This is a genomic window from Paracoccus sp. NSM (assembly GCF_052379855.1).
In the GTDB taxonomy this organism is placed as follows: Bacteria; Pseudomonadota; Alphaproteobacteria; order Rhodobacterales; family Rhodobacteraceae; genus Paracoccus.
In genome coordinates this window covers 503,456-557,509 of sequence record NZ_JBQTCG010000001.1, presented here as the reverse complement: position 1 = coordinate 557,509, position 54,054 = coordinate 503,456, and the positions used below count along the sequence as shown (strand labels likewise).

Sequence of the window (54,054 nt, the reverse complement as noted above, 5' to 3'; positions counted from 1 at the left end):
GCGATCCGCCGCCCTCGGGTCAAGCCGCCCGAGGGGCGGTCAGGTGATGCTTTCCAGCCGTTCCTTGGACAGACCGGCCGGCACGACGGTGATCGGACAGGGCAAGGAAGCCGGGTCGCGCATCAGCCGGTTCAGGACCGGGTTCTGCGCGCTGCTTTCGGTGCTGAGGCCCAGCACGACGATGCCGATCTCGCCATCCTCGTCGATCAGCGACAGAAGCTGTTCGGCCACGTCGCCCTCGCGGATGACCAGCTGCGGCTCGACCTTGGGGCGCGAGCGCATCCATTTGGCAAAGACCTCGAAATGCGCCTCGATCCGCTCGCGGGCCTCGGCGCGCATGACCTCGGCAACACCGAAGCCGTGCTGGATCTCTTCGGGGGGGATGACCGACAGGATGACGACCCCGCCGCCGCTATTGGCCGCGCGCATCGCCGCAAAGCGCATCGCGTTCAGGCATTCACGGCTGTCGTCCAGCAGCACCAGAAATTTCCGCATGGCGACTTGGGTCCCGTCTTTTGTGATGCTCGCTTGCCCGCAAGAGTGGCGGATGTGCCATGCACGCGCAAGTGTTTGCGCATCCGGGCTTGCGGCGGTTTTCATTCCCCCCCGGATATGCTAGCGCCGACAAGAGCATGGCAGAATGCGGGCGGTTTCGTGACGATCCACCATGACTGGGACAAGACCGACTCCGCCGAGCTCGCGGCCCTGACCGCGCCCCGCATGGCGTGGTTCATGGGCGAGGCGACGGCGCCCGGCGTCGATCCCATGCCGCGGTCCAAACGCGTCTTCGACATCGTCTTTGCGCTGATCCTGCTGGTTCCGCTGTCCATCGTGATGATGGTTGTGGCGCTTCTGCTGCTGGTCGCGCAGGGCCGCCCGATCCTTTACTCCGCGCACCGGATGCGGGGGCCGAACCAGCCCTTCACCCAGCTGAAGTTCCGCACGATGATTGCCTCGGACGAGGATGGCGGCGCCACCGGCGCGCACAAGCACTGGCGCATCACCCGGATCGGGCGCGTCCTGCGCCGGTCGAGGATCGACGAATTGCCGCAGCTTTTCAACATCCTGCGCGGCGACATGAGCTTTGTCGGACCCCGCCCCCCCTTGCGCGAATATGTCGAGCGTTTTCCCGCCGTCTATGGTCAGGTGCTGCATTCGCGGCCCGGCGTCACCGGGCTGGCCACGCTGATCTATCACCGCCACGAGGACCGCATCCTTGCCGGCTGCAAATCCGCCGAGGCGACCGAGGCCGCCTATTACCGCCGCTGCCTGCCCGCCAAGCTGAAGATCGACCTGATCTATCAGCGCCATCGCAGCATGGGGCTGGATCTGTGGATCCTGTGGACCACGCTGAAGATCGTCATCTCGCGCCGCGACGAACGCCCGCGCCGTCGCGGCCGCCGCTAGGCGTCTTCCCCGAACGGATCCATTGGATAGGCCACGCCGGTCAGGTACAGCCCTTGCGGCGGGCAGACCGGCCCGCAGGCCGCACGGTCGCGCGCCGCCAGCGCATCGGCCACGCGTTCGGGCGGCCATGACCCCGCCCCCACCCGTTCCAGCGTCCCGACGATGGATCGCACCTGATTGTGCAGGAAGGACCGGGCGCGCAGCGAAAAGCGGTATTCGCGCCCCTGCGGCACGGCGATCTCGTCGATCGTGATCTCGTCCAGCGTCTTCAGCGGGCTTTTCGCCTGACAGATCGAGGACCGGAACGTCGTGAAATCATGCGCGCCCACCAGATGCGCCGCGCCCTGCCGCATCGCCTCCAGGTTCAGCGGGTTCTGCACCTGCCAGACCAGCCCCCGGTCATGGGTCGCGGGCGCCCGACGCGCCAGCAGGCGGAACAGATAGCGCCGCTCGGTCGCGGAAAAGCGGGCGTGGAAATCGTCATCCACGCGCGCCGCCGTCAGGATCGCGACGGGCTGGGGCTTGAGGTGCCAGTTCAGCGCCTCGGCCAGACGAAAGGGGTCCCAGTCGCGGGCCAGATCGGCATGGGCGACCTGCCCCGTCGCATGGACACCCGCATCGGTGCGCCCGGCGGCGGCGATCCGGGCACCTGCCGCGAAACCGGAGTCCAGCCGCGCCAAGGCAGCTTCGATGGCGCCCTGAACAGAAGCGCGGTCGGCCTGCGCCTGCCATCCGGCAAAGGGCGCGCCGTCATATTCGACCTTGAACGCGAAGCGGGGCATCAGGCGCGCGGCGTCCTTTCGCGGCGCGACAAAAGCTGGTCCAGCGTCTGCGCCTCGTGGCTTTGCAGGGCGGGGCGATCCTCGGGGGCCAAGGCGGTTGCGGCGCCGGTCAGCCCCTCGCGGGCCAGGCGTTCGCGCAGGACCGACATCTCGATGTCCAGCGCCTCGCGGTCGCCATCCATCAGCTTGTCCGCACGGGCCAGAAAGTCGCGCTGCAATTCGTCAAGAAACGCCTCGTAACTGGCGCGGACGGCGGGGTCCTGCCGCACCGACTGAAGATCGGCGAAGCGGACCGAAGCATCGCGCGCACCCATCAGATAGACGCCCAGATAGCGCCGGGCCGAGGACAGCCCGCCCGGATTTTCCCGCAGGCGGTCAAAGAGGTGATGCACCGCGGCCTCGAACATGCCGACGCGGGCGGTCAGGCGGCGGTCGCCCAGACGCTCGATCGCGGCGCGCATCTCGGAGAGGTGGCCCTCGGCCTCGGCGATCATGCGGGCGGCGCGGTCCTGCTGGAAGCTGTCCACGCCCTCGGCCCGCTTGTCGCGCATCGGGTCCGCACCGAAGGCCAGCAGATGCACGGCCACGCCCGCGACGCCCACCAGCGCGGCATCCGCCGTCAGGCCGGGCGCCAGAACCGCAAGGCCAAGGCCCGACCCGGCCATCAGCCCGCCGATCATCTTGCGCGGCAAGGCGGGGGCGCGGGCGACGCGGCGGGCCTCGAAAGCCGCTTGGGCGACCAGCCCTTCGCGGGTCATCCACATGCCGGTGGCGACCAGACCAAAGGCCGCAAGGTCGGTGACCATGCCGGTGGCGTTCTGAAAGAAGGCGCCCAGCACCATCGGAAAGGCCGCGATCGTCACCCATTTCGGGCGCCCCTCATGCGGGTGGCGCGGCGTGGGCGGCAGCGCGCCGGGCGGCGTGGAGGCAGGCGAGAAGCGGCCAGAGAATCGTTGCGTCATGATCCGCCCTCAGCCCGCGAAACCGGCGTAAAGCGTCAGCAGCACCAGAAGGTAGAAACTGAGCCTCTGGCGGGCGGTGCGGGACATGGGTTGCTCCTTGCTGGGCCGTTCGGCGCCTGACCTATATCGGGCATCCCGGCGCGGATTTCAAACGCCGCCCGGTCCGGCGGGCGGAAAGAGCTGCGCCAGCGCCTGATCCAGCGGCGCCGCGTCGTGCAGATGCAGCCGCACCGGCAGCGCCATGACCTTGGGGCGAAAGGCGCGCGGCAGGCGGGCGGCGTCCTTTTCGGTGGTGACAAGCTGGGCGCGGGTCAGCCGGGCCTCGGTCTCCAGCCGGGTCAAGAGGGCCGGGGTAAAGGGCTGGTGATCCTCCAGCGCCTCGGACCGGACCAGATCGGCGCCAAGCGCGCGCAGGGTGGCGAAGAACTTTTCGGGGTGGCCGATTCCGGCAAAAGCCAGAACCCGGTGGCCGCGCCAGTCGAACCCCATCTGAAGCGGGCGCAGCTCGGCCCGGATATGGGGGGGCGCGGCGGGCGGCGTGGCAAAGCCCGCCTGCGCGGCATCCGGCCCGATCGAGACCAGCAGATCGGCGCGCGCCAGCCCCGTGGCCACGGGTTCGCGCAGGGGGCCTGCGGGCAGGCAGAGGCCGTTGCCGAAGCCCTTGGCCGCATCGACGACGACCAGCGACAGGTCATGCGCCAGCGCCGGGTCCTGAAAGCCGTCATCCAGCAGGATCGCCTGCGCCCCGGCCTGAACCGCCGCCCGCGCCCCCGCCAGCCGGTCGCGCGAGACCCAGACGGGGCCGAAGGCGGCCATCAGCAGCGGCTCGTCCCCGGTCACGGCGGCGTCGTGGCGGCGTTCATCGACCTGCATCGGCCCGGTCGCCGTGCCGCCATACCCGCGCGAGACGACATGCGCCGCCACCCCGCGTGCGGCCAGCGCCATTTGCAGATGGATCACGGTCGGCGTCTTGCCGGTGCCGCCCGCATTCAGGTTGCCCACGCAGATCACCGGCACCCCGACCCGCGCCCTTGCGCCCCCGGCCAGCCGCCGGGCGGTGGCGCGGGCATAAAGCGCGCCAAGCGGCGCCAGCAGGCGCGCGCGCAGGACGGGCGGGCGGATGAACCAGAAGGCGGGGGCGCGTCTCATGCGGATCGTGTCATGGCGTGGGGCTTTCCTGCGACAGGGCCTCGAACAGGCGGTCGGCGATGCGGATGGCGACATCGGCGCCGCCGGTGCTGACCGACCAGGCGTTATGCGCCAGCGTCGCGGCCAGTTCCGCCGAGGTCAGATCGACCATGGCCTGCGCCAGTCCTTCGGCACCCGAGACGGCGCGGGCGGCCCCGGCGCGGTCAAGCTGCTGCCATTCGGTCGGGTGCTGGTCGATGCGCGGCCCATGGACCACGGCCGAGCCAAGAGCCGCGGCCTCGAACGGGTGGCGGGTGGCGGCCAGATCGCCCGACAGGGTGCCGCCCATATAGCTGACCGGCGCCAGACGATACCAAAGGCCCATCTCGGTCATGCCCTCGGTCAGCAGGACCTGGATCTCGGGTTCGGGTTCCTCGTCCAGCGCGCGTTGGGCGACGACCATGCCCATCGCCTCGGCCCGTTCGGCCAGGGCGGGGGCGCGGCCCGGATCGCCGGGCGCGAGGATCAGCAGCGCGCGGTGGGAATGGTGCAGAACGGCCTCGTGCGCGGCCAGCACGGCCTGTTCTTCGGAAGGGGGCAGGCCCGCGGCGAACCAGGCGTGGCGGCCATCCATCAGGTCGGCCAGGGCTTCGCGCTCGGCCTCGCTGCAATGCAGGGGTTCGCGGATGTCGGTGACGGGGCCGGTCATGTCCAGCCGCTCACGCGCGACACCGATCCTGAGGGCGGCGGCTTCGCTGGCGGGGTCGGTGACAAGGACATGCGCCATGCCGCGCAACATCTGGCGGCGCAGCGCCTGCCGCAGGTTCCACCCCGAGGCGCTGCGCTGCGGGTCCAGCCGGGCCTCGGCCAGGATCACGGGAATCTGGCGTTCGGCGGCGGCGGCGATCAGGGCGACGGGCAGGCCCGCGCCCAGCAGCAGCAACGCCTGCGGGCGGGCCGTGTCCAGCAATTGCCGCATGAGGGCCGGGTCGTCGCCCGGATCGGCCAGTCCCGCCGCAGGCGCCGGCAGGCGGATGATCCTCAGATCGGGGCGCAGCGTCACCATGCGGCGCAGAACCTGCCGTTCGGCGTGATCCGCCTCGGGGGCGACATGGACGACGATGGCGGGGCCCGCGCCCGGAGGGACCGGAGGCAGCCCGGACCCGCCCGCCCCCCGGCCGCGCAGATGCAGCCAGAGGCCAAGCTGTCCGAGGCCGCTTTCCAGCCCCGAGGCGGACATCAGCCGCCCAGTTCCTCGGTCGGGCTGACCTCGCGTTCCTCGTCGCGCAGGCGGTGCAGATGCGCGATGAAATAGCGGGTATGGGCGCTGTCCACGGTGCGCTGCGCCTCGGCCTTCCAGGCGGCAAAGGCGGTTTCGTAATTGGGGAAGATGCCGACCATGTGGATCTTGTCGGTATCGCGGAACTGGGTGCTTTGCGGGTCGGTCAATTCCCCGCCGAAGACTAGGTGCAGACGCTGGCTCATGGGACCTCATTGGGTTGGCGCGAACGGGCGCAACCTAACGCGGCGGCGCAGCAAGATGAAGCGCTTTCCCGCCTGCCGACAAGCCTTGCCCGGCGCGGCCCAAGCGGCGAAAAGGGCCGCAGAACGGAGCCAATCATGCATATCGCCATCCTTCTGGCCAGTTATCAGGGCGGCGCCCATATCGGGCAGCAATTGCAGTCGATCGCGGCGCAGGGCTGGCGCGACTGGTCGCTGATCGTCTCGGATGACGGGTCGCGCGACGACACGCTGACCGTGGTGGCGGATTTCGCCGCCGGTCAGCCGCCGGGCCGGGTGCGCGTGATCGCGGGGCCGCAGCAGGGACCGACGGCGAATTTCCTGACCGCGCTGGCCCATGCGCCAGAGGGCACGGCCATCGCCTTTTGCGATCAGGACGATCTGTGGTTCCCCGACAAGCTGGCCCGCGCGGCCGAGGCGATGGCGGGCGATGCCGGCCCTGTCCATTACGCCGCGCGCACGATCATCGCGGACGCCGCCCTGCGGCCGATCTGCGGGTCGCGCCGGTTCCTGCGCCCGCTTGGCCTGCGCAATGCGGTGGTTCAGGCGGTGATGGCGGGCAATGCCTCGGTCTTCAGTGCTGATGCCGCGCGGCTTTTGCGCGAGGCGGCGCCCCATGCGCTGGCGGCGGGGGTCGTCTCGCATGATTGGTGGGCCTATCAGGTGATGGCGGCGCATGGCGCGCGGCTGATCCATGATCCGCGCCCGGCGCTGCTTTATCGCCAGCATCCGCGCAGCACGGTCGGGCGCAACGACACGCTGCCCGCCCTGCGCGACCGGCTGGCGCGGCTGATGCGCGGCGAATTCGGGCAGTGGATGGCGGCCAATCTGCGCGCGCTGGCCCCGCTGGAGCCCGACCTGCCACCAGAGGCGCGCGAGACGCTGGCCCGCTGCCGCAAGGTCCAGACCCTGCCCGGCCCGCGTGCGGCGCAGGCGCTGCTGGCGGCGGGACTTTACCGGCAGACACGGGCGGGGACGGCGGCTTTGGTGATGTCGGCGGCGGCGGGGCGGCTTAGAACCGGCGCTGAAGGCTGACGGCCAGACGCGACAACGTCAGCTCTCCTCCGATGCCGTCGCGGTCGATCTGCAACAGGCTGCCGTCGATCACGTCGGTGATCCGCGCATCGCCGCGCCGTTCGAAGAAACGCTGCCAGCCGGCCTCGACGGTCAGGGTCGTGTTCGGGGAAATCGTCCGCTTCGCGCCGAGGCCGAGGCCCAGATAGGGCTGCGCGTCGATGGAGTGATCAAAGCGCAGGTCGCGCAGCCAGTGGATATCGACCTCGCGCGGCTGAACGCTGACACCGGCTCGCAGAAGGCCCGTCATCTGCCAGCCGCCCAGGTCGCGGCGCGCCTCGATCCCGGCAAAGACCGCCTTGTGGCGTTGCAGATAATCGATGGCGCGCAGATCGTCGGGCAGGTCGAACTCGGCATCGCGGAAATCGTCGAAGGAATAGACGAAGGACCCGCCCCATGAGCGCCACGAGGCCTGACTGTATTTCAGCCCGCCATGCAGGCTGACCACCGCGCCCGCGACCTGTCCGACATCGCGGCCAAGGGTCAGGTCCAGATCGACATGGTTGCGAAGATCGGTCCGCGGATGCAGCGAGCGATGCGTCCAGTCGTCCAGCCCGCTGCCTCGGGCAAAGGGTTCAAGCCAGTCGTAATCGGCCATGAACCCGCCCCCGCCCATCGCGACAACCGCCTGAGCGCCAAGCCGCCAGCCCTGCGGCAGGTCATGCGTCACGCCCAGCTTCAGGACCGGCACGCGGCTGTCCCAGGTCAGCCGGCTGATCCGGTCGGGGCCGTCATAGACCAGTTCGTCGGCCAGAACGCGACTGTAGCCCAGCCCGAAATCCAGCGTCGTCGCCTGAGCGGCAGGCGCCGACAGGCCTAGCGACAGGGCAGCAAGAAGAATGAAACGCCGGATCATGGCCAACACCTTGGTAAACGCCCGTTCTGTCTAGCGCCGCTTGTGGCGCAGCGCCACACGCTTGCGCGCCCGGCGTGTCGCTGCGTTACACCTTGTCGCGCGGGGGCGCGGTTGGCATCGTCGCGCCAAAGCAAGGGAGGAACCAGATGCTGCCCGATATCCTGAAACGGCTTCGCATTCCCGTCGTGGCCTCGCCCATGTTCATCGTGTCGGGGCCGGAACTGGTCATCGCCCAGTGCAAGGCGGGCATCGTCGGCAGCTTTCCCGCCCTGAACGCCCGCGAAAAGGACGGCGAGCCGCCCCTGCTGGAGGCTTGGCTGACCCGCATCACCGAAGAACTGGACCGCCACAACCAGGCGAACCCCGACCGGCCTGCAGCGCCCTTTGCCGTGAATCAGATCGTCCACCGCAGCAATGCCCGGCTTGAGCGCGACATCGAGATCTGCCACCGCCACAAGGTGCCGATCTGGATCACGTCCCTCGGCGCGCGGGTCGAGGTGAACCAGGCCGCCCATGATTGCGGCGGCATCGCGCTGCATGACGTGATCAACAATGTCTTTGCGAAGAAGGCCATCGAAAAGGGCGCCGACGGGCTGATCGCGGTGGCGGCGGGCGCGGGGGGCCATGCCGGGCCGCAATCGCCCTTTGCCCTGATCCAGGAGATCCGCGAATGGTTCGACGGACCCCTGCTGCTGTCGGGGTCCATCGCAACCGGGCGCGCGGTGCTGGCGGCGCAGGTGATGGGGGCGGATCTGGCCTATATCGGCAGCCCGTTCATCGCCACGGCCGAGGCGAATGCCCAGCCCGAATACAAGCAGATGATCGTCGATTCGGGGGCGATGGACATTGTCACCTCGTCGCTGTTCACGGGGGTTTCGGGGAATTACCTCGCGCCCTCGATCCGCAATGCGGGGCTGGACCCCGACAATCTGGCCGCCGCCGATGCCAGCGCGATGAATTTCGGCGCAAGCGGCGGCAAGCCCAAGGCGTGGTCCACGATCTGGGGCGCGGGTCAGGGCATCGGCGCGGTCAAGGCGGTCGAGCCTGCGGCGGTGCTGGTGGACCGGCTGGCGGCGGAATACCGCGCCGCCCGCGACGGGGTTGCGGCGCTTTAGCGCCTTGCGGTTGATGAATGCGGCGTCATCCTTTTGCGGGCAGAGGGCGGCCCCCATATAGGGCAACGCAAGCCAGATCACCCGTGGAGGATCAGTTGAGCTATCGCAGAACGCAGGAGGCGATCGACCGGCTGACGCCGGAGCAGTATCGCGTCACTCAGGAAAACGGCACCGAACGCGCCTTTACCGGCGAATACGATCACCATTTCGAACCCGGCCTTTACGTGGACATCGTCTCGGGCGAGCCGCTATTCGTCAGCAGCGCGAAATACAATTCGGGCTGCGGCTGGCCGGCATTCACCAAGCCCGTCGCAGGCAATGTGACCGAGCATCGCGACACCAGCCATGGCATGGTGCGGATCGAGGTGCGGTCGAAACATGGCGACAGCCATCTGGGGCATGTGTTCCCCGACGGGCCGCGCGATCAGGGCGGGCTGCGCTATTGCATCAATTCGGCTTCGCTGCGTTTCGTGCCGAAGGACCGGATGGAGGCCGAGGGTTACGGCGACTACCTGTCGCAGGTCGAGGAGGCCCATCATGGCTGAGCGCGCGGTTCTGGCCGGGGGCTGCTTCTGGGGGATGCAGGATCTGATCCGGCGGCTGCCCGGCGTCATCTCGACCCGGGTAGGCTATACGGGGGGCGATGTCCCAAACGCGACCTATCGCAATCACGGCACCCATGCCGAGGGGATCGAGATCATCTTCGATCCCGACATGATCACCTATCGCCGGTTGCTGGAGTTCTTCTTTCAGATCCACGATCCGACGACTCCGAACCGGCAGGGCAACGATATCGGGCCGAGCTACCGTTCGGCGATCTATGTCGTGGACGAGGCGCAGCGCCAAGTGGCGGCGGATGTGATCGCGGATGTCGATGCGTCCGGCCTGTGGCCGGGCAAGGTGGTCACCGAGGTCGAGCCGGTGGGCGATTTCTGGGAGGCCGAGCCCGAGCATCAGGATTACCTTGAGCGGTTTCCCAACGGCTATACCTGCCATTTCCCGCGCCCCGATTGGGTTCTGCCCCGCCGCGAGGCTGCCGAATAGCGGTGACGCCCTTGCGTCCCGCGGCCGCCGGGGCTCTGCCCCGGACCCCGGGATATTTGGACCAAGGCAAAGACGGGAGACGCATGAGAGAGGCCGGGCTTTCGCCCGGCCTCTTGCATCAGCGGATTTCTGGGTCAGTCCTGACCGTCGGTATCCGCGATGCCTTCGGCTTCGGCCGCGTCCTCGCCGCCCGTCGCGCCGGGATCGCTGACATCGGTGCCGATGGTTGCTTCAGGCTCGCTGCCATCGGTTTCACCGGGAATACCCGGCTGCGTCGCGTCGGGGCCTGTCAGGGTTGCATCGTCGTCCGGCATGGTCGTGGGCTCACCGCCGTCGGTTTCGCCGGGCAGGCCGGGCTGGGTCGTGCCACCATTTCCGACTGTGTCGGCCGGCGGGGTCTGATCCGCGGGCGCCGTCGCAGGATCGTCGATCACGACGAAATCGGCCTCGTCCGGGCCGACCGGCACACCGTCAACCGTGATCAGGCGACCGGTCGCGGTGCTGTAGACCAGTTCGACCATTTCGCCCGCGCGGTCGGCGGTGACGGTCAGCGTGGTGCCGTCGCGGGTGATCAGGACATTGCCGAAGCCCTGCGATTCGAGCGCGTTGCGGATCGCCTCGTCATTGGCGGCCTGTGCCAGCGCCTCATGGCCGGTATCGGCCGTCGTGGCGGCCGAGGCCTGGCCTTCCAGCGCGGTTTCGGGCACGTCGACAGTGTTGCCGGCCGGTGTGTCCACGCTGACCTGCGCATAGGCGGCGCTGCCCAGCAGTGTGGCGACAAGGGCGGCCTTGCCAGCGATCATGGCGGATTTCATCTTGGCGTTCAGCATGGGATTTCTCCTGTTGCGTTGGCATTGGCCCCTACAACACACCCGGTCGCCCAGGGTTCATTCACGGTTGCCCGACAGGTGCCCGGGGCGGGGTAACGATCACCTGTTCTTGCGCGGATGTGAGGGCTTTGAGCCGGGTCGAGGCGGCTCTTGGTGGGAACCTGCCGATCTGGCGTGGCCGGTGGGCAGCGATCCGGCGGGGTTTCGCCGGTCCTGGCCGAATATGCGGCAGGGTCGGGTCATCGGCGATCACCGCGCTTAGGTTGCGGTCCCGGCGCCCTATTGGCGCCCTGGATGACGGAAAAGGAGAAATCGCATGATCCGCCATATCGCATTGGTTCTGGGTGTTAGCCTCACGGCGCCTGCCGCCATAGCGCAGACCGCCCCGGCCCCCGAGGGCGCGGCGGTCGATGCCGCCGCCACCTATGAAGCCGCGCGCAACCAGCTGGGCATCCTGAAATATTGCCAGGCACAGGGCTTTACCGGCGACGAGGCCGTGGCTGTGCAGGCGCGTCTGGTCGGCATGATCCCCGCTGGCGATGCTGCCGCCGGGGACAGCGCCGAAGCGCGTGGGACCGAGGGCGTCATCGCCATCGGCGATACGCAGATCACGCTGGCCGAGGCCGTGGCCGGTCAGGGCGGCACGGTCGAGGGCACCTGTCAGGAGATCGAGACCGCCGTGAACGAAGTCGGCGCCTCGCTGCCCGCGGGGTGATGCCGCAGGGATCGGGGGCGGGGCGGCTCGACGCCGGCCCGCCCCCTCAGCCTTTCGGGGTTTCGTGGATCAGGGGGGCGGTCGCGGCGCGCGCGGCCTGGTGATCCTCGGCCATGGCGCCGGCCTCGATCAGATCGCGTGCCTCTTCCTCGGTCTCTTCCTCCAGCGCGGGGGGGTCTTCTCCGGCGAGGAAATTGCCGAACTTCTCCCATCCGGGGACATGTTCGGCCAGAACGCGCATCACCACCAGGACCGGCACCGCGATCACCATGCCGATCACCGACCAGAGCCACGCCCAGAGCGCCACCGCCAGAAACACGACCACCGTGTTCATCTGCAACCTGCGCGAGACGAAATAGGGCGTGATGATCTGACCCTCCAGCGTGGTCAGGCCCAGATAGGTCAGCCCGACCATCAGGGGCCAGAAGAGGTCCGGCATCACGATCAGCGCGACCAGCGTCGAGATGATCACCCCCGCGATCGAGCCGAGATAGGGGATGAAGTTCAGCACGAAGGCGCCGATCCCGAACAGAAGCGGCGCGGGCATCCCCCAGGCCCACATCGCCAGACCCACGGCCAGACCCAGCCCCGCATTGATCAACGTGATCGCGCCCAGGTAGTTGCCAAGCGATCCCTCGATCTCGCGCAGGGCCAGATAGGCGGCGCGCTTGTCGCGCATCCGGTCGAAGCTCTGCACGATCTTCAGGTAGAGCAGGTCGCCCGAGGCCATCATGAAGAACAGCAGGATCAGCGTGAACATGATCTGGCCCAGAAGCAGCGGCGCGGATTTGGCGACCATGCCGATCGTCGTCTCGCCGCCCTGCTCGATGCGGATCGGGACGGGCAGTTCGGTTTCCGAACCGACATTCTCGATGCGTTGGGCGGCGTCTCGCAGGTCGCTGACGCTGTCGCGCAGGTTCTCGAATTTCTGTTCCAGCTGGGCGCTGATCAGCGGCATGTTGTTCATCGCGCGCGAGATCGGGCCGCTGGCCGCATAGGCGATGACGCTGACCACAAGCAGGATCGACAGCGTCACCCCGAGGGCCGTCACCCCGTCAGGGATGCTGCGTCTCTGCGCCAGTCGCCGCAGGGGCGTGAACACGAAGAACAGCAGCACTGCCATCGTGACGGGCATCAGGAATTCGCGCGCGGCAGCGACCGCCGCGAAGGCCAGCACCAGAAAAATGCCGATGATCGCCCAATTCGGCTGGCGCCTTGCACCAGGCGTCATGCGCGGAAAGTGATGTCGCCCCGGACCGGCCATGCTGTCCCCCAGACACGGGCGACTGGATTGCACCCGAGATACGCGCCCCGAACGCAACAGGCGGGCCGGTTGTTCCGGCCCGCCTGCGGATGCGGTGGTCAGGGTTTGGCCCGGATCAGATCGGGCGGTCGCCCTGGGCGTCGATCACGCGGGTCGGCAGGCCCATCTCGCCCAGAAGTTCCAGGAAGGGCCGCGCGGGCAGTTCCTCGACATTGGCCATCTTCTTCACGTCCCACGGCCCGCGCGCGATCAGGATGGCGGCGGCGACCGGCGGGACGCCCGCCGTATAGCTGATGCCCTGGCTGCCGACCTCGACGAAGGCCTCCTTGTGGTCGGCGACGTTGTAGATGAACACCTCGGCGGGCTGGCCGTCGCGGGTGCCTTTCACCAGATCGCCGATGCAGGTCTTGCCCTCGTAATCGGGGGCAAGGCTGGCGGGGTCGGGCAGCACGGCCTTGACGACCTTGAGCGGCACGACCTCCAGCCCCTCGGCGGTGGTGACGGGCTGCTCGGACAGAAGGCCGAGATTTTGCAGCACGGTGAAGACGTTGATGTAATGCTCGCCAAAGCCCATCCAGAAGCGGACATCCGCATCGGGATAGCGCGCGGCCAGGCTGTGAACCTCGTCATGGCCCGACAGATAGGCGGTGCGCTTGCCGACGACGGGCAGATCCCATTCGCGACCGACCTCGAACATCTTGTTGGTCTTCCACTCGCCGCCCTGCCAGGAATAGACGGTGCCGGTGAATTCGCGGAAGTTGATCTCGGGGTCGAAATTCGTGGCGAACCAGCGGCCATGGCTGCCCGCATTGATGTCCACGATGTCGATGCTGTCGATCTTGTCGAAATACTCGTCCTCGGCCAGACGGGCATAGGCGTTCACCACGCCCGGATCGAAGCCCGCGCCCAGAACGGCGGTGATGCCGGCCTTGGCCACATCCTCGCGGCGCTTCCATTCGTAATTGGCATACCAGGGCGGCGTCTCGCAGATCTTGGCCGGATCCTCGTGGATCGCGGTGTCGATATAGGCGGCGCCCGCGCGGATGCAGCCCTCAAGGACGGTCATGTTGATGAAGGCCGTCCCGACATTGATGACGATACCCGCATCAACCTGACGGATCAGCGCCTCGACCGCGCCCGCATCCATCGCGTCCAGCGCGTGGCTGGTAAAGGGCATCTGGTGGCCCTTGTCGCGCAGGCTGTCGATGATCGCATCGGCCTTGGCCTGCGTGCGGTTGGCGATATGCAGGTCGCCGAACTCGGCCGCCCATTGCGCGACCTTGTGGGCCGTGACCTGCGCCACGCCGCCCGCACCGATGATGAGCACGTTCTTCTTCGCCAATTCTGTCTCCTTCAGGTGGCAGAGGATGGGAGGCCGTCAGGAAAGGCTGGCCTTGTAATCGTCATAGTCAAAGCTGCGGACGGTGCGGATCGTTCCGTCCTCAAGCCGGTGGGCGATGGCGGGCATGGCCACGCCGTTGAACCAGTTCTTCTTGACCATCGTGTAGCCCGCCGCGTCGCGGATGCTGATGCGGTCCCCGATTTGCAGGGGCCGCGCCAGACGCGCGGTGCCGAAGATGTCGCCCGCAAGGCAGGTCTTGCCCGCGATCTGGTATTCGTGCGGCCCCTCGTCGGGCAGCTTGGCGTCCTGGCGATAGATCAGCAGGTCCAGCATATGCGCCTCGGTCGAACTGTCCACGATGGCGACCTGCTTGCCGTTGTCGATGATGTCCAGCACGCTGACCTCAAGCGTGGTCGTCTCGGTGATGCTGGCCTCGCCCGGTTCCAGATAGGCCTGCACGCCGAAGCGGTCCTGGAACGCCCGCAGCCGTGCGGCCAGACGGTCCAGCGGGTAGCCCTCGCCGGTGAAGTGGATGCCGCCGCCAAGCGAGACCCAGTCCAGCCGGTGCAGAAGGGCGCCGAACTCGTCCTCGATCCGGGTCAGTTGCCGGTCGAACAGGTCGAAATCCGCGTTCTCGCAATTGTAGTGGATCATCACGCCGCTGATGCGGTCCAGCGACTGTTCCAGCTGCGCCATGTCCCATTCCCCAAGGCGCGAGAAGGGTCGCGCCGGGTCCGCCAGATCGAAGCCCGAGGTGGAGAAACGCGGGTTCAGCCGCAGCCCGGCGGCGATCCCCGCCGCCTGCGCGCGGTCGGCATAGCGGTCCAGCTGGCCCAGGCTGTTGAAGATGATCTTGTCGGCATAGCCGATCGCCTCGTCGATCTCGTGATCGGCCCAGGCGACGGAATAGGCGTGGGTTTCCTTGCCGAAGGTCTCGCGCCCCAGCCGCAATTCGTAAAGCGAGGACGAGGTCGTGCCGTCCATGAAATCGCGCATGTGGTCAAAGACCGACCAGGTGGCGAAGCATTTCAGCGCCAGCAGCGCCTTGGCGCCCGAGGCCTCGCGCAGGTGGGCGATCTTGTCCATGTTCGCACGCAGCCGGGCAAGGTCGATCAGGTAATGGGGCGTCTGCGGCAGGGTCATGGGCGAACCTTCTTGTCAGGCGGGCATGGCGGGCGGGCATCACGAAGCGGCGGGAAACCGCGATATAAAGACCAGTCCCGCTTTTCGCAAGAAACCATGACAGGCCAGTGACCGCCGCGCAGTCCCGCCCACGCGTCGCAAAAGCGGCCCTCAGCCCTGCGGTTGCGCCACCTTGCGCAGCTCTCGCTTGACCAGTTCCAACTCGGCGCGCAGCGCGGCGATCTCGGCCAGCAGGTCGTCCTCCAGCGGGCGCCCGGCCAGCAGCGCCAGCCGCGCCAGCGTGGCGGGCGGCTGGTCGTCCGTCTCGGCCAGCAGGATCAGCGTCTGCACCCCGTCCGAGACGACCGCGCCGGGCAGATCAACCTCGACCCGCCAGCCATCGCCATCGGCGGTCAGCCGGGCCTCGGCGACGGTCTCGCCCTGATGGGACAGAACCACGCGGTCGGGCGCCGCGCCGCCCGACAGCCGCCCACGCCATGTTCCGCCCCTGACATTGTGGCTTTCGAATTGCAGCATCATGTCCCCCTCAGATCTGGGCGCGCGGATGGCGCGACAGAACGATGTCGCGCAGCGTGACGGCATTCATGCCAGGCGCCTCGAGGATCAGGTCGATCCAGGCCTTGTCCACCTTGCGGGCCGAAAGCTCGGCATAGCCAAGGTCGAATTCGATCACGCGCCTCGCTTCCTTGCCGTCGATATCGTCGCCCATCTTGCGCAGCATGGTCTCGGTGTTCGGCCCCTGCTGGATGTTCAGGCGGGCATAAAGCGTGATCGGGCGCTCGGCTTCCATCAGCGCCTCGAGGCGGATGATGTGATGCCCGGCCAGATCGCGCACCGCCTCGGGGGGCAGGCCGAGCGAATAGGACAGGTAGCTGCCGCGAAAGCCCAGCACCTCCAGCACCAGCGCGTAGTCGGTCAGGTCGGTCTGGCGGCGATTGCGGCGCTGGCGCAGGATCAGCGCGCGGTCGGGGCAGTCGTGATAGAGCGAGACTTCCGGCGACAGCCATGCCCCGCTTTGCGGCGCCACCAGCGAGCGCTGGCCGATCCGCGCCTGCAGGATCTGCGGCCGCCAGCGCCAGTCGGTTCCGGCGGGCAGCGCCATCCGCGCCAGCGATCCGCGCGCGGCGGTCAGGGCGGCCTCGGTCCGGTGCAGCAGCTGCCCGAGGATCGCATGCAGGCTCAGCGCCTCGTCGCGGGTGCTGGCCCGCAGCGGCCTTTCGTCAGCCTTGAGCGAGGACAGGATCGCGTCCCAATGCAGCGCGGCGCGCCGGCGGATGCGCCGTGACAGCCAGTTCTGTTCCAGACGTCTCATGAACCGAAAAACCCTCGAATCGCAGACAGGCACACGCCACGACCGGCAATGCGGGCCGATTCGTCCCGCCACTGGCCATGCCGCGTCGTCACCCCTTGGGGATAGTGCGCAGGACGCCCCTCGGCAAGGCCGCGTCAGGCGACCAGCGCGTTCAAGGCCGCAGCCGCGTCCAGATCCCTGTCGGTCAGACCACCGGCATCGTGGGTGGTGTAGGTCACCTCGCAATATCCCCAGCCAAAGGCGATGTCGGGGTGATGGTCGCGCCGGTTGCCCAGCCAGGCGGCCAGATTGGCCATCTCGACGGCCGCCGCAAAGCCCTTGAAGGCGAAGCGGCGGCTGATCCGCAGCCCGTCCGACGACCGGACCCAACCCTCAAGCGCGGCCAGCCTGTCGGCGATCTGATGATCCTCAAGCCGGTGGTTCTGTGCGTCGCTGCCCGACATCGCATCCTCCTGATTGCGGTTGCGCCCATCTGGCCCCGTCCCGCGCGCCGGGGCAAGCCCTGCGTGGCTCACAAAAGCGGCGAGGCGATGGCCAGCAGGTTGTTGCGCAGCCGCCGCGCCGCGCTCCAGCCGCGGACCTCGTCCAGGGTCAGCGCCCGCGCGCGGGCCGCATAGCTTGCCTGCCGCTGGTCCAGCGCGGCGATGAAGTCGGGGTCGAACACGCCCATGTTGACCTCGTAGTTCAGCTCGAAGCTGCGGCGGTCCAGATTGGCGCTGCCGATCATCGCCATGCGCCCGTCCACGGTCATGATCTTGGAATGCAGCAAGCCGCGATCAAACAGCATCAGCCGAACGCCCGCAGCCAGAAGCCCGTCGTAGAACCCCTGGCTGGTCGCGCCCACGATCAGGCTGTCATTGCGCGCGGGCAGGATCATCGTGACCTGCACGCCCCGCCGCGCGGCGGCCCGGATCGCGGCATCCAGCGCCGCGTCGGGGACGTAATAGGGCGTGGTGATGACCACCCGCTCGCGCGCCTGATGCAGCATCCCCGACAGGCAATCCGACACGCTGCCCGCGCGCAGGTCCGGCCCGGTCGCCACCACCTGCGCCAGCTTGCCCGGCGCGGCGACGGGTTCCACCGGTTGCAGCATGTGGCCCAGATCGCGGCCCGTATAGCTCATCCAGTCGCCCAGAAAGACGGCCTGCAACTGCCGCACGACCGGCCCCTCGACCGAGACGAGGATATCGACCCAAGGCGCGTGGCGCGGCTTGATCGCAAAGGCCATGTCGGCGCAATTGCGGCTGCCGGTAAAGGCCAGCCGGTTGTCGATCACCAGGATCTTGCGGTGATTGCGCAGATCCAGCCGCTGGAACAGCATGCTGACAAAGGGCAGCCCGATGGGAAAGGCCGTCACGCATTCCGCGCCAGCCTGGCTCATCCGCTCCCACAGGTCCGACCGCACCAGCGCGCGCGAGCCAAGCGCGTCCACGATCACGCGGCACTCGACGCCGCGCGCCTCGGCGCGGATGACGGCCTCGGCGATCTTGGTGCCGCTGGCATCGGGCAGCCAGATGTAGAACAGCACATGGACATGATCGCGCGCGGCGTCGATCGCCTCGACCAGCCGGTCGATGGCCGCGTCCGATTCCTCCAGCAGACGCAGCCGGTTGCCCGACAGGGCGGTCATCCCGCCCACGGCGGCATTGGCCGCCATCACCGGGCGCACGGCCTCGGGCGGCTCGACGGCGACCCAGGGGCTCTGGCCGCGCAGGCCGGTCAGGCGGTCACGGGCATCGGCCATGCGCTGCACATCGGCCTGCCGCATCCGGACCTCGCCGAACAGCAGATAGGCCACGATCCCGATCAGCGGCACGGCCTCGATCACCATGATCCAGGCCAGCCGGATCGACGGCTCGACCCTGGGGCGCAGCAGCACGCGGGCCACGATGACCAGCGACAGGGTGGTGTGCATCACGAAGAACAGGCTGGCCCACATGCGCGCATCATCCGCGCGGACCCCGGCAATTGCAATTCCCCGCCTTCCGGCCTATTTGAGGCGCTGAAACAGCCAAGGCCATTCGCGATGAACTGGATCACGAACTACGTCCGCCCGCGCATCAACTCGCTGTTCTCGCGGCGCGAAGTGCCCGAGAACCTGTGGACGAAATGCCCCGAATGCGGGACGATGCTGTTCCACCGCGAACTGAGCGACAACCTGAACGTCTGCACGAATTGCGACCACCACATGGCGATCACGCCGCGGGCGCGCTTTTCCGCGCTGTTCGACGGCGGTGCCTTCGTTGAGGTGAAGGTCCCCGAACCCATCGCCGACCCGCTGCATTTCCGCGACCAGAAGAAGTATCCCGACCGGATGAAGGCCGCGCAGAAATCCACCGGCGAGAAAGAGGCCATGCTGGTCGCCGAGGGCGAGATCGGCCGCACCCCCCTGATCGCCGTGGGCCAGGATTTCAGCTTCATGGGCGGCTCGATGGGCATGTATGTCGGCAACGCGATCATCGCGGCGGCCGAGCGCGCGGTCCAGACCGGCAAGCCGCTGGTCCTCTTCTCGGCCGCAGGCGGCGCCCGCATGCAGGAAGGCATCCTGTCGCTGATGCAGATGCCCCGCACCACCGTCGCGGTCGAGATGCTGAAAGAGGCCGGCATCCCCTATATCGTCGTCCTGACCCACCCGACCACGGGCGGCGTGACGGCCAGCTACGCCATGCTGGGCGACATCCAGATCGCGGAACCCAACGCGCTGATCTGCTTCGCCGGCCCGCGCGTGATCGAACAGACTATCCGTGAAAAACTGCCCGAGGGCTTCCAGCGCGCCGAATACCTGCTGGAACACGGCATGCTCGACCGCGTAACGCACCGCAAGGCGCTGCGCGACGAGCTGATCTCGATCCTGCGGATGCTCACCGGCCAGCCCGCGCCCACGCGCGCCGACCTGCCCGCCCCCGAACCGGCGACCGAAACAGCCCCCGAACCCGCGCAGGCCTGACGGTCCGATGCGACGGGGCGCCTCAGGACGGCGCCCGCCGTTTCTTCTTCACCCAAATATCCCGGGGGTCCGGGGGCTGGCCCCCGGCGCCCTCCCCCCAGAGGGCCGCGTGCCATGAGCCGATCCGACCAGATCCTGTCCCGCCTTATGGCGTTGCACCCCAAGATCATCGACCTGTCGCTGGACCGGATGCACCGCATCCTGGCCGCGCTTGGCAATCCCGAACGCAAGATCCCGCCGGTCATCCACATCGCGGGCACCAACGGCAAGGGCAGCACGCAGGCGATGATACGCGCGGGGCTCGAGGCCGGGGGCGCGCGCGTCCATGCTTATACCTCGCCGCATCTGGCCTTCTTCCACGAACGCATCCGTCTTGCGGGCGATCTGATCCCGGAGGATCTGCTGGCCGCCACGCTCGAGGAATGCGAGGCCGCCAATGACGGCCAGCCGATCACCTTCTTCGAGATCACGACCGCCGCCGCCTTCCTGGCCTTTTCGCGCGTCCCCGCCGATTACACCCTGCTCGAGGTCGGACTGGGCGGGCGCCTTGACGCGACGAATGTGATCACGGACCCGCGCCTGACCGTGATCACACCCGTCTCGCTGGATCATCAACAATATCTGGGCGAAACGGTCGCCCTGATCGCGGGCGAAAAGGCGGGCATTATCAAGCCCCGCGTGCCGGTCATCGTGGCCCCCCAATCCGAGGAAGGGCTGCGCGTGATCGAGGCCCGCGCCATGGGCCTGACCGCGCCGATCATTGCGCATGGCCAGCACTGGATGATCCAGCCCGACCGCGACGGGATGGTCTTTCAGGACGATCACGGGCTTTGGGATCTGCCGCTGCCGAACCTGATCGGGCCGCACCAGATCCAGAACGCAGGCACCGCTCTGGCCGCCCTGCGCGCGCTTGGCGCGACCGAGGCGCAGGCCCGCGCCGCCGTGACCCGCGCCGAATGGCCCGCCCGGATGCAACGCCTGACGCGCGGCCCTCTGGTCGATCTGGCGGGTCAGGCCGAATTGTGGCTGGATGGCGGCCATAACCCGGCGGGGGGCGAGGCGCTGGCAGCGACCCTGGCCGCCATGCCTGCGCGCCCGACGCATCTGGTCTGCGGGATGCTGAACACCAAGGATGTCTCGGGCTATCTGCGCCCCTTGGCCGCCCATGCCGCCAGCCTGACCGCCATCGACATTCCGGGCGAGCAGAACACCCTGCCCGCGACCGAGACCGCGCGCCATGCCGCCGAATGTGGCATCAGCGCCACGACCGCGCCCGACGCGGCCACCGCGATCCGCGCGCTGGCGGCGTCCGAGCCGCAGGCGCGCATCCTGATCTGCGGCTCGCTCTATCTGGCCGGGCGCGTCCTGCGCGAGAATGGCTGAACCCGCGCAACCCTTCGGCCTGCCGATGGTTGCGTCCCGAGGAGGTGTAAGATGACAGAAATCCGTGACAGCCGTCAGGCCGTGATGCGCGGCCTTGCCAATCGCTGCCCCAAATGCGGCGAAGGGCAATTGCTGCGCGGCTATCTGACGGTGAACGCCGAATGCCCGCATTGCCGCGCGCCGCTTGGCCGCTATCCGGCGGCGGACGGACCGGCCTTCTTTGCGATGACGGCGGCGCTTTTGCTGCTGATCCCGGTGATCGGCTTCACCTGGGCAATCTGGCGGCTGGACCCTGTGACGCTGCTGATCGTGGTCAGCGTCATCATGACTGTCGCCACGCTGGTCATGCTGCGCCTGATCAAGGGCGCTTTCATCGGCTATCTCTGGGCCAAGGACGAACAGGACCGCGGCGCCTGAACGGCAAAGGCCGGGCGATGCGCCCGGCCCCCTGTCACGGGATCACGCCCAATCCCAGGGCGTCGTGAACTGCCCCAGCCGCTTGCGGATCTCGGCCTCGTTCACGCCGCCTTCGCGGGCCAGATGGGCGACCAGACCGCGCTTCTTGTCCTCGCGCACAATCTCGACCCGCGCGCCGGTTCCGGCCAGCGCCTCGTCATAGACGCGGGTGATCGCCAGCTTGCGCAGATCGGGCTTGAAGATCTTGCCGACCGCGGTCTTGGGCAGTTCGGGCAGGATCTCGATATGTTTCGGGATCGCGGCGCGTTCGTGGATGTGCTCGCGGGCATGGGCGGCCAGGTCCTCGACCGTGACCGAGGCCCCGCCGATCAGTTCCACATAGGCGCAAGGCAATTCGCCCGCGAAGCTGTCCGGCTGGCCGATAGCGCCCACAAAGGCGACAGCGGGATGCGAGAGCAGCCCCTCCTCGATCTCGGCGGGGTCGATATTGTGGCCGCCGCGGATGATCAGGTCCTTCGCCCGGCCGGTGATCCACAGATAGCCGTCGGCGTCGATCCGCCCCAGATCGCCGGTCCGCAGATAGATGTCCTCGGCGAACAGCTTATGGTTCTTGTCGGCCTCGGTATAGGTCGAGCCGGGGAAGACGCCCGGATTGGCGATGCAGATCTCGCCAACCTCGTCGGTCGCGCATTCATGCACGCGCCCCGCATCGTCGTGGTTCAGGATGCGGACATGCGTATAGGGCAGCGGCACCCCGACCGAGCCGACCTTTTTCAGCCCGTCCACGGGGTTGCAGCTGACCAGACAGGTCGCCTCGGTCAGGCCGTAGCCTTCGGCGATCTCGACGCCGGTGGCGGCCTTGAAGCGGTTGTAAAGCTCGATCGGCAGCGGCGCCGAGCCTGAAATCGCCGTCTTCAGCGTGCTGACATCGGCATCGACCGGGCGCTGCATCAGCGCGGCAATGGCGGTCGGAACAGTGATCAGGAACGTGGCCTGCCAGCGCTCGATCAGCTTCCAGAAATTGTCGAACACCCCGTCGCCGCGATATCCGGCGGGCGTCGGCATGACCACATGCGCCCCGGACGCGATGCAGGACATCAGCACCGGATAGGCCGCGAAGACGTGGAACATCGGCAAGGGGCACATCAGCACGTCGGTTTCGTCGAACAGAAGCGTGCCGCCCAGCCAGCCGTTATAGATCATGCCGCTGTATTTGTGCTGCGCGACCTTGGGCGTCCCGGTCGTGCCGCCGGTGTGGAAATAGGCGGCGACGCGGTCCTGTTTCGGATCGTCGAATTCCAGCCGGTTGTGGTTGCGCGCGCTGACGGCGGCCTCGAAATCCAGGACCTTGGCCTTGTGCGTCACCCTCACCTTGGGCCGGATCAGCGGCACGATGAACCGCTTGAGGCCGCGCAGGTGGCGGTTCAGGTCGATCTCGACCACATGGGTGACGCCGGGGGCCTGCGCCACGGCCTCGGCGGCTTTCTGGGCCACGTCGGTCTTGGGAAAGGCCTTCAGCGTGACCAGCACCTTGGCGCGCGTCTCGCGCAGGATGCCCGCGATCTGGGTCGCATCCAGCAGCGGGTTGATCGGGTTCACGATCCCCGCCGTGGCGCCTGCCAGCAGGACCACGGGCGTCTCGATGCTGTTGGGCAGCAGATAGGCGACGGTATCGGTGGGGCCCACGCCCAGGCTGCGGAACAGGTTGGCGGTCTCGGTCACGCGGGCCAGCAGTTCGGACCAGGTCATGGTGGTGGCCGGATCGTTCGGCCCCGACAGAAGCTGGAACGAGATCGCAGGCCGGTCCGGGAACCGCGCCGCCGTCGCCGAGAGGAACTGATGGATCGTCACCGGCAGGTCGCGCGCCTCGTAGGCGCATTCCCGTTCGACCCGGTCGCGATCCGCGTAGGTGCTGAATTTTGCCATTCTATCCTCCCCTGGCCGCCCCCTCGCGGCGTAGCCTTGGCGTCTCGTGGCCCGACAATGCGCGCAAGCGGGAAAACGGGGCAACCCCTCGCGGCCCCCGATTGCGACGGAACGCCGCGTCAAACCGGGCGACGTGGCGGCGCGCGACTTGCAGCACGACACGGGAACAATCCGATAAACTGGCTGTTCATGACTCTCCCATAGGTTTAGTGACAGACGCAAGAGACGAGCTTTCCATGACGATCGACATCACAAAGGCCCCCCTGCTGCCCCTGCTCCTGCTGTTGGCTGCCTGCGGCGGTGGGCCTGCCAAGGGACCACAGGGGCACGATCCTTATGCGGTGCAGGTCGGCCAGCCCGGCCCGGCGGATTGCGTCGGCACCAGCACGATGCAGAACCAGCGCCTCGCGGCCAGCACGAACCAGGCGCGCCGGCAGGCAGGCCTGCCCCCGGTGCAATCGAACAGCCTTCTGGCCGAGGTCGCGGCGCGCCATGCCTGCGACATGGCCGAGCGGGGGCGGATGACGCATATCGGCAGCACCACGTCAGGGCCGGGCGACCGGCTGCGGGCACAGGGATACCGGCCCGCCATCTCGGCCGAGAACATCGCGGCAGGGCCCTTCTCGCTTGAGCGGGTGCTGAACGAATGGGCAACCTCGGCCGGGCATAGGGCCAACATGCTGCTGCCGCAGATCCGCGATGTGGGGATCGGGCAGGCCGTGGCGGCAGATGGCCGGACCCGCTACTGGACGGCGGTCTATTCCGCGCCCAGCCGCAACCAGCGCCGTCGGGATTGACCCGCGCAGCCCTGCGGTTAGCTTCGTCCTTGCCCACCATCAGACGGAAAGCGCCATGCCGGGAAGCCGTATCCTGCCTTTGATGATCGCCGCCGCCAGCCTGGCGCTGCCGCTCCTAGTGACCGTGCCACATGGCGCTTCGGCGGCGCAATGCACAGCCACTCCGCCAGAGCAGCTTTCGGCCGCGTTGGAGATAATCAACCGCAACCGCAGCGCACGGGGCGCAACACCTGTCACCCCGCACCCCGCGCTGATCGAGGCCGCGTCGCGGCAGGCTTGCCAGATGGCCCGGCAAGGTCGGCTGAGCCACGGCGCCCCGCCCGTCCAGCGCCTCAGGGCGGCGGGCTACCGCGCCAGCATCGCGGCCGAGAATATCGGCGCCGGCCCGGGGGAAGAGGGCGGAATGATCGCGACCTGGATGCAATCGTCTCCGCACCGCGCCAATCTGGTCAACCGCCGCCTGCGCGATGCAGGATTGGCGCGGGCGACGGATGCGAATGGTCAGGTCTATTGGGCGCTGATCCTCGCGGCGCCGCGCTAGGCCCGCGCAGGCTTCGCGGTCGGCCCGGCCTGCCGGGACGTCCGCCGCCGTGGCGCCGGCCTCGATGGCCGGCGACGCGGCGACCCGCTCAGGCGGCCTCACCCGTGCCGCGCGGCCCGTCGGTGAACTGCATCCGGGCCAGACGCGCATAAAGCCCGCCCTCGGCCACAAGCCCGTCATGCGTGCCCTCGGCGACGATACGTCCCTGATCCATCACGATGATCCGGTCGGCTTGCTTCACCGTCGCCAGGCGATGCGCGACAACCACCGTCGTGCGCCCCTCGGCCAGCCGCGCCACGGCGGCCTGCACCAGCGATTCGGATTCGGCGTCCAGCGCGCTGGTCGCCTCGTCCAGCAGCAGGATCGGCGCGTCGCGCAGGATCGCCCGCGCGATGGCGACGCGCTGGCGCTGCCCGCCCGACAGCATCACGCCCCGTTCGCCAAGCGCGGTGTCGTAGCCCTGCGGCAAGGCGGCGATGAAGTCATGGGCATGGGCCGCGCGCGCGGCGGCCTCGACCTCGGCATCGCTGGCCTCGGGGCGGCCCAGCCGGATGTTCTCGCGCGCGGTGGCGGCAAAGATCACGGGGTCCTGCGGGACCAGCGCGATCCGGCCCCGGAAATCGGCCCGCGCCATGTCGCGCAGGTCGATCCCGTCCAGCGTCACGCGCCCCTCCTGCGGGTCCCAGAAACGCTGGATCAGCTGGATCACGGTCGTCTTGCCCGCCCCTGACGGCCCGACCAGGGCCACTGTCTCGCCGGGCCTGATCCGCAGATCGACGCCGTCCAGCGCGGGCGCGTCCGGGCGCGAGGGGAAGCGGAAGCCCACCCCCTCCAGCGCGATCTCACCGCGCAGGGGGCGCGGCAGCGGCAGGGGCGCGACCGGATCGGCCAGCGTATCCTCGGCCGCCAGCAATTCCGACAGACGCTCGGTCGCACCGGCGGCGCGCTGCAATTCGCCCCAGACCTCGGACAGGGCGCCTGCCGCCCCGGCCACGAGAATGGCGTAGATCACGAACTGCACCAGCTCGCCCGCGCTCATCACGCCCTCGCGCACATCGCGCGCGCCGATCCAGAGAACGCCGATGATCCCCGCAAAGATCAGGAAGATCACGATCGCGGTCATCACCGCCCGCGTCCCCACCCGCTGCATCGCCGAGACGTAAGAGCTTTCGGTCACGCGGTCGAAGCCGTCGATGCTGCGCCGCTCATGGGTATAGGCCTGCACGGTCTGGGCGGACAAAAGCGCCTCGGACGCCGCGCCGGACGAGGCCGCGATCCAGTCCTGATTGGCGCGCGACAGCCGCCGCAGGCGGCGGCCCAGCACGATGATCGGGATCAGGATCGCCGGCACGATCAGTAGGACCAGCCCCATCAGCTTGGTCGAGGTCACGGCCAGCATCGCCAGCCCGCCCGTCAGCAGCAGCACGTTGCGCAGCGCGATGGACAGGCTTGAGCCCACGACCGACTGGATCAGCGTCGTGTCGGTGGTGATGCGCGACAGGATCTCGCCGGTCATCACGCGTTCGAAAAAGGCGGGCGACAGGGTGATGACGCGGGCAAAGACGGCCTTGCGGATATCGGCCACGACCCGTTCACCCAACCGCGTGACGAAGAAGTATCGCGCCGCCGTGCCAAGCGCGAGGCCGACCACGACCAGCAGCGCCGCCCCGAAATACTGGTCCAGCAGCCCCGCCCCATCGTCGAAATTATCCACCACCCGGCGCGCGGCCAAGGGCAGGATCAGGCTGATGAACGAGGTCAGGATCAGCGCGCCGACCGCCAGACCGACCTGCCCGCGATAGGGCCGCACAAAGGGCCACAAGGCGGCCAGCGCCCCCAGCTTGCGGCTGACCGGCCGATCCTCGAGGTTGCTTGTGCCGCGTGCCATGATCGTCTTCCTTGCTGCTGCCCCCGTTTAGGCCGCGCAAGTCCCGGAAACAAGCGCGGCGCCCTGCCGCGCTCAGGGCGCGATGGCGCCCGAGGCGATGCCCTCTGCCAGCGCATCGACGGCCTGGGCCAGCCTTTCGTCGATCACGTCCAGATATTGCGTCCAGTCCGCCAGTTCGCGCAATTCCTCGGCCCCGTCCGAGATGCCGCGCAGCCCGATCAGCGGCAGACCCGCCCAATCGGCCGCGCGCAGATGGGCGAAGGTCTCCATATCGACCATGTCCTGCGCGATGGCGTCATAGGCCGCCCCGCTGACGATATTGCCGCCGGTGGACAGGCTGGCCTCGGGGATGCCCGCGATCCGCAGGGGCAGCGCGACCTCTTCGGGCAGATCGAGCAGAGGCACCGTGCCGCGCGCAAAGCCGAGGGCCGAGGCGTCGATGTCGCGCCAGGCCACGCGACTGACCTGATAGACCTGCCCCTGCTCCAGCCGCGCCGATCCGGCCGAGCCAAGCGAGACGATCAGGCGCGGGCGTTCCGCCATCCCAGCCAGAGCGGCGGTCAGTTGCACCGCGGCCTCGATCGGGCCGATCCCGGTGATCAGCGGGTTGATCCGCGCCGCCAGCGCAGGCCCGTATTCGGCACGCGCCGCCATCACGAACAGGACCGGCAGACCGGCGATCAGGTCGGGGCGGGCTTGGGTCATCACGGCTCCTGTCGCGGTTTTCGGCGGGTCTGCCCGAGGGGTGGCATGGCTGATGCAGGGCGGTCAATGCCCCTTGCGGCGGCGCGGGCCGCTGTGGCAGGGGTTCGTGCGGAACGGGCAGGCAGGGACGTTTGGGATGGGCAGGATCAGCACGCGATACCGCGACCGGGTGGCCTCGGGCGCGCTGCGCCCCGACCCCGCGCAAGAGGCCGTGCTGCCCGATCTCGACCGCGTCCTGACCGAGATGCTGGCCGCCCCCGCGCCCCGCCCCCGGTCTGGCTGGCGGGCGCTTCTGGGTGTGGGCGGGGGTGATACGGCGGCTGCGCCGGCGCGCGGCCTCTATCTCTGGGGCGGCGTCGGGCGCGGCAAGTCGATGCTGATGGACCTGATGGCCCAGACCGCGCAAGAGGCCGGCATCCCCAGCCGCCGGGTGCATTTCCACGAATTCATGCAGGAAATCCAGGCCGGGCTGGAGGCCGCGCGCAAACGCGCCGAACAGGACACCGTCCGCCCCGTCGCGCAACAGGTGGCCCGACAGGTCAGGCTGTTGTGCTTCGACGAGATGCAGATCACCGACATCGCGGATGCGATGATCGTCGGGCGGCTGTTCCAGATCCTGTTCGACCACGGCGTGACGGTGGTGACGACCTCGAACCGGGTGCCCGAGGATCTCTACAAGCACGGGTTGAACCGACAGCTTTTCCTGCCCTTCATCGCGCTGATCCGCGAAAGGATGCAGGTCACCTGCCTCGACAGCCAGACCGATTACCGCCAGAACCGCCAGACCGGCGGTCAGGTCTGGTTCGCCCCCGCCGATGCCGAGGCGCGCGCGACGATGGATGCGCTCTGGTCCGACATGACCGGCGGCAGCGCGACCGCGCCCTTGAAGATCGAGGTCAAGGGCCGTCTGGTGGACCTGCCCAAGACAGCGGGGCGCATCGCGCGGGCGGGGTTCTGGGATCTCTGCGGAAGGCCGCTCGGCCCGGCGGATTACATTGGCATCTCGCGCGCGGTGGACACGCTGTTCATCGACGGCATCCCCCGCCTGTCAGTGTCGAACTACAACGAGGCCAAGCGCTTCGTCACCCTCATCGACGCCCTCTACGAGGCCCGCGTGCGCCTGATCGCCAGCGCCGCGGACCAGCCCGAGCAGCTCTATAACGAAGGTGAGGGCAGTTTCGAATTCGAACGCACCGCCAGCCGCCTGCGCGAGATGCAGGATGCTGCCTGGGGCGAACGACCCGAATAGCGCGCAACCTTGCGGGCCGCGCGTGGCGGGGGGTGCGGGGGGCAGCCAGCCCCCCGCTGCGTCGCGGGACGCACAAGGCGCGCGGATCAGGCGGGTAGCGCGTCCAGAATGCGGCGCGCCTCGTCACGGCAGGGGGTCAGGGCGGCGCGGTCCTCGCCCGGATAGAAGCGCGCGCGCACGGCGGTCGGCATGGACGCGGGGGTCTCGATCACGACGCGGGGGCCGATCTGTGCCGTCTCGGCCTGCCAGCTGCGCGCCAGCGCGATCTGCGCCGCCTTGGTCGCGCCATAGGCGCCCATGAACTTGCGCCCCGCCTGCGGGTCGTCGAAGAACAGGGCCGTGCCGTTCTTCTGGCGCAGCAGGGGCTCGATCAGCGCGATCAGGCCGCGCGTGACATCGGCGTTGATTAACAGCGATTTCGACCAATCCTTGCCGCTGACATGTGGCGTGGGCGCCATCGGCGCGGCATGGATGGCGCAATGCGCCCACAGATCGACGCCGCCCCAACGGCCGGCCACGGCCTCGACCAGCTGCTGCATTGCCGCCGGTTCGGCCACATCCATCGGCGCCAGCGTCGCCTGGCCTCCCGCCTTGCGGATGCGGTCGTCCAGCTCCTCCAGCCCGCCGACGGTGCGTGCCACCGCCAGGACGTGATAGCCTCGCAGGGCCAGTTCCTCGGCCAGGGCCGCGCCAAGCCCGCGCGAGGCCCCAGTCACCAGCGCCAGACGGGGCGCCACCTGTTGATCCGGATTGCTCATGCCCGCTCCATTGCCACCGGCCAGCCCGTCGCGCAAGCCCTCTTGGTGCGCGGGCTCAGCCCATGAAAAAGGCCCCCGGTCGGGGGCCTCTGGTCCGGTCTGCGGACCCGCTCAGCGGGCCGAGACGTCCTTGTAGTCGCGCTTGTCCTCGCCGACATAAAGCTGGCGCGGGCGGCCGATCTTGGCCTGCGGGTCGGCGCTCATTTCCTTCCACTGGGCGATCCAGCCGACGGTGCGCGACAGCGCGAAGATCGGCGTGAACATCGAGGTGGGGAAGCCCATCGCCTCGAGGATGATGCCCGAATAGAAGTCCACGTTGGGATAGAGCTTCTTCTCGATGAAATACGGGTCTTCCAGAGCGATCTTTTCCAGCTCCTTGGCGACCTGCAGCGTCGGGTTGTCCTTGACGCCCAGGAGCGCCAGAACCTCGTCGGCCGATTCCTTCATCACCTTGGCGCGCGGGTCGAAGTTCTTGTAGACCCGGTGGCCGAAGCCCATCAGCTTGAACGGGTCGGACTTGTCCTTGGCGCGGGCAATGAATTCGGGGATGCGGTCAACGGTCCCGATCTCGCGCAGCATCTCAAGGCAGGCCTGGTTGGCGCCGCCATGGGCAGGCCCCCACAGGCAGGCGATACCGGCCGCGATGCAGGCAAAGGGGTTCGCCCCCGACGAGCCCGCCAGACGCACGGTCGAGGTCGAGGCGTTCTGTTCGTGATCCGCATGCAGCGTGAAGATGCGATCCATGGCGCGGGCCAGAGCCGGGTCCACCTCGTATTTCTCGGCCGGGACCGAGAAGCACATGTGCAGGAAATTGCTGGCGTAATCCAGATCGTTGCGCGGATAGACGAAGGGCTGGCCGATCGAATACTTGTAGGCCATGGCCGCGATCGTCGGCAGCTTGGCGATCAGGCGGATCGCCGCGACCTCGCGCTGCCAGGGATCGTTCACATCGGTCGAGTCGTGATAGAAGGCCGACATCGCGCCGATCACGCCGACCAGCGTGGCCATCGGATGCGCGTCGCGGCGGAACCCGCGGAAGAAGTTGTGCATCTGCTCGTGAACCATCGTGTGACGGGTCACGCGGGTCTCGAAATCCTCCATCTGCTGCTGGGTCGGCAGTTCACCGTAAAGCAGCAGGTAGCAGACTTCGAGGTAATGGGACTGAGCCGCCAGCTGCTCGATCGGGTAGCCGCGATACCACAGCTCGCCCTTGTCACCGTCGATATAGGTGATCTTCGACTCGCAGCTTGCGGTCGAGGTGAAGCCCGGATCGAAGGTGAAGACATCGGCCTGTCCATAGAGCTTGCGGATGTCCAGGACATCCGGCCCTTGGGTCGGGCTCATGACCGGCAGGTCATATTCCGAATCGTCGATGCGCAGCTTGGCAATCTTGTCGGCCATCTATGCGTCCTTTCCGGCTTGGCCGGGCCCCTGCCCGCATGATGCTTGGGGGTGGCCCTGGCATGTGGGTGCAGGCGGTCAGCCTGCCAGATTTGTCTGGTCACGCAGCCGGGCCAGCGATTCCTCGCGGCCAAGCGCCGTCATCATGTCGAACACAGAGGGGGTGACGCTGGTCCCGGCCAACGCGGCGCGCAAGGGCCCCGCGATCTTGCCCAAACCGACGCCTTGTTCCTCGGCGATCCGCTTGGCCGCCTCCTCCAGATCGTCTCGCGCCCAGCTAGCATGCTGCAATGCGGCAGTCAACGATTTCAGCATACCACGGGATACCGTATCCAGCTGCTTGCTTGCCTTCTCGTCCGGCTCGACAGGACGCTCAATCAGTGCAAATCGCGCTTGTTCAATGAGTTGCGGCAGCGTTCTTGCCTTTTCGGTCAGGGCCGGCAGGGCCGCTGCCATCCGTTCGCGCTGACCTTGCGTCAGGGGCTGGGCGCCGGTCTCGGCCAGATAACCGTCCAGCGCCGCGAACAGCGCCCCGGGCGGCATGTGGCGCAGGTGGTGGCCGCTGACATGTTCCAGCTTCTTGAAATCCAGCCGCGCGGGCGCCCGGCCGATCCCCGGCAGGTCGAACCACTCGCGCGCCTGCGCGTCATCGAACAGCTCGTCGTCGCCATGGCTCCAGCCCAGGCGGGCCAGGTAGTTCCGCATCGCCGCCGCCGGATAGCCGAGCGCCGCGAATTCGTGCAGGCCGACCGCGCCATGCCGCTTGGACAGTTTCTTGCCGTCCTCGCCATGGATCAGCGGGATATGGGCAAAGACCGGACGGTCCCAGCCCATCGCGTCATAGATCTGGATCTGGCGCGCGGTGTTGGTCAGGTGGTCGTCACCCCGGATCACATGCGTCACGCCCATGTCGTGATCATCTACGACCACGGCCAGCATGTAGGTCGGCGTGCCGTCGCTACGCAGCAGGATCATGTCGTCCAGTTGGTCATTGGCCACGCGCACATCGCCCTGCACCTGATCCTGGATCACCGTCTCGCCGTGGCGCGGAGCCTTCAGGCGGATGGCATAGGGTGCGTCAGGCAGATCAGTCGCATCGCGCCACGGGCTGGCAAAGGGCTGGCGCGGGTTTGCCTCGCGCCAGGCGGCGATCTCGTCGGTGGTGGAAAAGCACTTGTAGGCCGTGCCGCCCGCCAGCATCTGGCGCGCAACCTCGGCGTGACGGTCCTTGCGGGCGAACTGGCTGACGGGTTCGCCGTCCCAGTCGAGACCCAGCCATTCCAACCCCTTGAGGATCGCCTCGGTCGCCTCTGGGGTCGATCGCGCGCGGTCCGTATCCTCGATCCGCAGCAGGAACTTGCCGCCCCGCCCGCGGGCATAAAGCCAGTTGAACAGCGCCGTCCGGGCGCCGCCGATATGCAGATAGCCGGTCGGCGAGGGGGCAAAACGGGTCACGACGGGGGCTGTCTGGGTCATCTGGGCCTTCGGAAGATGGGTCTTGAGGGGCGGCGTTAACGCTTTGGTAAGCAGGGCCTGCCATTCTGCCGCAAGTGATAGAGCCCGAACCGCGAAAGGACAAGGATGTTGCCCCAGCCGGTCGCCCTGTCGGGGCGGCCCCATCTGCATGGCCATGCCGCCAGACGACCCGCAGCCGCGCCTCGGGCGGGGCTGTTCGTCTGGGTGCCGGTCTGTCTGGCGGCGGGAATCGGGCTGTGGTTCCTGCGCCCCGCCCTGCTGACGGCGCCGCAATGGGCCGGGCTTGTGGTCTTGGCCTGCATCGCAGGCCTGGTAACGCTGAGCGCGCCCCGTCTTGCCCTGCGCGGGCGGATCGGCTGGGCCTGGGCCGACGGGTTGCGGCTGGCAGGGCTGGGGCTGGTGCTGATCGCAACCGGGGTCGCGCTGGCGGGCGCACGGGCGGCGTGGGTCGCGGGGCCGGTCCTCGACTGGCGCTATTACGGCCCGGTCGAGGGGCGTGTCGTCCATCTGGACCGCTCAAGCCGCGATCTGCTGCGCCTGACGCTGGACGAGGTGCGGCTGCGCGACATCCCGCCCGACGACGTGCCACGCCGCGTCCGCCTGTCGCTGTCGGTGGGGCAGGATGTGCCGCCGATCGGCCAGCGCGTGATGCTGACCGGGCATCTTGGGCCGCCGCCCGGCCCGGCCTCGCCCGGCAGCTTCGACTTCCGCCTGAACGCGTGGTTTCAGGGGCTGGGCGCGGTCGGCTACAGCCGCAGCCCGGTCATGGCCGTCGCTGCGCCCGAGGGGGGCGCATGGCACCTGCACCGCACCCGCATGGCGCTGTCGCAGGAGATCCGCGAACGCATCCCCGGCCAGCCCGGCGCGGTGGCCGCCGCGTTGATGACGGGCGACCGCTCTGGCATCGACGAGGCCACGACCGAGCTGATGCGCGCCTCGAACCTCGCGCATGTGATCGCGATTTCGGGGCTGCATATGGGGCTGCTGACGGGCTTTGTCTATGGCGCGCTGCGGCTGGCGCTGGTGCTGGCGCAGGGCCTTGGCGCGCAATGGCCCCTGCCCGCGCACAAGATGGCCGCGCTTGGGGCGCTGGTCGCGGCGGGGGCCTATCTGTGGCTGTCAGGCGCCAGCGTGGCGACGCAGCGGGCCTTTGTGACCGTTGCGGTGATGCTGCTGGCGGTCCTGGCCGACCGCAGGGCGATCTCGCTCAGGACGGTCGCGCTGGCGGCGACGGCGATCCTGATCATCAGCCCCGAGGCGCTGACCTCGCCCGGTTTCCAGATGAGCTTTGCCGCGACCATCGCGCTGATCCTGACCTTCGATCCCTGGAGCCGTCATGCCAACCGCCTGCCCCGCTGGCTGCGGCCGGTGATGATGCTGCTGGTCTCGTCGCTGGTCGCAGGGCTGGCCACGGCGCCGATCGGGGCTGCGCATTTCAATCGCATGTCGCAATACGGGCTGCTGGCGAACATGCTGGCCGTGCCGGTGATGGGAACGCTGGTGATGCCCTCGGGGGTGATCGCACTACTGCTGGCGCCTCTGGGGCTGGAGGGGGTGGCGCTGTGGGTCATGGGCCTCGGGACCGCATGGATGCTGGCGGTAGCGGGCTTCGTCGCCGGGCTTGAGGGGGCCGTGAGGGCGATCCCGATGGCGCCGGGGCCGGTCCTGCCGATGCTGGGCTTCGGCGCGGTCGGGCTGATCCTGTGCTGGCGCCGATCACGGCCGGGCGGCGTGCTGATGATCGGCTCGGCGCTGTCGGCGGCCCTGGTCATCGGCGGGTTCGGGCTGTGGCTGACCGCCAAACGCCCGCTGATCCTGATCGCCCCCGAAGGCGAGGCCGTGGGGCTGATGACCCCGACCGGGCGGGCGGTCTCGAAACCCGCGGGCGGGGCCTTCGTCGTCTCGACCTGGCTGGTCGAGGATGGCGACACGGCCGGTCAGGCGGCCTCGGCGGCGCGCCCGGCATGGTCGGGCGACCGGCGGGACCGGCAGGCCGGGCTGCCGCATGGCTGGCGCATCCTGCACTTCACCGGCAAGGGCGCGGGCGCGCGCGCGGCACCCTTCTGCGAGCCGCGCACGATCATCGTTGCAACCGAGCGGGTCGAGGCCGGGGGCGATTGCGTGATCTGGGACCCGCCACGCCTGCGCCGCACGGGCGCGCTGGCGGTCGAGATGACGGCCAGCGGCCCGGTCTGGCGCAGCGTCGCCCAGGCTCAGCCCGCGCTACGCCCGCGCTGAGCGGGGGGCGTGGTCAGCCGTGCCACCAGCCGCCGCGCAATCGGCGCGACGATCAGCACGGCGGGAAAGGCAAAGGCCCAGCTGGACAGCCAGTTGCCCAGCCACAAGGCCCCCACCCCATCGGCCAAGCCCACGGCACGCAGGGTCGAGACGCCCGAAACTAGCGCGGACATCAGGCCCGACAGGAAGAAGCCGAACAGGATCGGAGCAAATCGGGCGGGGATCATTTCACATTCCTTTTATAGAATACGTATGACAGATGGCCCGCCCGGCGCCCCTTTGCAAGCCCCCTCACGCCAGTTCGGCAAAGACCTTGTTCAGCGCCTTGTCCAGCTTGTCGAACATCTCGTCCATCTGGTCGGTGGTCAGGATGAAGGGCGGGCAGAGCACGATCGACTGGCCGAGCGGCCGGCAGATCAGGCCCATGTCGGTGCAGGTATTGGCGATGCGTTCGCTGACCGACAGATGCCCCTCGAACGGGGTCTTGGTGGCCTTGTCGCGCACGGCCTCCAGCGCCCACATGAAGCCCACGCCGCGATATTCGCCGATATTGGGGTTCTTGGCCAGTTCGCGCAGCCCGTCCTCGAAGCGGGGGGCCAGGTCGATGACGTTCTGGGCCAGCCCCTCGTTCATGACCACGTCGATGGCCTTCAGCGCGATGGCGCAGCCGACCGGATGCCCCGAGGCGGTGAAGCCGTGCGGAAACTCCTCGATCTTGTCGATGGCGGCCTGCAGGCGGTCGGTCAGTTCCGGCCCCAGAATCACCGCGCCCATCGGGAACAGCCCCGCGGTCAGGTTCTTCGAGCTGATGATCGCGTCCGGCACGAAATCATAGGTGATCGAGCCCCAGGTATTGCCCGTCCGCCCGAAACCGCAGATCACCTCGTCCGCGATCATCGGGATGCCGTGCTTCTTCAGCACCGGCATGATCGCCTGGAAATAGCCCTTGGACGGCGGAATGACGCCCCCCGCGCCCTGCACGGGTTCAGCGAAGAAGCCCGCGATCGTGTCGGCGCCCTCGCGCTGGATCACCTCGTCCAGCTCGCGCGCAAGGCGGGCGGTGAACTGTTCCTCGGTCTCGCCCGCCTCGCCATAGCGCCAGTAATGCGGGCAGGTCAGGTGGATGAAACCCGGCAGAGGCAGGCCAAAGACCGAATTGTAAGGCTTGCCGGTCATGCTGGCCGAGACCGCCGTCACGCCATGATAGGCGTTCCAGCGCGTCAGGATCTTGCGCTTCTGCGGGTTGCCTTCGCTGGCATGCAGGAACCACAGCATCTTGACCATGGTGTCGTTCGCCTCGGACCCCGAGTTGGTGTAGAACACCTTGCCGCGCGGGAAGGGCGAGACCTCGACCAGCTTTTCCGACAGCATCACAGTCTGGTCGGACATCCGCCCGAAAAAGGCGTGATAGCCCGGAAAGCGGTCGTATTGCGCCTTGGCGGCCTCGGCCAGGCCCTTGTGGTCGAAGCCCGCGACCATGTTCCACAGGCCCGAATTCGCATCCAGATAGCGGTTGCCGTTAACGTCAACGACGTAAGGCCCCTCGCCATGGGTCAGCACCACCGCGCCGCGCTGATGCACGCTTGGCAGATCGGTGAAGCCATAAAGCGAAAATTCGTCGGCCCGTGCTTCCCAGCTTTGCGGCTTGTTCATGCTGTCGGCTCCTCAATACCTTTGCGGCAAGGCTAGCCGGGCGAATTGGCGCATTCAATGGGGCGGATTGCCGGGGTTCTTGTGCAGGTTGTGCAAAATTCGCAAGATCACCGCGAAATTGCCAAAGGAGCGCCCGTGAGACATTTGCTGATCGCCGCCATGACCCTGACAGCGCACCCCGCCATGGCCGAGAACCGCATCGACCTGCTCCGCCCCGACGCGCCCGAACTGGCCCAGCCCGGCCCTCATCCGGTCGGCGTCCGCGAGGCACGCTTTACCGACCCCGCGCGGATCGACGTGATCGCCGCGCAGGCAGGCGGCACCCCCGAAGCCGAGCGTAGCCTGCTGGCCGAGATCTGGTATCCCGCCGCAGAGGGGACCCGGACCGGCGTGACCTATGACACGATCCTGCGCGACGGGGTGACGGCGACCACGCTGACGGGCAGCGCCGACCGCGACGCGGACCCCGCCGATGGGTTCTTCCCGCTGGTGATCCTGTCGCATGGCTATCCCGGCAACCGCTACCTGATGAGCCATCTGGCCGAGAACCTGGCCTCCAAGGGCTATGTCGTGGTGGCGGCCGACCATCCCGAAAGCACCTATGACGACCAGCAGGCCTTTGCCTCGACGCTGGTGAACCGGGCGGTCGATCAGCGTTTCCTGCTGGACAGCATGGCCGGGCTGCAGGACGAGATCGGCGCGATCACCGATGCGGACCGCACGGCGGTCGTCGGCTATTCGATGGGCGGCTACGGCGCGCTGATCTTCGGCGGCGCGGGCCTGTCGCGCACCGCGCTGGAACGGGCCGAGCCGGGGGCCTTCGTGCCGCCCTCGGGCACGCTGGCCCGGCTGGGCGCGGGGTCCGAGGATCACGGGGCGCTGGTCGATCCCCGCGTGCAGGCCGTCATCGCCATAGCGCCATGGGGGCGGCAATTCGATTTCTGGGACGCCGACGGGCTGGCCGGCGTGACCGCGCCTCTGATGCTGGTCGCGGGCAGCGTGGACGATGTCTCGCCCTATGACTCGATCCGGCAGATCCTGGACGAGACGACCGGCACGACGCGCCACCTGCTGACCTTCGAGAACGCCAGCCACAACGCGGCGGCGCCGATCCCTGCCCCGGCCGAGGCCTGGGCGCATTCCGAAAGCCTTGGCCGCGCGCCCTTCGATCATTACGCCGATCCGGTCTGGGACAGCGTGCGGATGAACAACATCCTCCAGCATTTCGCGACCGCGTTTCTGGACCTGCATCTGAAGGACGAGGCCGGGCGGGGCGAATATCTGGACCTGATCCGCGATGCGGATGCGGGCCTGTGGTCGGTCGATGCCGACGGCAACCCCGACGAGGCGCACAGCCACTGGGCGGGCTTTCCCCAACGCAGCGCCGTGGGCCTGTCCTTCGAGACCCGCGAGGCGGGCCGCTGATCAGGGCCGCCTGAGGCCTAGCGCGTCCAGTTCGGCCTCGATCCCCGACAGGGGGGTGGCGCGGGTTTCCGCGACCAGCGCGTCGAATCGGGCGCGCAGGGCGTCCTTTTCGGCGCCCTTGCAATCGTTCCAGGGCCGCCCCTGCAAGGCCATGTGCAGGACGTAATAGCCGATGAAATGCGGCCTCTCGCCCGCGACCAGCAGCGCGCGATAGGCCTCGTGTGCGCCAAGGCCGCGCAGCCGCGCCGCGTCGGGAATGCCCGCCCCGATCAGAGACCGGGCGGTCGCGGGGCCGATATTGGGCATCGCGGTCAGGTCGCTCTCCATCCCGTGCCTTTCCAAAAGCCTGTCTTTGCTGTATCGCCGGGCCGATCTCAAGGACAGCATGACATGACCCAGGACGCCAGCGCCACGGCCGCGAAAAAGCTTTTCATCAAGACCTATGGCTGCCAGATGAACGTCTATGACAGCCAGCGCATGGCCGAGGCGATGGCCGGCGAGGGTTACGAGCTGACCGAGGATCAGTCACAGGCCGACATGGTTCTGCTGAACACCTGCCATATCCGCGAAAAGGCGGCCGAGAAGCTGTATTCCGACCTTGGCCGTCTGAAGCCGCTGAAGGCCGAGCGTCCCGACCTGAAGATCGGCGTCGCCGGCTGCGTCGCCCAGGCCGAGGGCGAGGAGATCGTCCGCCGCATGCCGCTGGTCGATCTGGTCGTCGGCCCGCAGACCTATCACCGCCTGCCCGCCATGCTTCGCGGCGAGGCGCCCGCGATCCTGACCGAGTTCCCCCCCGAGGACAAGTTCGACCACCTGCCCGAACGCCGCGCCACCCGCCGCGCGCCCGCGGCCTTCCTGACCGTGCAGGAGGGCTGCGACAAGTTCTGCGCCTTCTGCGTCGTCCCCTATACGCGCGGGGCCGAGGTCAGCCGCCCCGTCGACCGCATCCTGCGCGAGGCGCGCGATCTGGTCGAACGCGGCGTGCGCGAGATCACGCTGCTGGGCCAGAACGTGAATGGTTGGCATGGCGCGGGCGAGGGTGGCGATTGGGGCTTTGGCCGCCTGATCCGCGCGCTGGCCGAAATCGACGGTCTGGACCGCATCCGCTACACGACCAGCCATCCCAACGACATGGCCGACGACCTGATCGAGGCGCATCGCGACATCCCGCAGCTGATGCCCTATCTGCATCTTCCGGTGCAGTCGGGCAGCGACCGCATCCTGAAGGCGATGAACCGCAAGCACACCGCCGACCAGTATCTGCGCCTGATCGACCGCATCAAGGCCGCGCGGCCCGACATCCTGCTGACCAGCGACTTCATCGTGGGCTTTCCGGGCGAGACCGATCAGGACCACGCCGACACCTTGCGCCTGATCGAACAGGTGGGTTTCGGCACCGCCTTCAGCTTCAAGTATTCGCCCCGTCCCGGCACCCCTGCCTATGACCGCCCAGAGGTGGACAGCGCCGTCGCCGATGCGCGGTTGCAGGAATTGCAGGCGCTGCTGAACCGCCAGCAGAAGGCCGCACAGCTTTCGATGGTGGGCCGGACCCTCGGCGTCCTGTTCGAGAAACCGGGCCGCGAGCCGGGACAGATGGTCGGCAAGTCCGACTATCTGCATTCGGTCTTTGTCGAGGCGCCCGAGGCCCAGATCGGCGATCTGGTGCAGGTCCGCATCGTGGAAAGCGCGCCGAATTCGCTGCGGGGCGAACTGGTCGGCTGAGGCATCCCTTGCGAAAGAAATAGCCGGCCCCCGGTGGAACGCGCGAACAGAGCCGGGGGCCGGCCTTCCACGCGGACAGGCCGGCGCGGAAGCGGTGGTGCAGGGCAATGGGCCTTGCAGATGGATCACCGGCCCCCCGAGGAACGCGCGAACAGGACGGGGGGCCGGGACTGCCGCGCGGGTTGAGGGCGCGGAACCGGTGGGGCGTGGCGGCTATTCGCCGCCGCCAAGCCCGTGGACATAGACGGTCAGGGCGCGGATCTCGGCCTCGGTCAGGCGGTTCGACCAGGCGGGCATGACGCCATAGGGCCCTTCGGAGATGATCCGGTGCAGGGTCTCGGGCTCGCTGCCGTAAAGCCAGACCTGATCGTTCAGCGCAGGCGCGCCCTGCCCGCGATCACCCTCGCCCGCATCGCCGTGGCAGGCGGTGCAGTTGTCGGCGTAGATCTGGGCGCCGCGCGCGGCCAGACCCGCGTCATGCGGCTGATCCGACAGCGACAGGACGTAATGGACCACGCGGTCGATCTCGCGCTGGTTCAAGAGGCCGTCCACACCGTAGCGCGGCATCTGCGAATAGCGCGTGTCGGGGTCCTGCGGGTCGCGGATGCCGTGCAGCAGGGTCAGGTGGATGTCCTCCATGCTGCCGCCCCAGAGCCAGTCATCGTCCAGCAGGTTGGGATAGCCCCGCGCCCCGGCCGCACCCGCGCCGTGGCATTGCGCGCACCAGGTCCGGTAAAGCGCGCCGCCCGCGTTGGTGGCATAGCTCATCAGGTCGCCGTCCTCGGGGATGGCGGCCAGATCGGTCTGCACCAGCGCCGCCTGAATCGGCGCGTTCGCAGCAGCGAAGCGGTCGATTTCCGAGGCGACCTCGGCGCGCGCATTGGTCCGCAGCATCCCCTGGGTCGCCTGCGTCACCAGCGGGATGGCGGGATAGGCGATCATGTAGCCGATGGCCCAGACGATCGTGGCGTAGAAGGTCCACAGCCACCAGCGGGGCATCGGGTTGTCGTATTCGGTGATCCCGTCCCATTCATGCCCGGTCGAGGGCGTTTCCTTCAGGCCGACGCCGTGGCGGCCCTTGCGGCGATGGCTGGGCGCGACGGGCTTGTCCGGGGCGGGCCGGGGCGGAATGGCGCCCTCGATCTTGGCGGCATGCTCGGCATCGGCGGCCTGGCGGCGCAGGTTGATCTGGTTGTCGGGATTGGCGGAGGATGCTACGTCATCCGCCGGCTTCTTGGTGTCGTCGGACATCAGCGGTCCTCCTTCTTCTCGTCGTCCTCGGCGGCAGGACGGGATTCGTTGCGAAAGATGCTCTCGGCGGCATCCTTCTGGACGCGGCGCGATCCGGGGCGGAACACGAAGAGGATCACGCCCACAAAGACCAGGACCAGAACCAGAAGCGCCCAGCTATCGGCCATGGCACGCAGGAAGGTGTAGGTTTCCATGGCGGCCTCAGCGGTTCGGGTCGGGTTCGAAGGTCGAGAAATCGACCATCGTGCCAAGGACCTGCAGATAGGCGATCAGGGCGTCCATCTCGGTCAGTTGCGGCTGGCGGTCGAAATTGCGGACCTGCGCGCCGGGATAGCGCGATTGCAGCGCCGAGAGGTCGCCGAACTCGTCAGCCTGGGTGCGGAAATCGGCCACGGCGTTCTGGATCATCTCGTCGCTGTAGGGCACGCCCACGCGGCGATCCGCGACCAGACGCTGGCGGATGTGGTCGGAATGGATCACCCGGTCCAAGAGGAAGCCGTATTTCGGCATGATCGATTCCGGCACCACCGATTGCGGGTCGCGCAGGTGGTCGATGTGCCATTCGTCCGAATAGCGCCCGCCGACACGCGCCAGATCCGGCCCGGTGCGTTTCGACCCCCACTGGAACGGATGGTCATACATCGATTCCGCCGCCAGGCTGTAATGGCCGTAACGCTCGACCTCGTCGCGCATCGGGCGGATCATCTGGCTGTGGCAGACATAGCAGCCCTCGCGGACATAGATGTCGCGGCCCGCCAGTTCCAGCGGGGTGTAGGGGCGGACGCCCTCGACCTTTTCGATCGTGTTCTCAAGGTAGAACAGAGGCGTGATCTGCACGATGCCGCCGATGGTGACGACTAGGAACGAAAAGACCAGCAGAAGCGTGGCGTTCTTTTCGAGGATCTTGTGCTTTTCGAGAATTCGCATCGAAAGCCCCCCTTACTCTGCCGGAACCGCGATGGCGGTGGATTGGGCCTTGGGCTGCCGGGCGACCGTCGCCCACAGGTTCCAGGCCATGATGATCGCGCCAGCGAGATACAGGACCCCGCCCAGACCGCGCACGACATACATCGGGAACTTGGCGCTGACCGTGTCGGCAAAGGCGTTGACCAGGTAGCCGTGCTGATCGACCTCGCGCCACATCAGGCCCTCCATGATGCCCGTGACCCACATCGAGGCCGCGTAGAGGACGATGCCGATCGTGGCGAGCCAGAAGTGCCAGCTGACCAGCGACAGGCTGTAGAGCCGCTCGCGTCCCCACAGGCGCGGCACCAGGTAGTAGAGCGCGCCGAAGGTGATCATGCCGTTCCAGCCAAGCGCGCCGGAATGGACGTGACCGATGGTCCAGTCGGTATAGTGCGAAAGGCTGTTCACCGACTTGATCGACATCATCGGGCCCTCGAAGGTCGCCATCCCGTAGAAGCCCACCGCGACGACCATCATGCGGATGATCGGATCGGTCCGCAGCTTGTCCCAGGCGCCCGACAGGGTCATCAGGCCGTTGATCATGCCGCCCCAGCTGGGCATCCACAGCATGATCGAGAACACCATCCCCAACGTCGCGGCCCATTCCGGCAGCGCGGTGTAATGCAGGTGGTGCGGACCGGCCCAGATATAGAGGAAGATCAGCGCCCAGAAGTGGATGATCGACAGCTTGTAGCTATAGACCGGACGCTCGGCCTGTTTCGGGATGAAGTAGTACATCATCCCCAGGAAGCCCGCCGTCAGGAAGAAGCCCACCGCGTTATGGCCATACCACCACTGGACCATCGCATCCTGCACGCCCGCAAAGACCTGCACCGACTTGCTGCCCCAGATGCTGACCGGCAGCGACAGGTTGTTCACCACATGCAGCATCGCGATGGTCACGATGAAGGCCAGATAGAACCAGTTCGCGACGTAGATATGGGGTTCCTTGCGCTTGATGATCGTGCCCAGGAAGACCGCCAGATAGGTCACCCAGACGATGGTCAGCCACCAGTCCACATACCATTCCGGCTCGGCATATTCCTTGGACTGGGTCGCGCCCAGAATGTAGCCCGTCGCCGCCAGCACGATGAAGAAGTTGTAGCCCCAGAACACGAACCAGGCCGCGTTCCCGCCCCAGAGCCGCGCCGCCGAGGTCCGCTGGACCACATAGAACGAGGTCGCGATCAGCGCGTTGCCGCCAAAGGCGAAGATCACCGCGCTGGTATGCAGCGGGCGCAGCTTGCCGAAATTCAGGTAGCCCTGCGTCAGGTCGCTGAAGTTCAGCGCCGGAAAGGCCAGCTGAAAGGCGATGACGACGCCGACCAGAAAGCCCACCACGCCCCAGAACATCGTGGCGACCACGCCGGCGCGCACGACGCCGTCCATGTATTCGCGCGGATTGTGGAGGGGCAGAGGCTCGTCGATGCGGCGCAGGGTCCACAGGAACATCCCGCCCGAGGCCAGCATGACGGTCAGCGCGTTGACCTGATAGGCCAGATCATGCGCCATATTGGCCGCGATCGCGGCAAACAATGCGATCCCGCCAAGCAGGATCAGTTTCACATAGTTCATCTCGCTGTCCCCGTTGGCATCGGCGTCGCGTCCCCTTCTGCGCCCGCGCCGAATCGCTTCGGCGGCAGGGCTGTCGATGGTCAGGGGATAGGGGCAGGCGGCTCTCGAATCCTTGATCTGGGTCAAATCCGGGGGTTGACGCGGATCAAGGCAAAAGGGCGCATCAGGGCGCAGGATGCCATCGTGACCGAAAGGAGCCCGCCATGGCCTACAAGACGATCCTCACGATCCTGACCGATCCGGCGCAGACGCCCCAGCTTGACGCGGCAGCCCAGCTTGCCGTGCGCGAGGACGCCCATCTCGAAGTCCTGTGCCTCGGCATCGATCTCAGCCAGCCGGGATATTTCTTCCCCGGCGGCACCGCCTACATGCTGCAGGACGCCATCGACAGCGCCCTGGCCGATGCCGAGGCTCTGGAAAAAGCCGTCCGCGCGCGTCTGGCGCCTGCCAGCGACCTGCGCTGGTCGGTGGACAGCGCGGTTGCGCAAAGCGGTGGCATCCCGGCGCTGGTCGGCCTGAGGGCGCGATTCGCCGATCTGACCGTGCTGGTCAGCCCCTACGCCGAGAACCAGCCCGCCGAGGCCGAGATCATCGCCGAAGCCGCCCTGTTCGAGGGCGGCTGCCCTGTCCTCGTGCTGCCTCATGCCGAGATCCCGGCCAATCTGCGCCGGGTGCTGGTCGCCTGGAACCAGTCGGCCGAGGCGCTGGCCGCCATCCGCCGGGCGCTGCCCCTGCTGCGCGCCGCCGACCGGGTCGAGGTGACCTGCATCGACCCGCGCCGCACCAGCCCCGAACGCTCGGACCCGGGCGGCCCGCTGACCCAGATGCTCGTCCGCCATGGGGTGCGGGCGGAAATCGCGGTACTGGCACGCACCGCGCCCACGATCAGCGACGAACTGAACCGCCGCGCGGTCGAGATCGGCGCGGACCTGATCGTGATGGGGGCTTACGGCCATTCGCGGTTCCGCCAGGCGATCCTGGGCGGTGCGACGCGCAACATGCTCGAAAAATCCGCCGTGCCGGTGCTGATGGCCCGCTGAACCGGAGGCCTCGCCTGCGGGGATGCGCGCAGGGGGGTCCGGGGGGACGGCCAGTCCCCCCGGCCGTCGCGGGACGCAATTCGCCGCGCGCTGCCAAAGGCGCCCGCCTCAGACGCCGCGCAGGTTCCCCCACAGCAGCACATGCAGCTGCGGCAGGACGCGGGGCCGGAACCAGCGATCCTCGGTGACCATATCCACCAGCCAGCGCAGCCGGTCGGCCACGTCCTGCGCCGCAACCGGGCTGTCGGGGTCCACATCGGGATTGCCCGGTTGCAGGTAAAGCGGCAGGTCCGGCCAATCCTCGGCCAGCGCCCGCGCCCAGTCGTAATCGCGCCGGTCGAAGATCACGATCTTCAGCACCGCCTGCCCCGCGCCCTGCCCCGCCGCGATGCAATCCGCCAGCGCGGCACGGTCGGGGGTCTCGCCGCTGGAAGGGGGTTTGGGGCTCAGGACCAGCACATCCAGCGCCCCGAACCAGTCCCGCGCGATGGAGCCCTGCGTTTCCAGCGCAAACCGGTAGCCCTCGGCCCGGCCAAGCGCGATCAGCGGCCCGAAATCCTGGATCGCCGGATTGCCCCCCGAGATCGAGACCGTCAGGGGCCGCCCGCCCGACAGCCGCGTAACCTCGGCCCAGATCGCCTCTGCCGACATCGGCGCCCATTGGTCGCGAAAGGCGCTGTCCACCGCATGCATCGAATCGCACCACGAACATCGGTAATCGCAGCCCCCCGCCCGGACAAAGACCGTGGGCTCACCGATCAGCACGCCCTCGCCCTGGATGGTCGGGCCGAAGATCTCGGCGATGCGAAGGGCGCTCATGGCCGATACTCGGCCCAGGTCTTGGGCGTCTCGCTGACCTTGACGGCGCTGGTCTCGGGCCAGCGGGCGCGGCACCAGTCGAAGAAGTGCCGGGCCAGATTCTCGGCGGTCGAGGGCACCTCCAGCAGGTCGTTCAGGTGCCGGTGGTCGAACTGGCCGTCGATATAGTCCTTCAGCGGCTTCAATTCGTGATAATCGCGCACGAAGCCGTCGGGGTTCAGATCGGGCGCGGCCAGTTCGACGACCACGATATAGTTGTGGCCGTGCAGACGCGCGCATTGGTGGTCGGGCGCCAGGTGGTCCAGCCGGTGCGAGGCGCTGAAGTGAAACTCCTTGCTGATCCGGAACATCACGCCGCCCCCTGCCGCGATGCGACCGCCGCGCGCCAGAAATCGGGGTCGTCATATTCGGTCGGATCGGGGATGCCCGCCAGATCGAAGGCCTCGCGCCGCTCGACGCAGGTGCCGCAGCGCCCGCAATGGCGCGCCCCGCCCTTGTAGCAGGACCAGGTCCGCGCAAAGGGCGTGCCCGCGCGCGCGCCCGCCGCGACGATGTCGGCCTTGGTGGCGCGCACGAAGGGCACGTCCAGCGCGATGTCTGCGTAACCCTCCAGCGCGGCCTTCTGCATGGCGGCGAAAGCCTCGGTGAAGCCGGGCCGGCAATCGGGATAGATGAAGTGATCGCCCCCATGCACCGCCGCCGCGACCGCCTGATCGCCATTGGCCGCCGCGATGCCGAAGGCGATGGTCAGCATGATCGCGTTCCGGTTCGGCACGACCGTGATACGCATGGTTTCCTCGGCGTAATGGCCGTCGGGCACGGCGACGTCATCGGTCAACGCCGACCCTGTCAGCGCCGCGCCCAGACCCGACAGATCGACCAAGTGGAACGGCACGCCCAGCCTTTCGGCGCAGGAACGCGCATGGTCCAGTTCCTTGCGGTGGCGCTGACCGTAATCGAAGCTGACGATGCGCGAGAGCCTCCCTTGAGCGGCAAGGACATGGGCAAGCGAGACAGAGTCCAGCCCGCCCGAACAGACGAGAGTGGTTTTCATATGTGACCCTTGTTTTTGTGACCCGGGTAGGCTGCGACCGGGAAGGCACCGCTTAGCAGCAAAGGGGCGCGGGGAAAAGGTCGGGGCGGGGCTGGGGCGGATGGGTCGCAGGGGGGCGCTGCCCCCATCGCTGCGCGATTCCCCCGGGATATTTGGCCCAAGGCAAAGCCGCGAAGGGTGTTCAGCTGAGGCAGCCGCCGTCGGAATCGTCGCCGGATTCGTCCACGAGCCGCGCGAAGTCGGGCAGGATCACGCCGCGCTTGCCCTGAAGCTGGATCACACCGTCGCGTTTCAGCGCGCTGACCTGCCGACTGACCGTCTCCAGCGTCAGGCCGAGGTAATCGGCCATGGCCTCGCGCGTCAGGGGCAGGTCGAGTTCCATTCGTCCACCCGGCTGGCGCTTGTGCAGCGAGGCCTCGCGGCGCGCGATGATGGCAATGAAAGAGGCGATCTTTTCGCGCGCGGTCTTGCGGCCCAGAAGCAGCATCCATTCGCGCGCCGCGTCCAGTTCGTCCAGCGTCATTTCAAGCAGCCGGTGCGCGATATGCGGCGTCTTGCGCATCAGATCGTCGAAGGGGCGGCGGCGGAAGCAGCACAGGACGACCCGCGTCGTGGCCGTCGCGTTATAGGCTGCGCGGTCGCGTCCGGGGCGGCCGAGAAAATCGCTTGGCAGCAAGAGGCCCACCATCTGGGTGCGCCCGTCCTCGAGCGTCTGGGTCAGCGTGGCCACGCCCGAGACGACCGAGCCCACGAAATCCATCCGGTCGCCTTCCCAGACGATGGGCTGACCGGCCTCGTAGCTGCGGTAGAACTTGATCTCTTCGAGGCGCTGCAATTCGTCGCCTTCGCAATGCGCGCATACGGCCCGGTAGCGGATCGGGCATTCGGAGCAGCTGACCTCGCCATGAGGGGCCGAGGTCGTGCAGCTGTTGATCTGGGTCAAGGTCTGTTCGCGCATCTTCCCCTAGGGATACCGCCATGAGCACGATTTCGCAACTCAGACGACTCGGTTTGTTCGAGGCCCGCGCCCCGCGCTACACGAGCTATCCGCCCGCGACGCAGTTCGGGCCGTCGGTCGATGCGCCCCTGGTGGCCGGCTGGATCGGCGCGATCCCTGCCGGTGCGGCGATATCGCTTTATGTCCACATCCCGTTCTGCCGCAGGCTGTGCTGGTTCTGCGCCTGCCGCACGCAGGGCACGCAGAGCATGGACCCGGTGCGCGCCTATCTGGACACGCTGCTGGCCGAGATCGCCGCCCTGCGCGCGCGACTGGCGCCTGATGTGCGGCTGTCGCGGCTGCATTGGGGCGGTGGCACGCCCACCCTGCTGGAGCCCGCGATGATCGCGGAACTGGCCGGGGCGATCCGTGCGGCCTTTCCGATGATCGAGGGCGGCGAATTCTCGGTCGAGATCGACCCGTCCGAGATCGACGCCCCCCGGATGGCCGCGCTGGCGGCGGCGGGGATGAACCGCGCCTCGATCGGGGTGCAGGATTTCGACCCGCTGATCCAGGAGACGATCGGCAGGCCGCAGGGATTCGAGCTGACCGCCGCCGCCGTGGACCTGATCCGTGGCCACGGCATCGGCAGCCTGAATGTCGATCTGCTTTACGGCCTGCCCCATCAGAACCGCATTCGCATGTCCGATACCGTCCAGAAGGTGCTGGCGCTGCAACCCGACCGGGTGGCGCTTTACGGCTATGCCCATGTGCCGTGGATGTCCAAGCGGCAGGTGATGATACCCGACGATGCCCTGCCCGATGGCGAGGCGCGGCTGGACCTGTTCGACACCGCCCGCGCATTGTTCGTGGCCGACGGGCTGGCCGAGATCGGGATCGACCATTTCGCCAGCCCCTCGGACGGGTTGGCGCGCGCCCTGGCCGAGGGGCGGCTGCGGCGCAACTTTCAGGGATACACCGACGATCCGGCGAACATTCTGTTGGGGTTGGGGGCGTCCTCGATTTCGCGTTTTCCGCAGGGCTATGCCCAGAATGCACCCGCGACAGGGGTCTATACGGCCGCGATCCGGGCGGGTCTTCTGCCGGTCGCGCGGGGCCATGCCTTCAGCGCCGAGGATCTGTGGCGCGGCCGCATGATCGAGATGCTGATGTGCGAATTCCGGATCGACATGGCCGAGATCGAGGCCCGGTTCGGCGTCAGCGAGGATCGCCAGCGCGCGCTGTTCGCGCCCCTGATCGCGCGGTTCGGCGGCGTCCTGCGGCTGGAGGACGCCGCGCTAAGCATCACGCCAGAGGGGCGGCCCCTGACGCGGATGCTGGCGCAGGGGCTGGACGCCTATGCCGTGGCCGAGGGCAGCCATTCCTCGGCGGTCTGATGGTCTTTCAGTGTGCCTCGGCCCAGTTCAGGCCGTGGCCGGCATCGACGACCAGCGGCACCGACAGCTTGACCTTGGGTTCGGCAGCGGCCTCCATCACCTCGCGCGCGCGGGCGATGAGGCTGTCCACAGCGTCCTCGGCCACCTCGAAGACCAGTTCGTCATGGACCTGCAACAGCATCCGCGCGGGCAGGTCGCGGATCGCGTCGGGCATGCGGATCATCGCGCGGCGGATGATGTCGGCGGCCGCGCCCTGAATGGGCGCGTTGATCGCCGCGCGCCGCGCACCGCCTGCCGCCGGGCCGGACTGGTTGATGCCCGGCGTGTTGATGCGTCGCCCGAATAGCGTGCGGACCGAGCCGTCGGATTTCGCATCCGCCACGATGCGGTCCATATAGGCGCGGATTTCCGGGAAGCGTTCGAAATAGGTGTCGATGAAGCTTTGTGCCTCGGCGCGCGGGATACGCAGATTGCGCGACAGGCCGAAGCCCGAGATTCCGTAGATCACGCCGAAATTGATCGCCTTGGCCTGGCGGCGGATCATCGGATCCATCCCCTCGACCGGGACGCCGAACATCTGGCTGGCGGTCATGGCGTGGATGTCGATCCCCTCGCGGAAGGCCTGTTTCAGCGCCGGGATGTCCGCCACATGGGCCAGGATGCGCAATTCGATCTGGCTGTAGTCCAGCGCGACCAGCCGGTGCCCTGACGGCGCGACAAAGGCCTGACGGATGCGCCGCCCCTCGTCGCTGCGGATCGGGATGTTCTGCAGGTTCGGATCGGTCGAGGCCAGCCGCCCGGTCTGCGCCCCCGCGATGGAATAGCTGGTATGAACGCGCCCGGTTTCCGGGTTCACATAGGTCGGCAGCGCGTCGGTATAGGTGGATTTCAGCTTGCTGATCTGGCGCCAGTCCAGCACGCGGGCGGGCAGGTCGTGGCCTTCGGCGGCCAGATCCTCCAGCACGTCGGCGCTGGTGGAAAAGGCGCCGGTCTTGCCCTGCTTGCCGCCCGCCAGACCCATCCGGTCGAACAGGATCTCGCCCAACTGCTTGGGCGAGCCGATGTTGAAGGGGGTTCCGGCCAGTTCGTGGATTTCGGCTTCCAGCCCTGCCATCTTCTGCGCGAAGGCGTTGGACATGCGGCCCAGGACGTCGGTGTCGATGCGGATGCCCGCCATCTCCATCTTGGCCAGGACGGGAATCATCGGCGCCTCGAGGGTCTGATAGACGGTCGTGACGCGTTCGGCGGGCAACATCGGCGCGAAATGGCGGTAAAGCCGCAGCGTGACGTCGGCATCCTCGGCCGCATAGGGCGCGGCCTTGTCGATGGGGACCTGGGCAAAGTTGATCTGGCTTTTGCCCGAGCCGATCAGATCCTTGATCGGGATGCATTTATGGCCAAGGTAACGCTCGGCCAGTTCGTCCATGCCGTGATTATGGGTGCCCGCGTTCAGGGCATAGGACATCAGCATCGTATCCGCGACCGGGGCCATGCGGATGCCCCCCAATTCCGGAAGCTGGCGGGCAAGGATCTTCCAGTCGTATTTGAGGTTCTGGCCGATCTTCAGCGTTGCCGGGTCCTCAAGCACCGGCTTCAGCGCCGCCAGCACCGCCTGCGGGTCCAGCTGGCCCGGCACGCGCGCCAGCTGGCCGAACAGATCGTCGCCCCCCGCCATATGGTTCAGCGGCACATAGCAGGCCCGGCCCGGCGCCACCGCCAGCGAAATGCCGACCAGATCGGCCTGCATCTCATCGAGGCTAGTGGTCTCGGTGTCGATGGCGACGGCGCCTGCCTCGCGTATGGCGGCGATCCAGGCCTCCAGCGCGGCCATGTCGGTGACAGTCTCATAGGCGGATGCGTCGATGGCGGGCATGTCCGGCGCGGCAGGCGCCTGGCTGGGGGGCGCGGCCTGGATCGCCGGGGCCTCGGCGCCCAGCTTCTCGGCCACGCGGGTCGTCAGGGTGCGGAACTCCATCTCGGACAGGAAGGCCAGCAGGCGCTCGGCCTCGGGGGCGCGGACGCCCAGATCCTCCAGCGGGCGGTCCAGCGGGGTGTCGCCGTCCAGCTGCACCAGCTGACGAGAAACGCGGATCTGTTCGGCATGGTCGATCAGCGTCTGGCGGCGCTTGGGCTGCTTGATCTCGGCCGCGCGGTCCAGCAGTGCGTCCAGATCGCCGAATTCCTGGATCAGCAGGGCGGCGGTCTTGATGCCGATGCCGGGGGCACCGGGGACGTTGTCCACCGAATCGCCCGCCAGCGCCTGCACATCGACCACGCGGTCAGGGCCGACGCCGAATTTCTCGAACACCTCGTCGGGACCGATGACCTTGCCCTTGATCGGGTCCAGCATCTCGACCCCATCGCCGACCAGCTGCATCAGGTCCTTGTCGCTGCTGACGATGGTGACGCGGCCACCGGCCTCGCGGGCATGGCGGGCATAGGCGGCGATGATGTCGTCGGCCTCGTAGCCCTCGGTCTCGATGCAGGCGATGTTGAAGGCGCGGGTCGCGTCGCGGGTCAGCGGGAATTGCGGGCGCAGATCCTCGGGCGGCTCGGGGCGGTTCGCCTTGTAGGCGGGATAGATCTCGTTGCGGAAGGTCTTGGAGGAATGGTCGAAGATCACCGCCGCATGGGTCGGCGCGTCGCTGCCATTGCCGTCCTGGACATATTTCCACAACATGTTGCAAAAACCCGCGACGGCGCCGACCGGCAGACCGTCGGATTTCCGCGTCAGCGGGGGCAGCGCGTGATAGGCGCGGAAGATAAAGGCCGACCCGTCGATCAGGTGCAGATGGCAGCCCTTGCCGAATGTGTCGCTCATGTTAGCCTCGCCGCGTCCGTTCCCGTAATCATGCCGAGGTTTCTGACATGTTCCGCCTGCGCCTGCCAGCCGCCTTGGCTGTTTCGCTGCTGACCTGGCCTGCATTGGCCGATGACATGCCCCAGCTTTGCCCACTGCGCTCCGATGACAGCTCTTGCAGCCGGGTGGTCGCCTGCCTGGGCGACGAGGGGCGCTGGTTTCACGGGCGCGCGCTTGGCCGGGGCCGCGGCGAGGTGCTCGGCGTGACCAGCGACGGCGCCCAATGCCGGGGCCAATGGGCCGAACGCGGCCTGCTGGGGCTGGGGCAAGCCAGCGTCACCTGCCAGGACGGCACCGAGGTCGGGGTCCTGTTCACCTATCAGGACCGGTTCAGCGGCACCGCGACCGGGCGTGGCACGACCCGCGACGGAACGGCTGTGCAGGTCTGGGCGGGCCAGCACGTGCTGTCCTGGCTGGAGTCCGAGACAGGCCGCCCCCTTGGCCTGCTGCCCTGCGGCCCCGAGGGGATGCTGCTCAGCCGGGCGCGCCCCGCAAACGAAGGGAATCCGCATGGCCCGCATGCGCCGCAAGTCTGACCTGCCGCAAAAGCTGTGCCTGACCTGCGGGCTACCCTTCCGCTGGCGCAAGAAATGGGAACGCGACTGGGATCAGGTGCGCTACTGCTCGGACAGGTGCCGGGCCGGATCAAAGCGCAAGGATGGCAAGGGCGTGCCGGGCGGCAAGGCCGCCCCGGATTGAGGGCCCCTCGACGGGGCCCGAGATCCGCGCCGGGCCGGGGCGGAACGGCGCGGCAAGTTCCGTCAGTGGTCGTCGTGCGCGTGATCGCGGTCGATCACGAAACGCTTGTCGCAATAGCCGCAATCGACAAAGCCCGTCTCGGGGCTGATAGCCAGCCAGACGCGCGGATGGCCCAGACCCGCCGCATCATCGCCGTCGCAGCACACGCGCCAGCGCGTCACCACCTCGGTCACGGGGGCGGGCATCTTCAGGGCCTCGGGGCCCGTCTCGGTCGAAAGCGAGTTTTCGGGCGTCACGTGCTGGGTCATGGCTGGCCTTCTTGTGGCGGCTTGCATCATCTGGTCTAAACCCCATTACCGCAGCCCGGCCTGCCACCGCAAGCATTGCGAGACCGACACCATGAGCCACGCCATCCAGATCGAGGGTCTTCGCAAGACCTATGCCGCCCAGGGCAACGCCCCCGCCAAAGAGGCGCTGAAGGGCATCGACCTGACCATTCCCGCAGGCAGCATCTTCGGCCTCCTGGGCCCCAACGGCGCAGGCAAGTCCACGCTGATCAACATCCTTGCCGGGCTGGTCAACAAGACCGCCGGCCGCGTCAGCATCTGGGGCTTCGACCAGGACGTGAACCCACGCCAGTCCCGCGCCGCCATCGGGGTGATGCCGCAGGAACTGAACATGGACCCGTTCTTCACCCCCCGCGCCAGTCTCGAGGTGCAGGCAGGCCTCTACGGTGTGCCGAAATCGGAACGCTGGACGGACGAGCTTCTGGCACTGGTGGGGCTGACCGATCAGGCGGGCGCCTATGCGCGCAACCTGTCGGGCGGGATGAAGCGGCGGCTTCTGCTGGCCAAGGCGCTGGTCCACCGCCCCCAGATCCTGGTCCTGGACGAACCGACGGCAGGCGTGGACATCACCCTGCGCCAGATGCTCTGGGCCAATGTGCGCGAACTGAACCGCCAGGGCATGACGATCATCCTGACCACACATTACCTGGAAGAAGCCGAGCAGATGTGCGACGAGATCGCCATCATCAACCATGGCGAGCTGGTCATCCGTCAGCCCACGCGCGACCTTCTGGCGCGGACCGACGGCAAGACGCTGGTGCTGGACACGGGCGGCCCCGTCGAACTGCCCCCCCTGCCCGAGGGCGTGCGCGCCGAGCGGCGCGCCGACGGGCGGCTGGCGGTCTTCTATCCGCCCTCGCGGCTTCGGGCGGACCGCATCATCGACCTGCTGCGCGGCGCGGGCATTCCGATCATCGACGTCGCGACCGAGCAGCCCGACCTTGAACAGGTCTTCGTCGAACTGACCAGCAGCTAGGGCCGCGCCGCCCGGATCAGTCGCGCAGGCTCAGCATCGGGCCGGTCATGCGGCCGCCGATGATGTGCAGGTGGAAATGCGGCACTTCCTGCACGCCGTCCGGCCCGGCATTCGTGATCGCCCGGAACCCGTTCCCGCCCGAGGCCGGATCGACCCCCTCGGCCGCGCAGACCTCGGCACAGAGCCGCATGAAGCCCGTGACCTCGTCAGCGCTCGCATTCGCCGCGAAATCGGCGAAATCGACATAGGCGCCCTTGGGGATCACGAGCACATGGGTCGGCGCGCGGGGCGCGATGTCGCGGAAGGCCAGCGCATGATCGTTCTCGGCCACGCGGTTGGCGGGGATCTCGTTGCGCAGGATGCGGGCGAAGATGTTGCTGTCGTCATAGGCGGGCATGGCGATGTCCTTCGTTCAGTCGGCAAACAGATGGGGCGTCTCGGCCAGTTCACGCGCGCGAGCCTCGGGCAGGTCAAGGATGCGCGCGATGGCGGCAGAGTTCTGGTCCACGCTCGCCCCGGCCGAAACAGACGCGAAATGCGGAAACTCGCTTTCGCGCAGCCGCTCGGCCTCGTGTTCCAGATCGCTTTTGACGATCGGCAGCAGGCGGTTGAAGACCTCGTCGGGTGCGGTCTCGCTGACCAGCCCGACGCGGCTCATGTGCCCGCGCACGTAGTCATCGTCGAAGGCGCAATCGAGAAACAGCACCCGCACCTCGGCGCGGTCATTGACCAGATCGGTGATCAGGCTCAGCGCCGAAGGGTCCGCGCACAGCACCAGACGATCGCTTTCGAACTGATCGAAAAGCAGCTTGATCAGCGCCTTGCGGTGACGCTCGCGCTTGGGCAGCGTGTTGGCGATACCGCCGGTATCGGGCAGGTTCGCGTCGTGCTCGTTGAACAGGTAATCGACCGCCGGAATGTCCGTCAGCGCGCGCAGCCTGTCGGTCAGGCGCTTGGCGACATGCCATTTCTTCGCCACCACGATAGTCAGCTTGCGCCCCGCCCCAAGCGAGCCGTCAGTCTCCCAGAACCGAGGCGCGAACCGGCGCCCGATACGCCCGCGCCCGACGAGAAAGTCGAACAGCTTGCGCCCCTCGGCGGTGATGGCGAAT

Annotated in this window: 56 protein-coding genes (1 of these 56 running past the window's edge); 20 read left to right on the top strand and 36 right to left on the bottom strand. The window is 67.9% G+C overall.

The window, feature by feature from the left end; translation table 11 throughout:
* Positions 1 to 39 precede the first annotated feature (39 nt).
* On the bottom strand, positions 40 to 495 hold the full coding sequence (locus ACTZWU_RS02675) for a universal stress protein (protein WP_444735801.1): 456 nt from the start codon (positions 493 to 495) through the stop codon (positions 40 to 42).
* A gap of 117 nt (positions 496 to 612) precedes the next feature.
* Here ACTZWU_RS02675 and ACTZWU_RS02670 point away from each other — a divergent pair, with 117 nt between their 5' ends.
* On the top strand, positions 613 to 1,407 hold the full coding sequence (locus tag ACTZWU_RS02670; RefSeq protein WP_444735800.1) for a sugar transferase: 795 nt from the start codon (positions 613 to 615) through the stop codon (positions 1,405 to 1,407).
* On the opposite strand, the gene truA is transcribed toward ACTZWU_RS02670, so the two are convergent.
* The 5 genes from truA to ACTZWU_RS02645 all read right to left on the bottom strand — a co-directional run bounded on the left by truA (position 1,404) and on the right by ACTZWU_RS02645 (position 5,764).
* A complete protein-coding gene (truA, locus tag ACTZWU_RS02665; RefSeq protein ID WP_444735799.1) occupies positions 1,404 to 2,189 on the bottom strand; it encodes a tRNA pseudouridine(38-40) synthase TruA in 786 nt (261 codons plus the stop codon). The genes ACTZWU_RS02670 and truA overlap by 4 nt on opposite strands.
* Positions 2,189 to 3,151, bottom strand: a complete 963-nt coding sequence (locus tag ACTZWU_RS02660) for a 5-bromo-4-chloroindolyl phosphate hydrolysis family protein (protein WP_444735798.1) — start codon at positions 3,149 to 3,151, stop codon at positions 2,189 to 2,191. The genes truA and ACTZWU_RS02660 overlap by 1 nt, the downstream gene beginning before the upstream one ends.
* 147 nt (positions 3,152 to 3,298) lie before the next feature.
* Positions 3,299 to 4,300 carry a tetraacyldisaccharide 4'-kinase gene (lpxK, locus tag ACTZWU_RS02655; RefSeq protein ID WP_444735797.1) on the bottom strand — a complete coding sequence of 334 codons (1,002 nt, stop codon included), beginning with the start codon at positions 4,298 to 4,300 and terminating at the stop codon, positions 3,299 to 3,301.
* 10 nt (positions 4,301 to 4,310) lie between these two features.
* The gene (locus ACTZWU_RS02650; protein ID WP_444735796.1) at positions 4,311 to 5,519 is read right to left on the bottom strand and encodes a 3-deoxy-D-manno-octulosonic acid transferase; all 1,209 of its coding nucleotides are present in this window, start codon (positions 5,517 to 5,519) and stop codon (positions 4,311 to 4,313) included.
* Entirely contained in the window at positions 5,519 to 5,764 is a 246-nt protein-coding gene (locus ACTZWU_RS02645) for a DUF4170 domain-containing protein (RefSeq protein ID WP_444735795.1), read from the bottom strand. Before ACTZWU_RS02645 ends, ACTZWU_RS02650 begins: the two co-directional genes overlap by 1 nt.
* A gap of 135 nt (positions 5,765 to 5,899) precedes the next feature.
* Between ACTZWU_RS02645 and ACTZWU_RS02640 the strand changes: the two genes are divergently transcribed.
* A complete protein-coding gene (locus ACTZWU_RS02640) occupies positions 5,900 to 6,835 on the top strand; it encodes a glycosyltransferase (protein WP_444735794.1) in 936 nt (311 codons plus the stop codon).
* Here ACTZWU_RS02640 and ACTZWU_RS02635 read toward each other — a convergent pair.
* Positions 6,813 to 7,730, bottom strand: a complete 918-nt coding sequence (locus ACTZWU_RS02635; protein WP_444735793.1) for an omptin family outer membrane protease — start codon at positions 7,728 to 7,730, stop codon at positions 6,813 to 6,815. The two genes, ACTZWU_RS02640 and ACTZWU_RS02635, sit on opposite strands and share 23 nt — an antisense overlap.
* A 146-nt stretch (positions 7,731 to 7,876) precedes the next feature.
* On the opposite strand from ACTZWU_RS02635, the gene ACTZWU_RS02630 reads away from it, so the two are divergent.
* From ACTZWU_RS02630 to msrA, 3 genes are all read left to right on the top strand, one after another.
* Positions 7,877 to 8,845, top strand: a complete 969-nt coding sequence (locus ACTZWU_RS02630) for an NAD(P)H-dependent flavin oxidoreductase (protein WP_444735792.1) — start codon at positions 7,877 to 7,879, stop codon at positions 8,843 to 8,845.
* Positions 8,846 to 8,940: 95 nt separating this feature from the next.
* Positions 8,941 to 9,390 carry a peptide-methionine (R)-S-oxide reductase MsrB gene (gene msrB / locus ACTZWU_RS02625; RefSeq protein ID WP_444735791.1) on the top strand — a complete coding sequence of 150 codons (450 nt, stop codon included), beginning with the start codon at positions 8,941 to 8,943 and terminating at the stop codon, positions 9,388 to 9,390.
* Complete coding sequence (gene msrA / locus ACTZWU_RS02620) at positions 9,383 to 9,889, top strand: peptide-methionine (S)-S-oxide reductase MsrA (protein ID WP_444735790.1); 507 nt, start codon at positions 9,383 to 9,385, stop codon at positions 9,887 to 9,889. The genes msrB and msrA overlap by 8 nt, the downstream gene beginning before the upstream one ends.
* Positions 9,890 to 10,023: 134 nt before the next feature.
* Here msrA and ACTZWU_RS02615 read toward each other — a convergent pair whose 3' ends face one another.
* Entirely contained in the window at positions 10,024 to 10,719 is a 696-nt protein-coding gene (locus ACTZWU_RS02615) for a hypothetical protein (protein ID WP_444735789.1), read from the bottom strand.
* A 316-nt stretch (positions 10,720 to 11,035) separates the two neighbouring features.
* On the opposite strand from ACTZWU_RS02615, the gene ACTZWU_RS02610 reads away from it, so the two are divergent.
* Positions 11,036 to 11,434 carry a pore-forming ESAT-6 family protein gene (locus tag ACTZWU_RS02610; RefSeq protein WP_444735788.1) on the top strand — a complete coding sequence of 133 codons (399 nt, stop codon included), beginning with the start codon at positions 11,036 to 11,038 and terminating at the stop codon, positions 11,432 to 11,434.
* Positions 11,435 to 11,480: 46 nt separating this feature from the next.
* Here the strand turns inward: ACTZWU_RS02610 and ACTZWU_RS02605 are convergent, their stop codons facing one another.
* The 7 genes from ACTZWU_RS02605 to cls form a co-directional block, all read right to left on the bottom strand.
* Positions 11,481 to 12,665, bottom strand: coding sequence for an AI-2E family transporter (locus ACTZWU_RS02605; protein WP_444735787.1), 1,185 nt, complete (start codon positions 12,663 to 12,665; stop codon positions 11,481 to 11,483).
* Positions 12,666 to 12,813: 148 nt separating this feature from the next.
* The gene (locus ACTZWU_RS02600; RefSeq protein WP_444735786.1) at positions 12,814 to 14,040 is read right to left on the bottom strand and encodes a saccharopine dehydrogenase NADP-binding domain-containing protein; all 1,227 of its coding nucleotides are present in this window, start codon (positions 14,038 to 14,040) and stop codon (positions 12,814 to 12,816) included.
* Between the two features lie 36 nt (positions 14,041 to 14,076).
* Complete coding sequence (locus ACTZWU_RS02595; RefSeq protein WP_444735889.1) at positions 14,077 to 15,177, bottom strand: carboxynorspermidine decarboxylase; 1,101 nt, start codon at positions 15,175 to 15,177, stop codon at positions 14,077 to 14,079.
* Between the two features lie 156 nt (positions 15,178 to 15,333).
* Entirely contained in the window at positions 15,334 to 15,702 is a 369-nt protein-coding gene (locus ACTZWU_RS02590) for a hypothetical protein (RefSeq protein ID WP_444735785.1), read from the bottom strand.
* Positions 15,703 to 15,709: 7 nt separating this feature from the next.
* On the bottom strand, positions 15,710 to 16,495 hold the full coding sequence (locus ACTZWU_RS02585) for a DUF6478 family protein (protein WP_444735784.1): 786 nt from the start codon (positions 16,493 to 16,495) through the stop codon (positions 15,710 to 15,712).
* Positions 16,496 to 16,629: 134 nt separating this feature from the next.
* Positions 16,630 to 16,938 (bottom strand): 4a-hydroxytetrahydrobiopterin dehydratase, encoded by a 309-nt coding sequence (locus tag ACTZWU_RS02580; RefSeq protein WP_444735783.1) that lies wholly within the window; start codon positions 16,936 to 16,938, stop codon positions 16,630 to 16,632.
* A 68-nt stretch (positions 16,939 to 17,006) separates the two neighbouring features.
* Entirely contained in the window at positions 17,007 to 18,434 is a 1,428-nt protein-coding gene (cls, locus tag ACTZWU_RS02575; protein ID WP_444735782.1) for a cardiolipin synthase, read from the bottom strand.
* A gap of 87 nt (positions 18,435 to 18,521) precedes the next feature.
* Here cls and accD point away from each other — a divergent pair, with 87 nt between their 5' ends.
* The 3 genes from accD to ACTZWU_RS02560 all read left to right on the top strand — a co-directional run bounded on the left by accD (position 18,522) and on the right by ACTZWU_RS02560 (position 21,242).
* The gene (gene accD, locus ACTZWU_RS02570; RefSeq protein WP_444735781.1) at positions 18,522 to 19,442 is read left to right on the top strand and encodes an acetyl-CoA carboxylase, carboxyltransferase subunit beta; all 921 of its coding nucleotides are present in this window, start codon (positions 18,522 to 18,524) and stop codon (positions 19,440 to 19,442) included.
* Between the two features lie 114 nt (positions 19,443 to 19,556).
* Positions 19,557 to 20,825: a bifunctional folylpolyglutamate synthase/dihydrofolate synthase gene (locus ACTZWU_RS02565; RefSeq protein ID WP_444735780.1), complete on the top strand. Its 1,269-nt coding sequence runs from the start codon at positions 19,557 to 19,559 to the stop codon at positions 20,823 to 20,825.
* 51 nt (positions 20,826 to 20,876) lie between these two features.
* Entirely contained in the window at positions 20,877 to 21,242 is a 366-nt protein-coding gene (locus ACTZWU_RS02560) for a DUF983 domain-containing protein (RefSeq protein WP_444735779.1), read from the top strand.
* Between the two features lie 42 nt (positions 21,243 to 21,284).
* On the opposite strand, the gene ACTZWU_RS02555 is transcribed toward ACTZWU_RS02560, so the two are convergent.
* Positions 21,285 to 23,168: an acyl-CoA synthetase gene (locus ACTZWU_RS02555; RefSeq protein ID WP_444735778.1), complete on the bottom strand. Its 1,884-nt coding sequence runs from the start codon at positions 23,166 to 23,168 to the stop codon at positions 21,285 to 21,287.
* 236 nt (positions 23,169 to 23,404) lie between these two features.
* Between ACTZWU_RS02555 and ACTZWU_RS02550 the strand changes: the two genes are divergently transcribed.
* Together ACTZWU_RS02550 and ACTZWU_RS02545 are read left to right on the top strand one after the other, a co-directional pair.
* Positions 23,405 to 23,965 carry a CAP domain-containing protein gene (locus ACTZWU_RS02550; protein ID WP_444735777.1) on the top strand — a complete coding sequence of 187 codons (561 nt, stop codon included), beginning with the start codon at positions 23,405 to 23,407 and terminating at the stop codon, positions 23,963 to 23,965.
* 55 nt (positions 23,966 to 24,020) lie between these two features.
* Positions 24,021 to 24,506 (top strand): CAP domain-containing protein, encoded by a 486-nt coding sequence (locus tag ACTZWU_RS02545; RefSeq protein WP_444735776.1) that lies wholly within the window; start codon positions 24,021 to 24,023, stop codon positions 24,504 to 24,506.
* A gap of 88 nt (positions 24,507 to 24,594) precedes the next feature.
* On the opposite strand, the gene ACTZWU_RS02540 is transcribed toward ACTZWU_RS02545, so the two are convergent.
* Both ACTZWU_RS02540 and ACTZWU_RS02535 read right to left on the bottom strand, forming a co-directional pair.
* Positions 24,595 to 26,394 carry an ABC transporter transmembrane domain-containing protein gene (locus ACTZWU_RS02540; protein ID WP_444735775.1) on the bottom strand — a complete coding sequence of 600 codons (1,800 nt, stop codon included), beginning with the start codon at positions 26,392 to 26,394 and terminating at the stop codon, positions 24,595 to 24,597.
* A gap of 72 nt (positions 26,395 to 26,466) precedes the next feature.
* Complete coding sequence (locus ACTZWU_RS02535; protein WP_444735774.1) at positions 26,467 to 27,099, bottom strand: 5'-methylthioadenosine/S-adenosylhomocysteine nucleosidase; 633 nt, start codon at positions 27,097 to 27,099, stop codon at positions 26,467 to 26,469.
* A gap of 136 nt (positions 27,100 to 27,235) precedes the next feature.
* Between ACTZWU_RS02535 and zapE the strand changes: the two genes are divergently transcribed.
* Complete coding sequence (zapE, locus tag ACTZWU_RS02530) at positions 27,236 to 28,348, top strand: cell division protein ZapE (RefSeq protein ID WP_444735773.1); 1,113 nt, start codon at positions 27,236 to 27,238, stop codon at positions 28,346 to 28,348.
* Positions 28,349 to 28,434: 86 nt separating this feature from the next.
* Here zapE and ACTZWU_RS02525 read toward each other — a convergent pair whose 3' ends face one another.
* The 3 genes from ACTZWU_RS02525 to gltX form a co-directional block, all read right to left on the bottom strand.
* Entirely contained in the window at positions 28,435 to 29,106 is a 672-nt protein-coding gene (locus ACTZWU_RS02525; protein WP_444735772.1) for an SDR family NAD(P)-dependent oxidoreductase, read from the bottom strand.
* Positions 29,107 to 29,217: 111 nt separating this feature from the next.
* The gene (locus ACTZWU_RS02520; RefSeq protein WP_444735771.1) at positions 29,218 to 30,507 is read right to left on the bottom strand and encodes a citrate synthase; all 1,290 of its coding nucleotides are present in this window, start codon (positions 30,505 to 30,507) and stop codon (positions 29,218 to 29,220) included.
* Positions 30,508 to 30,585: 78 nt separating this feature from the next.
* A complete protein-coding gene (gene gltX, locus ACTZWU_RS02515) occupies positions 30,586 to 31,983 on the bottom strand; it encodes a glutamate--tRNA ligase (RefSeq protein ID WP_444735770.1) in 1,398 nt (465 codons plus the stop codon).
* Between the two features lie 105 nt (positions 31,984 to 32,088).
* On the opposite strand from gltX, the gene ACTZWU_RS02510 reads away from it, so the two are divergent.
* Positions 32,089 to 34,221: a ComEC/Rec2 family competence protein gene (locus ACTZWU_RS02510; protein WP_444735769.1), complete on the top strand. Its 2,133-nt coding sequence runs from the start codon at positions 32,089 to 32,091 to the stop codon at positions 34,219 to 34,221.
* On the opposite strand, the gene ACTZWU_RS02505 is transcribed toward ACTZWU_RS02510, so the two are convergent.
* Complete coding sequence (locus ACTZWU_RS02505; protein ID WP_444735768.1) at positions 34,197 to 34,448, bottom strand: DUF2798 domain-containing protein; 252 nt, start codon at positions 34,446 to 34,448, stop codon at positions 34,197 to 34,199. The two genes, ACTZWU_RS02510 and ACTZWU_RS02505, sit on opposite strands and share 25 nt — an antisense overlap.
* Positions 34,449 to 34,512: 64 nt before the next feature.
* Entirely contained in the window at positions 34,513 to 35,874 is a 1,362-nt protein-coding gene (locus tag ACTZWU_RS02500) for an aminotransferase (RefSeq protein ID WP_444735767.1), read from the bottom strand.
* Positions 35,875 to 36,009: 135 nt separating this feature from the next.
* Here ACTZWU_RS02500 and ACTZWU_RS02495 point away from each other — a divergent pair, with 135 nt between their 5' ends.
* Positions 36,010 to 37,299 carry an alpha/beta hydrolase family protein gene (locus tag ACTZWU_RS02495; protein WP_444735766.1) on the top strand — a complete coding sequence of 430 codons (1,290 nt, stop codon included), beginning with the start codon at positions 36,010 to 36,012 and terminating at the stop codon, positions 37,297 to 37,299.
* Here ACTZWU_RS02495 and ACTZWU_RS02490 read toward each other — a convergent pair whose 3' ends face one another.
* Positions 37,300 to 37,626: a TfoX/Sxy family protein gene (locus tag ACTZWU_RS02490; RefSeq protein ID WP_444735765.1), complete on the bottom strand. Its 327-nt coding sequence runs from the start codon at positions 37,624 to 37,626 to the stop codon at positions 37,300 to 37,302.
* Between the two features lie 63 nt (positions 37,627 to 37,689).
* Between ACTZWU_RS02490 and miaB the strand changes: the two genes are divergently transcribed.
* Entirely contained in the window at positions 37,690 to 39,021 is a 1,332-nt protein-coding gene (gene miaB, locus ACTZWU_RS02485) for a tRNA (N6-isopentenyl adenosine(37)-C2)-methylthiotransferase MiaB (RefSeq protein WP_444735764.1), read from the top strand.
* A gap of 213 nt (positions 39,022 to 39,234) precedes the next feature.
* On the opposite strand, the gene ccoP is transcribed toward miaB, so the two are convergent.
* Genes ccoP through ccoN form a run of 4 tightly spaced genes read right to left on the bottom strand, consistent with a single transcriptional unit; the run spans position 39,235 to position 42,813 of the window.
* Positions 39,235 to 40,272, bottom strand: coding sequence for a cytochrome-c oxidase, cbb3-type subunit III (ccoP, locus tag ACTZWU_RS02480; RefSeq protein ID WP_444735763.1), 1,038 nt, complete (start codon positions 40,270 to 40,272; stop codon positions 39,235 to 39,237).
* The gene (locus tag ACTZWU_RS02475; protein WP_444735762.1) at positions 40,272 to 40,466 is read right to left on the bottom strand and encodes a CcoQ/FixQ family Cbb3-type cytochrome c oxidase assembly chaperone; all 195 of its coding nucleotides are present in this window, start codon (positions 40,464 to 40,466) and stop codon (positions 40,272 to 40,274) included. The genes ccoP and ACTZWU_RS02475 overlap by 1 nt, the downstream gene beginning before the upstream one ends.
* Positions 40,467 to 40,473: 7 nt before the next feature.
* Positions 40,474 to 41,199, bottom strand: coding sequence for a cytochrome-c oxidase, cbb3-type subunit II (ccoO, locus tag ACTZWU_RS02470; RefSeq protein WP_444735761.1), 726 nt, complete (start codon positions 41,197 to 41,199; stop codon positions 40,474 to 40,476).
* A gap of 12 nt (positions 41,200 to 41,211) precedes the next feature.
* Complete coding sequence (ccoN, locus tag ACTZWU_RS02465; protein ID WP_444735760.1) at positions 41,212 to 42,813, bottom strand: cytochrome-c oxidase, cbb3-type subunit I; 1,602 nt, start codon at positions 42,811 to 42,813, stop codon at positions 41,212 to 41,214.
* A gap of 203 nt (positions 42,814 to 43,016) precedes the next feature.
* Here ccoN and ACTZWU_RS02460 point away from each other — a divergent pair, with 203 nt between their 5' ends.
* Complete coding sequence (locus ACTZWU_RS02460) at positions 43,017 to 43,853, top strand: universal stress protein (RefSeq protein WP_444735759.1); 837 nt, start codon at positions 43,017 to 43,019, stop codon at positions 43,851 to 43,853.
* Positions 43,854 to 43,961: 108 nt separating this feature from the next.
* Here ACTZWU_RS02460 and queE read toward each other — a convergent pair whose 3' ends face one another.
* From queE to fnrL, 4 genes are all read right to left on the bottom strand, one after another.
* Positions 43,962 to 44,672: a 7-carboxy-7-deazaguanine synthase QueE gene (gene queE / locus ACTZWU_RS02455; RefSeq protein ID WP_444735758.1), complete on the bottom strand. Its 711-nt coding sequence runs from the start codon at positions 44,670 to 44,672 to the stop codon at positions 43,962 to 43,964.
* Entirely contained in the window at positions 44,669 to 45,022 is a 354-nt protein-coding gene (queD, locus tag ACTZWU_RS02450; protein WP_444735757.1) for a 6-carboxytetrahydropterin synthase QueD, read from the bottom strand. The genes queE and queD overlap by 4 nt, the downstream gene beginning before the upstream one ends.
* Positions 45,022 to 45,726 (bottom strand): 7-cyano-7-deazaguanine synthase QueC, encoded by a 705-nt coding sequence (gene queC, locus ACTZWU_RS02445; RefSeq protein ID WP_444735756.1) that lies wholly within the window; start codon positions 45,724 to 45,726, stop codon positions 45,022 to 45,024. Before queC ends, queD begins: the two co-directional genes overlap by 1 nt.
* A 181-nt stretch (positions 45,727 to 45,907) precedes the next feature.
* Positions 45,908 to 46,684, bottom strand: a complete 777-nt coding sequence (gene fnrL / locus ACTZWU_RS02440; RefSeq protein ID WP_444735755.1) for a transcriptional regulator FnrL — start codon at positions 46,682 to 46,684, stop codon at positions 45,908 to 45,910.
* Positions 46,685 to 46,704: 20 nt separating this feature from the next.
* On the opposite strand from fnrL, the gene hemN reads away from it, so the two are divergent.
* Positions 46,705 to 48,060, top strand: coding sequence for an oxygen-independent coproporphyrinogen III oxidase (gene hemN / locus ACTZWU_RS02435; protein ID WP_444735754.1), 1,356 nt, complete (start codon positions 46,705 to 46,707; stop codon positions 48,058 to 48,060).
* A 7-nt stretch (positions 48,061 to 48,067) separates the two neighbouring features.
* On the opposite strand, the gene polA is transcribed toward hemN, so the two are convergent.
* The gene (polA, locus tag ACTZWU_RS02430; protein WP_444735753.1) at positions 48,068 to 50,881 is read right to left on the bottom strand and encodes a DNA polymerase I; all 2,814 of its coding nucleotides are present in this window, start codon (positions 50,879 to 50,881) and stop codon (positions 48,068 to 48,070) included.
* Positions 50,882 to 50,928: 47 nt separating this feature from the next.
* On the opposite strand from polA, the gene ACTZWU_RS02425 reads away from it, so the two are divergent.
* Both ACTZWU_RS02425 and ACTZWU_RS02420 read left to right on the top strand, forming a co-directional pair.
* The gene (locus ACTZWU_RS02425; RefSeq protein ID WP_444735752.1) at positions 50,929 to 51,456 is read left to right on the top strand and encodes a hypothetical protein; all 528 of its coding nucleotides are present in this window, start codon (positions 50,929 to 50,931) and stop codon (positions 51,454 to 51,456) included.
* On the top strand, positions 51,431 to 51,619 hold the full coding sequence (locus tag ACTZWU_RS02420; protein WP_444735751.1) for a DUF2256 domain-containing protein: 189 nt from the start codon (positions 51,431 to 51,433) through the stop codon (positions 51,617 to 51,619). Before ACTZWU_RS02425 ends, ACTZWU_RS02420 begins: the two co-directional genes overlap by 26 nt.
* A gap of 62 nt (positions 51,620 to 51,681) precedes the next feature.
* Here ACTZWU_RS02420 and ACTZWU_RS02415 read toward each other — a convergent pair whose 3' ends face one another.
* A complete protein-coding gene (locus tag ACTZWU_RS02415) occupies positions 51,682 to 51,864 on the bottom strand; it encodes a zinc-finger domain-containing protein (RefSeq protein WP_442953534.1) in 183 nt (60 codons plus the stop codon).
* Between the two features lie 154 nt (positions 51,865 to 52,018).
* On the opposite strand from ACTZWU_RS02415, the gene ACTZWU_RS02410 reads away from it, so the two are divergent.
* A complete protein-coding gene (locus tag ACTZWU_RS02410) occupies positions 52,019 to 52,942 on the top strand; it encodes an ABC transporter ATP-binding protein (protein ID WP_444735888.1) in 924 nt (307 codons plus the stop codon).
* 16 nt (positions 52,943 to 52,958) lie between these two features.
* On the opposite strand, the gene ACTZWU_RS02405 is transcribed toward ACTZWU_RS02410, so the two are convergent.
* Positions 52,959 to 53,339 (bottom strand): HIT domain-containing protein, encoded by a 381-nt coding sequence (locus ACTZWU_RS02405; protein ID WP_444735750.1) that lies wholly within the window; start codon positions 53,337 to 53,339, stop codon positions 52,959 to 52,961.
* Positions 53,340 to 53,354: 15 nt separating this feature from the next.
* On the bottom strand, positions 53,355 to 54,054 hold the 3' portion of the coding sequence (locus tag ACTZWU_RS02400) for a DUF5928 domain-containing protein (RefSeq protein ID WP_444735749.1). The gene runs 878 nt beyond the window's last position; 700 of the gene's 1,578 nt are visible here — the last part of the coding sequence; its start codon lies off the right edge, out of view; the stop codon is at positions 53,355 to 53,357.

Coding starts and splice junctions, on each gene's coding strand:
- ACTZWU_RS02675 (WP_444735801.1), bottom strand. CDS start 495: ATGCGGAAATTTCTGGTGCTGCTGGACGACAGCCGTGAATGCCTGAAC.
- ACTZWU_RS02670 (WP_444735800.1), top strand. CDS start 613: ATGCTAGCGCCGACAAGAGCATGGCAGAATGCGGGCGGTTTCGTGACG.
- truA (WP_444735799.1), bottom strand. CDS start 2,189: ATGCCCCGCTTCGCGTTCAAGGTCGAATATGACGGCGCGCCCTTTGCC.
- ACTZWU_RS02660 (WP_444735798.1), bottom strand. CDS start 3,151: ATGACGCAACGATTCTCTGGCCGCTTCTCGCCTGCCTCCACGCCGCCC.
- lpxK (WP_444735797.1), bottom strand. CDS start 4,300: ATGAGACGCGCCCCCGCCTTCTGGTTCATCCGCCCGCCCGTCCTGCGC.
- ACTZWU_RS02650 (WP_444735796.1), bottom strand. CDS start 5,519: ATGTCCGCCTCGGGGCTGGAAAGCGGCCTCGGACAGCTTGGCCTCTGG.
- ACTZWU_RS02645 (WP_444735795.1), bottom strand. CDS start 5,764: ATGAGCCAGCGTCTGCACCTAGTCTTCGGCGGGGAATTGACCGACCCG.
- ACTZWU_RS02640 (WP_444735794.1), top strand. CDS start 5,900: ATGCATATCGCCATCCTTCTGGCCAGTTATCAGGGCGGCGCCCATATC.
- ACTZWU_RS02635 (WP_444735793.1), bottom strand. CDS start 7,730: ATGATCCGGCGTTTCATTCTTCTTGCTGCCCTGTCGCTAGGCCTGTCG.
- ACTZWU_RS02630 (WP_444735792.1), top strand. CDS start 7,877: ATGCTGCCCGATATCCTGAAACGGCTTCGCATTCCCGTCGTGGCCTCG.
- msrA (WP_444735790.1), top strand. CDS start 9,383: ATGGCTGAGCGCGCGGTTCTGGCCGGGGGCTGCTTCTGGGGGATGCAG.
- ACTZWU_RS02615 (WP_444735789.1), bottom strand. CDS start 10,719: ATGCTGAACGCCAAGATGAAATCCGCCATGATCGCTGGCAAGGCCGCC.
- ACTZWU_RS02610 (WP_444735788.1), top strand. CDS start 11,036: ATGATCCGCCATATCGCATTGGTTCTGGGTGTTAGCCTCACGGCGCCT.
- ACTZWU_RS02605 (WP_444735787.1), bottom strand. CDS start 12,665: ATGACGCCTGGTGCAAGGCGCCAGCCGAATTGGGCGATCATCGGCATT.
- ACTZWU_RS02590 (WP_444735785.1), bottom strand. CDS start 15,702: ATGATGCTGCAATTCGAAAGCCACAATGTCAGGGGCGGAACATGGCGT.
- ACTZWU_RS02585 (WP_444735784.1), bottom strand. CDS start 16,495: ATGAGACGTCTGGAACAGAACTGGCTGTCACGGCGCATCCGCCGGCGC.
- ACTZWU_RS02580 (WP_444735783.1), bottom strand. CDS start 16,938: ATGTCGGGCAGCGACGCACAGAACCACCGGCTTGAGGATCATCAGATC.
- cls (WP_444735782.1), bottom strand. CDS start 18,434: ATGTGGGCCAGCCTGTTCTTCGTGATGCACACCACCCTGTCGCTGGTC.
- accD (WP_444735781.1), top strand. CDS start 18,522: ATGAACTGGATCACGAACTACGTCCGCCCGCGCATCAACTCGCTGTTC.
- ACTZWU_RS02565 (WP_444735780.1), top strand. CDS start 19,557: ATGAGCCGATCCGACCAGATCCTGTCCCGCCTTATGGCGTTGCACCCC.
- ACTZWU_RS02560 (WP_444735779.1), top strand. CDS start 20,877: ATGACAGAAATCCGTGACAGCCGTCAGGCCGTGATGCGCGGCCTTGCC.
- ACTZWU_RS02555 (WP_444735778.1), bottom strand. CDS start 23,168: ATGGCAAAATTCAGCACCTACGCGGATCGCGACCGGGTCGAACGGGAA.
- ACTZWU_RS02550 (WP_444735777.1), top strand. CDS start 23,405: ATGACGATCGACATCACAAAGGCCCCCCTGCTGCCCCTGCTCCTGCTG.
- ACTZWU_RS02545 (WP_444735776.1), top strand. CDS start 24,021: ATGCCGGGAAGCCGTATCCTGCCTTTGATGATCGCCGCCGCCAGCCTG.
- ACTZWU_RS02540 (WP_444735775.1), bottom strand. CDS start 26,394: ATGGCACGCGGCACAAGCAACCTCGAGGATCGGCCGGTCAGCCGCAAG.
- ACTZWU_RS02535 (WP_444735774.1), bottom strand. CDS start 27,099: ATGACCCAAGCCCGCCCCGACCTGATCGCCGGTCTGCCGGTCCTGTTC.
- zapE (WP_444735773.1), top strand. CDS start 27,236: ATGGGCAGGATCAGCACGCGATACCGCGACCGGGTGGCCTCGGGCGCG.
- ACTZWU_RS02525 (WP_444735772.1), bottom strand. CDS start 29,106: ATGAGCAATCCGGATCAACAGGTGGCGCCCCGTCTGGCGCTGGTGACT.
- ACTZWU_RS02520 (WP_444735771.1), bottom strand. CDS start 30,507: ATGGCCGACAAGATTGCCAAGCTGCGCATCGACGATTCGGAATATGAC.
- gltX (WP_444735770.1), bottom strand. CDS start 31,983: ATGACCCAGACAGCCCCCGTCGTGACCCGTTTTGCCCCCTCGCCGACC.
- ACTZWU_RS02510 (WP_444735769.1), top strand. CDS start 32,089: ATGTTGCCCCAGCCGGTCGCCCTGTCGGGGCGGCCCCATCTGCATGGC.
- ACTZWU_RS02505 (WP_444735768.1), bottom strand. CDS start 34,448: ATGATCCCCGCCCGATTTGCTCCGATCCTGTTCGGCTTCTTCCTGTCG.
- ACTZWU_RS02500 (WP_444735767.1), bottom strand. CDS start 35,874: ATGAACAAGCCGCAAAGCTGGGAAGCACGGGCCGACGAATTTTCGCTT.
- ACTZWU_RS02490 (WP_444735765.1), bottom strand. CDS start 37,626: ATGGAGAGCGACCTGACCGCGATGCCCAATATCGGCCCCGCGACCGCC.
- miaB (WP_444735764.1), top strand. CDS start 37,690: ATGACCCAGGACGCCAGCGCCACGGCCGCGAAAAAGCTTTTCATCAAG.
- ccoP (WP_444735763.1), bottom strand. CDS start 40,272: ATGTCCGACGACACCAAGAAGCCGGCGGATGACGTAGCATCCTCCGCC.
- ACTZWU_RS02475 (WP_444735762.1), bottom strand. CDS start 40,466: ATGGAAACCTACACCTTCCTGCGTGCCATGGCCGATAGCTGGGCGCTT.
- ccoO (WP_444735761.1), bottom strand. CDS start 41,199: ATGCGAATTCTCGAAAAGCACAAGATCCTCGAAAAGAACGCCACGCTT.
- ccoN (WP_444735760.1), bottom strand. CDS start 42,813: ATGAACTATGTGAAACTGATCCTGCTTGGCGGGATCGCATTGTTTGCC.
- ACTZWU_RS02460 (WP_444735759.1), top strand. CDS start 43,017: ATGGCCTACAAGACGATCCTCACGATCCTGACCGATCCGGCGCAGACG.
- queE (WP_444735758.1), bottom strand. CDS start 44,672: ATGAGCGCCCTTCGCATCGCCGAGATCTTCGGCCCGACCATCCAGGGC.
- queD (WP_444735757.1), bottom strand. CDS start 45,022: ATGTTCCGGATCAGCAAGGAGTTTCACTTCAGCGCCTCGCACCGGCTG.
- queC (WP_444735756.1), bottom strand. CDS start 45,726: ATGAAAACCACTCTCGTCTGTTCGGGCGGGCTGGACTCTGTCTCGCTT.
- fnrL (WP_444735755.1), bottom strand. CDS start 46,684: ATGCGCGAACAGACCTTGACCCAGATCAACAGCTGCACGACCTCGGCC.
- hemN (WP_444735754.1), top strand. CDS start 46,705: ATGAGCACGATTTCGCAACTCAGACGACTCGGTTTGTTCGAGGCCCGC.
- polA (WP_444735753.1), bottom strand. CDS start 50,881: ATGAGCGACACATTCGGCAAGGGCTGCCATCTGCACCTGATCGACGGG.
- ACTZWU_RS02425 (WP_444735752.1), top strand. CDS start 50,929: ATGTTCCGCCTGCGCCTGCCAGCCGCCTTGGCTGTTTCGCTGCTGACC.
- ACTZWU_RS02420 (WP_444735751.1), top strand. CDS start 51,431: ATGGCCCGCATGCGCCGCAAGTCTGACCTGCCGCAAAAGCTGTGCCTG.
- ACTZWU_RS02415 (WP_442953534.1), bottom strand. CDS start 51,864: ATGCCCGCCCCCGTGACCGAGGTGGTGACGCGCTGGCGCGTGTGCTGC.
- ACTZWU_RS02410 (WP_444735888.1), top strand. CDS start 52,019: ATGAGCCACGCCATCCAGATCGAGGGTCTTCGCAAGACCTATGCCGCC.
- ACTZWU_RS02405 (WP_444735750.1), bottom strand. CDS start 53,339: ATGCCCGCCTATGACGACAGCAACATCTTCGCCCGCATCCTGCGCAAC.